Raw genomic sequence first — 43,115 nt, 5'->3', positions numbered from 1 at the left:
CAGGTACCGGGCCGCCCGCAGCACCACGAACAGCGTGTCGCCGTACCGCTCCAACTTCGGCCGCTGATGCGCCACGATCGCGTCCTCGACCGCCAACTCGTGCAGATTGAACCGCTCGGCCGCCTCCAGCAGCTGCGCCTCGGCGGGCCGGAACAACCCGATCCAGGCCATCGTGCCGGGCTTGCCCGGCAACTGACGGTAGATGTCGGCCAGGGTGGCGGGCGGCTCGACCCGGCGGCCGTCGCGGTAGACCGCCGCCTCCACCACCGAGCGCTCCAGCGTGACGGGCTCGGTGGGCTGGTCGGGCCTCGGGTCCATCGAGTGCTCGGGCGCCCGCTGGGCGTCGCCGCCGTGGGCGGTGTTGTCGGAGCGGGAGAACGGACGCTTGCTCGCGCGCACGGCGCGCACACGCCAGTCGGACATGGCGGGGTACCTCCACGGTTCGGGGTCCGCCGCTCCCCCCGGGACCGGGGGTCGCCGGGAGCTGGGCGGGTGGGAGGCGCCCGGCCGGCCTCCACCGCGCACGGCGCCCGGCCGCGCGCTGGCCCGTCGTCAGCGACGGGCGGTACGGCGGCGGAGTGCGGGAGCGGTACGGGAGGAGGGGTGCCGGGGGCCAGGAGAAGAGGGGCCGGGTGAAAGGGGGCCGGGAGAAGAGGGGGGCGTTCCGGGGCAGGGCCGACTTCGGCCCGGACTACTGGAATCCACAGCTCTCACCTCCTCGCCTTCGGGGCGCCCGGACCCCGGGTCGCCGTTACCGGGCCATCAGGGAGCGAGCCACGCCGCACGGCCGAGGGCGCACGGGCCCAGCGGGAAACGGGTGGGCACCCCTGATCTCGTCAGAGCTTTGGCACGCCACGGCGTAGCACCCGGGGGTGCAGCCACTTGGGGTCACCCCTTAGGCCGGGGAGACCTGTCCTGAACCTGGGCGTCTCTCGACGTCGTGGGGTCAGTGGCCTGTGTCCGTGGCGACGCCTCACCGAACGAGGTGCCTGCACAACTGTGCCGATTGTAGTACCCGCGCACCGGTGCCTCCGACCAGAGCCCGGTCAGCGGCGGGCGGCCCTGCCCCGCGGGGCAGCCCGCGCGGCGTCCGGAGCACCCCGGACGGTCGGCCGGCCGCACCCCCGAACCGGGGCGGCCGGCACCCGCTGCGCTACCCGACCGCGAGGTGGGCGGCCGCGTACGGGACGGCGACCGACTCCAGGCCGCCCACCGCACCGAACTGCGGGTGGACGTTCACCTCGAAGACCACGCCGCCGCTCTCGGCGGCGAGGTCGACGCCGGCCAGCGGGAGGCCGAGGGACTTGGTCGCCGAGATGGCCAACTCAGCGAGTCCTGCCGGGAGTTCGCCCTCCTCCAGAACGGTCGAGAGGGCGCCGCGGCTCTCGTTGCACGGCGCGTCCGGGTCGGGCTGGACGTGCTCGACGGCGCGCACCACCCGCCCGTCGAGCACCACCACCCGGTGCTGGTGGCGCCGGCCGTCCGCGGTGAAGTTCCGGGCGTCCCGGGCGATCAGCCAGTCGGCCCCCGCCTCGGCGTAGTAGCGGGCGGCGGCGGTGAGGTGGGCGCCGGTGGTGAGGTGGAAGACGTCGTTGCCGCCCATGCCGATGGTCGGCCGGGCCCAGACGTCGCCGCCGAGACGGTCGAACGCCTCGGCGACGGCCTCCGGGCTCGGCCGGGAGAACGCGATGGTGGGCATGTGCGGCACGCCGTCCCGGGCGAACCGTTCGACCGTGCGGTCCTTCTCGGTGGCCGCCCGCCAGGCGTCGACACCGGTACCGAGCGAACGGGCGCCGTGGGCGTGGAGCAGCCGCTGGCAGGCCTCGAAGGCGCGGCGCCGGTGCGGCGGGATCTCGTAGACGATCACCGCCTCGGCCGTCACGGCGACGCCCTCGCCGGGCACCTCCAGCAGGAGGCCGGCACCGGTACCGGTGAGGCCCGCGCCGGAGGCACCCGCGCCGGCGACGCCGGCGCCGGGACCGCTGCCGGAGATCCGGCCGGTGCCGCCGGTCATGAAGTGCCGTGCGTCGAGCAGGACGGGCGCTCTGCCGGTGAGGGCCCGTACGGCGGTGGACAGGATCTCCCGGCTGCCCTCGGTCGAGCTGTGATCGGTCATCAGAACGAGCTCGCGTCGGACCATGCCGCCATGGAACAGCCGCCCCGCCCGCCCCGACAAGACCGTGTTCTGCGCCGTCTCCCCCCGGGATGGCCCGAAACCGCCCTCCCCCGGCCACCGGGCCCGTCGCCCGTCGGACCGGCCGCCCCGAGGTCACACGGGGTCGGACCCGGCGTCCCGCTCGGGACCGAGGCCGGCGCCCAGACGGACGTTCCACCGGCCGACCCGCCCGCTGAGGTCGGTGGCCGTCAACGGCGGGACGTCCAGCCGCCAGAAGGCCGTCGCCGGACTCCCCAGCGCATGCACCACGGCGGCCCGGACGAGCTCCGGCTCGACCACCGCCAGCACCCGCCCACCGCCCTCCGCCAGGCCGTCCAGCCACCCGGCGGCGCGTTCGCACAGCCCCGCCAGCGACTCCCCGCCGGGCGGGGCCGCGGCCGGGTCGGAGAGCCACGCGGCCACCGCCCCGGGCTGCTCGGCGGCCACCTCGTCGAGCGTCCTGCCGCGCCACGCGCCCATCGCCCAGCCGGCCGGCGCCTCACCCGAGGCGGTGAGACCGAGCGCCTGCGCGGTCTGCCGGCAGCGGGGCGACGGCGACACCAGGACGCGACCGGAGACCGGCAGGGCGCCCGCGACCGCCCGCGCGGCGTCGATTCCGCGGGCGTCCAGGCCCGATTCGTCGTCGAACCGTGCCGTGCGCAGCGCGGTGCTCGACGCCGGTGAGATCAACATCACCCGTACGGTCATCCTGGAACCCCTTCGTCCACTATCCGCACCGCAAAGGCGCGGCCGCCCGCCGCCTCCCTCGCCCCGGCGGACGGGTCCGCGCCCCCGGCCTCGGTGTACGCCCTTGGCCGCGCGCCCGCCAGGCGGTACGGTCGCGGGCGTTGTGACGACGGTGCGAGGAAGCCGGTGGGACTCCGGTACGGTCGCGCCACTGTATGCCGCCCGGCGCCGTACCCCCGATCAGGGGTGTGCGGGGCCGACGGTGAGTCAGACCCCGAGCCGTCGTCTGTGCTCCATCGATTGGGACGCGAGTTTCCCCAAGGAGGTTCAGCCATGGCTTCGTCCATCGCCACCCCGCTCTCCCCCGCAACCGGTGAGGCTCCGGCCCCCATCCCCGTGCGGGCCGTCCTCCCCTGGGCGGCGTTCTTCGGCATCCTGATGCTGGTGCTGATCTACTTCGTCGGCGCCGAGCAGGGCGCCACCTCCCTCATCTCCGGCGAGAACGTCCACGAGTGGGTCCACGACGGGCGCCACCTGCTCGGCTTCCCCTGCCACTGAGACGAGGAAGCACCCCCGTGAACTCCACCACCGTCAGATCCCTGCTGGTGCGGGGCATGCTGGCCGGCCTCGCGGCCGGCCTGCTCGCGCTCCTCACCGCCTACTTCCTCGGCGAGTCCCACGTGGACTCCGCCATCGCCTTCGAGGAGGCGCACTCCGCCCACCACGGCATGGACATGGAGCCGGAGCTCGTCAGCCGGTCCCTGCAGTCCACCGCGGGCCTGGCGACCGGGATCCTCCTGTTCGCCATCGCGATGGGCGGGATAGCCTCGCTCGCCTTCTGCTTCGCCCTCGGCCGGATCGGGCGCTTCGGCGCCCGCGCGACCGCGGTCGTCCTGTCGCTCGGCGCGCTGGTGACCGTCTACCTCGTGCCGTTCGTCAAGTACCCGGCCAACCCGCCGTCCGTCGGCGACCCGGACACCATCGGGAAGCGCACCGTCCTGTACTTCCTGATGCTGCTGCTCGCGGTGCTCCTCGCGGTGGGCGCCGTGATCGTCGGCAAGCGCCTGGCGCCCCGGCTCGGGAACTGGTACGCCGCCGTCGCGGCGGGGGCCGGCTTCGTCGTCGCGGTCGGCCTGGCCTACGCCCTGCTGCCCACCATCGACGAGGTCCCCGAGGAGTTCCCCGCCACCCTGCTGTGGCAGTTCCGCCTCGCGGCCCTCGCCATCCAGCTGGTGCTGTGGACGTCGTTCGGCCTCGTCTTCGGCGAGCTCGCCGAGCGCGTGCTCAAGCCCCGGCCCGCCACCGCCCAGGCACCCGCCCGGGCCACCGCGGCCGTCCAGTAGGCCCGCACCGTCCGGGAGGACGCGGCGACGCCGCGGAGCTGCCGGACGCCCGACAGCCCGCCCCGGTTCCGTCCGGGGCGGGCTGTCGTCGTTCGTGCCGGCGGGCTTTCCCGCGGAGGCGGGCGGACACTCCCGCCCCGGACCGGTGCTACGGCCGCGCGGGGGCGGGACGGACCAGTTCCTTGAGGACGTCCTCCATGGTGACCAGGCCGGAGGCGGTGCCGTCGGCGGCGATCGCGGCGGCCAGATGGGTGCCGGAGCGGCGCATGGCGGTCAGCACGTCGTCCAGGGGCGTGGACTCGGGGACGCGGGCGATCGGGCGCAGCGCGCGGGCCGGGAAGGGCCGGTCGCGGGCGCCGTCCTGTTCGAGGGCGTCCTTGATGTGCAGGTAGCCGAGCACCGTCCGGTCCGCGTCCAGCACGGGGAAGCGGGAGAACCCCGTCCGGGCGGCGAGCTGCTCCAGCTCGACGGGTGTGGCGCCGGGGCCGGCGAACACGATCTCCTCGCGCGGGGTGACCACCTCCGAGACCGGGCGGGAGCCCAGTTCCAGGGCGTCCCGCAGCAGTTCGGTGTCGCGGTCGCTGAGCAGCTCGGCGTCGGAGGAGTCCTTGACCATCCGGGCCAGCTCCTCCTCGGTGAACACCGAGGCCACCTCGTCCTTGGGCTCGACCTTCAGCAGGCGCAGGATGCGGTTGGCGAAGGCGTTGATGGAGAAGGCGATCGGCCGCACCGCGCGCGTCACCCCGACCAGCGGCGGCACCAGCAGGTAGGCGGCCTTCTCCGGCGCGGCCAGGGCGATGTTCTTGGGGATCATCTCCCCCAGCAGCATGTGGAGGTAGGTCGCCACGGTCAGCGCGACGACGAATGCGATCGGGTGGATCAGGGCGTCCGGGACGCCGACGCCGTGCAGCGGCGGCTCCAGCAGGTGGGCGATCGCCGGTTCGGCGACGGCGCCGAGCACCAGCGAGGAGACGGTGATGCCGAGCTGGGCGGTGGCCAGCATCGCGGAGACGTGCTCCAGGCCCCATATCACCGTGCGGGCGCGCCGGTCGCCGGCCTCCGCGCGCGGTTCGATCTGGCTGCGCCGCACCGAGATGAGGGCGAACTCGCCGCCGACGAAGAAGGCGTTGGTCACCAGCGTGAGCAGCCCGATGACGAGCTGGATCGCGGTCATCGGTTCTCCTCCGGGCGGCGTCCGGTGCCGTCGGCCGTGTCGTCGGCGGTGGTGCCGCCGGTGGTGGCGCTGTCCGCCGGGGCGTCGGCGTCGGGTGCCGGGCCGGAGATGCGGACGCGTTCGGCGACGTGGTGCGCGACGGCCGTGACGTGCAGGGTCCAGCCGTCGGTCTCGACGATGTCGCCGGGGACCGGGATGCGGCCGAGGCGTTCGGCGATCAGCCCGGCGAGGGTCTCGTACGGCCCCTCGGTGTCCGGCAGTCCGACGGCGTCGAGCTGGTCGGTTCGGGTGATGCCGTCGGCGTCCCAGCGGTGGCGGCCGTCCCGGCCCTCGCCGAGGTCGATGAGGTCGGGCAGCTCGGCGGGGTCGTGCTCGTCGACGACCTCGCCGACGACCTCCTCGACGATGTCCTCCAGGGTGGCGATGCCGGCCGTGCCGCCGTACTCGTCGATGACCACCGCCATGGTCTCCTCGCCGCGGAGCAGGTCCAGCAGGCGGTCGACGGTGAGCGTCTCGGGCACCAGCAGCGGCTCGGTCATCAGGTTCGCCACCGGGTGCAGGTGGCGCCGGTCGGCGGGGACGGCGAGCGCGTTCTTGATGTGGACCGCGCCGACGACCTGGTCGAGGTTGTTGCGGTAGACCGGGAAGCGGGACAGGCCGGTGGCACGGGTGAGGTTGGCGACGTCGGCCGCCGTGGCGTGCTCCTCCAGGGCCCGGACGTCGACCCGGGGGGTCATCACGTTCTCCGCCGTCAGTTCGCGCAGGTTGAGCGAGCGGACGAAGAGTTCGGCGGTGTCGGGCTCTATCGTGCCCGCGCGGGCGGAGTGCCGGGCGAGCGCGACCAGCTCCTGCGGCGTCCGGGCGGAGGCGAGGTGCTCGGCGGGCTCCAGGCCCAGCCGCCGCACCACGTGGTTCGCGGTGTTGTTGAGGTGCCCGATCAGCGGCGAGAACGCGGCCGAGAAGTAGTACTGCGGCCCGGCCACCACCTTGGCGACGGCGAGCGGGCGCGAGATGGCCCAGTTCTTGGGCACCAGCTCGCCCGCGACCATCAGCACGACGGTGGACAGCAGGACCCCGAGCACGATCCCGACGGTGTTCACCGCGCCGCTCGGCAGGCCCAGGGCCTCCAGCGGGCCGCGCAGCAGCGAGGCCACCGCGGGCTGGGCGACCATGCCGATCACCAGGCTGGTGATGGTGATGCCCAGCTGGGCGCCGGACAGCTGGAAGGTGAGGCGCCGGGCCGCCTTCAGCGCGGTCGCAGCGCCGCGCTCACCGGCCTCGGCGGCGCGTTCGAGAGCGCCCCGCTCGACGGTGGTCAGGGAGAACTCGGCCGCGACGAAGACCGCGCACGCGGCGGTGAGCACCAGTGCGAGGAGCAGCAGCAGGACGTCGGTCACCGTGCCACCCCCGCCCCGGTCGATGAGCACGTCTTGGCGGGAACAGCACGGTGAGAACTGGGAGGTTCGTCCATCGCGGGGTCCGCGACTCCTTCACTGCAACGAGGGTGGTCGGTTCGGCGGCGACCCGCTCCGGAGGACCGGGCACCAGCTCTACAGGAGTGTAAAGGGTTGGCAAATCAGAGTGCCGTAAGGGCCACCCCCGGGCGTCGCCGCCGCGACGGCCGTCGCCTGTGCCCGCCACCCTGCCGACGCGGCGACGCTCGCCGGCGCGGCCGCCCGAAACATGTGCACAGGTACGCACATGTTGGCTACGATGGGGGCGTACCCGCACGACGCCGACCGGGGACGGTTCCGCATGCCGGCCATCCTGCGCAATCGCACCTACCGCCACCTGTTCACCGCCCAGATCGTCGCCCTGGTCGGCACCGGTCTGGCCACCGTGGCACTCGGCCTGCTGGCCTACGACCTCGCCGGCGACCGCGCCTCGGCCGTCCTCGGCACCGCGCTGGCGATCAAGATGACCGCCTACGTCACGATCGCCCCGCTCGCCGGCGCCCTGGCGGACCGGATTCCGCGCCGGGCCCTGATGGTGGCCATGGACCTCACCCGGGCCGCCGTCGCCCTCGCCCTGCCGTTCGTCACCCAGGTCTGGCAGGTCTACACGCTGATCTTCCTCCTCCAGGCCGCCTCCGCCGCGTTCACGCCGACCTTCCAGGCCACCGTTCCGGAGGTGCTGCCCGCCGAGCGCGACTACACCCGGGCGCTGTCGCTGTCCCGGCTGGCCTACGACCTGGAGAGCCTGTTCAGCCCCGCCCTCGCCGCCGGACTGCTGGCCGTGCTCCCCTCCGGCTGGCTGTTCGCCGGCACCGCCGCCGGTTTCCTCGCCTCCGCGGCCCTCGTGCTCTCCGCCGTCCTGCCCAGGCCGGCGCCCGTCGAGCGCACCGGCGGCGTCTACACCAAGGCCGCCTTCGGCACCCGGCTGTTCTGGGCCACTCCCCGACTGCGGGCGCTGCTCGCCCTGGACCTCGGCGTCGCCGCCGCCGGGGCCATCGTCTTCGTCAACACCGTCGTCCTGGTGCGCGAGCACTTCCACCGGCCGGCCGGTGCCCTCTCGCTCGCGCTCGGCGCGTACGGCGCCGGCTCCGTCCTGGCCGCCCTCCTGCTGCCGCGCCTGCTCGGCCGGATCGGCGACCGCTCCGTGATGCTCCCGGCCGCCTTCGCCCTGCCCGTGGTCCTGGCGGCCGTCACCGCCCTCACCGCCACCGCCCCGAGCGCCTGGTCCTGGGGCGCGGTCCTGGCCGCCTGGGCGGCGATCGGCGCCGCCTGCTCGGCGGTCCTCACCCCGGGCGGCCGCGTGCTGCGCCGTTCCGCCGCCGACGCCGACCTGCCGGCCGCCTTCGCCGCGCAGTTCTCGCTCTCCCACTCCTGCTGGCTGCTCACCTACCCGCTGGCGGGCTGGCTGGCCGCCGGCGCCGGGCTGCCGGCCACCGCGGCGGCGCTCGGCGCCGTCGCACTCGCCGCCGCGACGGCTGCCACCGCGCTCTGGCCCGCCCGCGACGCGGCCGAGCTCGACCACGTCCACGCCGACCTGCCGCCGGACCACCCCCACCTCAGCAACGCCCACCCGGCCGCCGGCGGCTGGCAGCACGGCCACCACTTCGTCATCGACCAGCACCACCGCCGCTGGCCGGCGGGCGGCAACGTCCGGCCCGGGTAGGACCGGGGAAGGCCGGGCCGGGGAAGGCCGGACTCGACCTCGGCCCCGGCCCTGGTCCCGGCCCCGGCCCCGGCCCCGGCCTCAGCCGAAGAAGCCGAGCGCGCCCAGCGCGCAGACCCCGCCCAGGCCCATGAAGACCGGCGTGAGCACCTTGATCTCGACCCAGCTGCCCGCCCGGAACCGCAGACCCTTCGGCGGCCCGACCGGGTACCAGCGCTTGCGCCCGATCGGGATCGGCCAGAACACCGGGCAGCCCGAGACGGTCAGCGCGTCCCCCAGGCAGTGCACCAGCGAGCCGAGCGCGATCGGCAGGCCGATCCACAGGTACTGCTGCCCCGGCTGGTCGAACAGCCACTGCGAACCGTTCCCCGGCTTGTCCAGGACATCGGCCAGCACCCAGGCGCTGGTCGCCCCGAGGAGCCAGACCAGCACGTCGCTGGACACCCGGGCATGGCGCCACAGCAGCCCCTCGATCGCCAGCACCATGTGCACGAAGAGCACCGCCAGCACGCCCCAGCGGCCGCCGTACACCGCCACCGCAGCCGCACCGGCGCCGCACAGCACCGCCCAGAGCCAGGTGTGCGTCAGCGTCCGGTGCCCGCCCGAGCGGCGCGGATCGCCCTTCTTCCGGGTCGACCGGTAGGCGGCGTACGAGAGCTTGTCGATCACCTCGCAGAGCGTGCGCGACACCGGCCCGAAGGCCCGGGATATCGTCGCCGCCTTGTGGTCCAGGTCCGGTGCCAGCGCGGCCCCCGCACAGATCAGCGTCCCCGCCAGCAGCACCGGCCAGGGCATCGGCTCGCCCAGCCCCGCCGCGAGCGCCCCCGCACCCAACCACGCCGCCGCGCCCGACAGCGCGTGCGCCGGTCCCATCATGAGCTGGCTCCCGTCCTCGTTCCCAGCGCCCTCCACGAGGACGTGACGGGGCAGCAGCCTAGCCGTCCATGATCCACTGCCGGCGCCGGGCCGGACCAGGGGTTCCCGACCCGCGCGCGCCGACCCTCCCTCCCGGCCCTCCCGGGCAGCCCGGCGACGGCGACGGCGTGGGACGCACCGACGGACCGCCGACTCCGGACGGTCGCCGGTGGACCCGGGGCCCGGCCTGGGCCCCGGCCCGTCAGACGGGCGGTGCCGCGCGATCCGGCAGGGCCCCGACGGCGTCGAGCGCCGGGGCGATGACGGCGAAGGCCCGTTCGGTCAGCTCGACGGGGTCCTCGGCGCCGTCGCTGTCGCTCCACCGCTGCAGCACGGCGTCGAAGGCGGCCAGTGCCGTCCCGGCCGCCAGTTGCGGGTACAGATCGGCCCCGAGATCGATGCCCAGGCGACGCGCCAGCGCCGCGGACAGCTCCTCGCGCCACTGCACCTGGCGCTCCAGGAAGCGGGCGAGCAGGGCCGGGGTGCGCAGGATCAGCTGGACCACCCGCAGGGCGCGGTCGGCGTGGTCACCACAGGCCGCCACCGGGACCGAGACCGCGTGCAGCAGCGCCACCGAAGGCGGCTCCGCCACCGGTCGGGCCGCCAGCTCCTCGTGGATGCCGGCCCCCATGTCCGCCAGGAACTGGACGACCACGTCCTCCTTGGAGGCGAAGTACCGGAAGAAGGTCCGCTTGGAGACGCCCGCGGTCGTCGCGATCTCGTCGATGGTCACCGCGTCGAAGCCCTGCGACGCCAACAACTGGAGCGCCGCCTCGGTCAGCTCGTTCTCGACGAGCCGGCGCTTGCGCTGGGCCATGGTGACGTCCGGGCGGGAGCTCATCGGGCCATGGTAACCCCATGCCTCGGATGGCACTCAGGAGCATGTTGACACCAAGTGACACCAACGGCAGCATGTGCCGCATGACAGCGCATCAGCAGTGGACGGCCGAGCAGATCCCGGACCAGACCGGACGGGTGTTCCTCGTCACCGGCGCCAACAGCGGCCTCGGCCTGGCGACCACCCGGGCCCTCGCCGCCCGGGGCGCCCGGGTGCTCCTCGCGGTCCGGGACGTCGCCAAGGGCCGGCAGGCAGCCGCCGCGATCACCGCCGAGCAGCCGGGGGCCCGGGTCGAGGTGGGCCGCCTCGACCTGGCCGACCTCGACTCCGTCCGGGCCTTCGCCGACCAGGTCCGCACCGACCACCCGAGGCTCGACGTCCTGGTCAACAACGCCGGCGTGATGGCGCCACCCCGATCACTGAGCGCGCAGGGCCACGAGCTCCAGTTCGCCTGCAACCACCTCGGCCACTTCGCGCTCACCGGCCTGCTGCTCGACCTGCTGAGCGCCGGACGCGACCCCCGCGTCGTCACGGTGAGCTCGCTCAACCACCGGCAGGGGCGGCTTCGCTTCGACGACCTCGACGGCGAGCGGGGCTACTCGCCGATGGCCTTCTACAACCAGTCCAAGTTCGCGAACGCCGTCTTCGGCCGGGAGCTCCACCGGCGGCTGACCGCGGCGGGCAGCCCGGTGCGCAGCCTGCTCGCCCACCCCGGCTACACCGCCACCAACCTGCAGACCAAGGGACCGATCGGCCTGTGGCGGGTGCTCCTCGGCCGGATCGGCAACCCGCTGTTGGCCCAGACGCCGGCCCGCGGCGCGTTGCCGCAGCTCTACGCGGCGACCGCTCCGGCGGTGGAGGGAGGCACGTTCATCGGGCCGGACGGCCCGGGCGAGCTGCGCGGCGGGCCGACGCCGGTCCCGCTGTCCCCCGCGGCGGCCGATGCCGAGACCGGCCGCCGGCTGTGGGAGGTGTCGGAGCGACTGACCGACGTGCGCTACCCGCATCCGGCCACGGCCTGACCGGCCGATCCGGTCCGTCGACCGCACGAGCCGCTCCGAAGAGCCGGCCCGGACGTTCGGCCCGGACGCCGGCCCGAACGGTCGGTCGGTGCGGGACCGGGCACGGGCGGCGGACGGGAATCGAACCGATGTCAAGCACCACGGCCGCGACACGCCGCCGGCACTGATCCCGCCCGCCGACCCGCTAGCCTGGACGGCTTACCGCCCCGCCATGCCCGCCCCACCGGCCTCCTGCACCGCACCCGCCGTAGCCCGACCTGTACCGCCGCGCGCTGCCCCGCACCGCGCCGCGCCGACAAGGAGCCCACTGTCGTGTCCGACACGTTCACACACCTGCACGTCCACACCGAGTACTCGATGCTGGACGGAGCGGCGAAGAACGGAAAGCTCTTCGCGGAGGCCGAGCGGCAGGGCATGCCGGCCATCGCGATGAGCGACCACGGCAACATGTTCGGCGCGTACGAGTTCTTCCACGCCGCCGCCAAGACCGGCGTGAAGCCGATCATCGGCATCGAGGCCTACGTCGCCCCGTCCTCGCGGTTCCACAAGAAGCAGGTGTTCTGGTCGCCCGGCGGCCAGCGCCCGGCGAGTGCCGACGGCGAGGGCGGCAAGGACGTCTCGGGCGGCGGCCGCTACACCCACATGACCATGTGGGCGCAGAACGCGACCGGCCTGCGGAACCTCTTCAAGCTCTCCTCGCTCGCGTCGATGGAGGGCTACTACATGAAGCCCCGCATGGACCGCGAGCTGATCGCGGCCAACGCGACCGGCATCATCGCCACCACCGGCTGCCCCTCGGGCGAGGTGCAGACCCGGCTGCGGCTCGGGCAGTACGACGAGGCCGTCAAGGCGGCCGGCGCCTACCAGGACATCTTCGGCAAGGAGAACTACTTCCTGGAGCTGATGGACCACGGCCTCTCCATCGAGCAGGACGTCCGCCAGGACCTGCTGCGCCTGGCCAAGGACCTGAACATCCCGCTGCTGGCGACCAACGACTCGCACTACGTCACCGCCGACCAGGCGGACGCCCACGACAGCCTGCTCTGCGTCGGCGTGGGCAAGAACAAGGACGACCCGAACCGGTTCAAGTTCCAGGGCACCGGCTACTACATCAAGACCGCCGAGGAGATGCGCGAGCTGTTCCGCGAGCTCCCGGAGGCCTGCGACAACACCCTGGCGATCGCCGAGCGGGTCGAGTCGTACGACGAGGTCTTCACCTACGTCGACCGGATGCCGCAGTTCGACGTCCCCGAGGGCGAGAGCCAGGCCTCGTTCCTGCGCAAGAAGATCTCCGCCGGGCTCCAGCTGCGCTACGGCGACAACCCGAGCCAGGAGGTGCTGGACCGGATCGAGCTGGAGATGGGCGTCATCACCCCGATGGGGTTCGACGCCTACTTCCTCGTGGTCGCCGACATCTGCCAGTACGCCCGGGACAACGGCATCCCGGTCGGTCCGGGCCGAGGCTCGGCGGCCGGCTCGATGGTCTCCTACCTCACCCGGATCACCGAGCTGGACCCGCTGGAGCACGACCTGCTGTTCGAGCGCTTCCTGAACCCCGAGCGCATCAACCCCCCGGACGTCGACATCGACTTCGACGACCGCCAGCGCGACCAGATGGTGCGCTACGTCACCGACAAGTACGGCTCCGCCTACACCGCGCAGGTCAACACCTTCGGCACGATCAAGGCCAAGGCCGCCGTCAAGGACGCCAACCGCATCCTCGGCTACCCCTTCGCCATGGGCGACCGGATCACCAAGGCGATGCCGCCGGACGTCATGGGCAAGGGCGTCCCGCTGGCGGACCTCTTCAACGAGAAGCACCCCCGGTACAACGAGGGCACCGAGATCCGCTCGCTGTACCAGAACGAGCCCGACGTCAAGAAGATCATCGACACCGGGCTGGGCATCGAGGGCCTGATCCGCGGCACCGGCGTGCACGCCGCCGCCGTCATCCTCTCCTCCACCCCGCTGCTGGAACTGATCCCGCTGCACATGCGGGACAAGGACGGCGTGATCATCACCGGCTTCGACTACCCGTCGTGCGAAGCCATGGGCCTGATCAAGATGGACTTCCTGGGTCTGCGGAACCTGGGCATCATCGATCACTGCATCAAGATCGTCAAGGCCAACCGGGGCGTGGACGTCGACATCGAGAAGATCGCGCTCGACGACCCCACCACCTACCAACTGCTCGCGCGGGGCGACACCCTGGGCGTGTTCCAGCTCGACGGCGGCCCCATGCGCGCCCTGCTCAAGCTGATGAAGCCCACCGAGTTCGCCGACATCTCCGCCGTCTCGGCGCTGTACCGGCCGGGCCCGATGGGCATGAACTCGCACACCAACTACGCCCTGCGCAAGAACGCCCAGCAGGAGATCGTCCCGATCCACCCCGAGCTGGAGGAACCCCTCAAGGAGGTCCTCGGCCCCACCTACGGTCTGATCGTCTATCAGGAGCAGGTCCAGCGAGCCGCACAGGTGCTGGCCGGCTACAGCCTCGGCCAGGCAGACCTGCTGCGCCGCGCGATGGGCAAGAAGAAGAAGGAGGTGCTGGAGAAGGAGTTCGTCCCCTTCCACGCGGGCTGCAAGGAGCGCGGCTACTCCGACGAGGCGATCCAGGCCGTGTGGGACGTCCTGGTCCCGTTCGCCGGCTACGCCTTCAACAAATCGCACTCCGCCGCCTACGGCCTGGTCTCGTACCAGACCGCCTACCTCAAGGCCAACTACCCGGCCGAGTACATGGCGGCGCTGCTCACCTCGGTGGCGGACGACAAGGACAAGATGGCGGTCTACCTCGCCGAGTGCCGCCAGATGGGCATCAAGATCCTCTCGCCCGACGTCAACGAGTCCGTGGTCGACTTCACCGCCGTCGGCAGCGACGTCCGGTTCGGTCTGAAGGCCGTCCGCAACGTCGGCGTGCCGGTCATCGAATCGCTGGTGAAGACCCGGAAGGAGAAGGGCAAGTACGCCTCGTTCGCGGACTTCCTGGACAAGGTCGAACTGGTGGTGTGCAACAAGCGCACCGTCGACTCGCTGATCAAGGCGGGCGCGTTCGACTCCCTCGGACACAGCCGGCTGTCGCTCAGCACCGTGCACGAGACCGCGATCGACGCCGTCACCGGCCTCAAGAAGCAGCAGGCGATCGGCCAGGACGACCTGTTCGGCGCCCTGGACACCGGCGACGGCGCCGCCCCGGCCATCGGGCTGGACTTCGAACTGACCGACCGGGAGTGGCCGCGCCGCCAACTCCTCAGCCTGGAGCGGGAGATGCTCGGCCTGTACGTCTCCAGCCACCCGCTGGACGGCGCCGAGCACATCCTCTCCCGCAACCGCGACACCTCCATCGCCGAACTCCTCGGCTCCGGCCGCACCGAGGGCGAGGTGCGCCTGGCCGGCCTGATCACCGCCGTCGACCGCCGGATCAACAAGGCCGGCAACGCCTGGGCCATCATCACCCTCGCCGACCGGGACGGCTCGGTCGAGGTGCTGTTCTTCCCCGCCACCTACAACCTGATGGCCGACCAGATGGTCGAGGACAACGTGATCTCGGCCCGGGGGCGGCTCAACGAGCGCGACGGCTCGCTGAGCATCTTCGGCCAGGAGATCACCACCCTCGACGTCTCCTCCGCCGAGCTCGGCACCAAGCCGCCGGTCCAGATCACCGCGCCGCTCGGCAAGATCACCCCGGCCGTGGTGGGCGAACTCAAGCTCGCCCTCCAGGCCCACCCCGGCGACGTCCCGGTCCGGCTGCTGACCACCAACTGGGACAAGGACACGCTCTACGAGCTCGGCTTCCTGGTGAACCCCGACAACGGCCTCGCCTCGGACATCAAGACCCTGCTCGGCACCAACTCCTGGGCGGGCACGCTGTAACCGGCCGGTGGGCGGCCGGGGCACCGGTCCGGGTCAACTCCCGCGTCAACGCCCGGGACCGGTGCCCCGGTCCCGGCCGCCCCGGACCGACTCGCCCTGGACCGACTCGCCCTGGGTCGACCGCTCGACGAGTCGGCCCAGGGCACGCAGCACCTCGACCGGCAGGCCCGGGTTCCCCGCCGCCGCCTGCGCGGTGCCGGGGTCGCGCAGCAGGCCGGCCAGCACGGCAGCGGGCAGCCGGGGGTGCCGCGCGGCGGCGTGACGGACGTCGGACCCCGGGTCGTCGAGCAGCCGGACGGCCGACTCCGGCGACAGCCGGGGATCGCCCGCGGCCCGGTACCGCACCTCCTCGACGGCGTCCCGGCCGAACCGCTCGACCAGGTCGGCCGTCGACTCCGGGTCGTCCAGGGCGAGCCGGCGCAGTCGCGGGTCCGGGTCGTCGGCGAACCGCAGCAGGCCCGCCCGGGGGAAGTTCGGGTGGCCGTGCGGCCGGTCGGGCCTGCTGAGGCTCCCGGTCCACCACTGCCACACCCCCAGCAGCAGCTCGGCCTGCGCGTCCTCGCAGGACTCCGCGAGGAAGAGGTGCACGACGCGGTCCTCGTCCCGGGCCAGCAGCGCCACGACGTCCGGCGGGAGGTGCGGGGCGCGGGCCACGCTCCGCCGGACGAGCGGGTGGGCGGAGGCCGCCAGCCGGCGCATCGCCTCCGGGTCGCCGTGGAGCGCCGTGACCCAGCCGAGCTCCCGGCCGGTGAGCTCCGGGCCGAAGTCGATCCGCGCGCGCTGCGCCTCGGTGAGATCGGGTCGGACGGACACCTCGAAGCGGACGCTCGCGTCCGGGTCGTGGGCGAGCTCGGCGACCAGGTCCCGGTCGAGGTTCGGATTCCGCGCGAGGGCGCGGCGCCGGGCCGGATCACCGTCGCGGACCAGTTCCTCGGCGAGATCACGGACCAGCCGGCAGGACTCCACCGCGCGCTCCTCGAAGTCCTCGGCGGCGAACACCGACCGGGGCATCGGGTGGTCGCGATGCCGGTTCAGCAGCGCCTCCGCCCTGACCCGGCGGGCGGGATCGGCGAGGAGCGCCCACCGGGTCGGCTCGTCCAGCTGCGGCCAGCCGTGGCGGCAGGCCGCCGCGCGCACGGCCGGTTCGGGGTCGGCGGCCAGTGCGGCCGCCGTCGGGCCGTCCAGCGCGGGAAGGCGGGCGGCCTCCGCGCGGACCCTGGCCGACGGGTCGGCGGCGAGCCGCCGGTGGACGCCGGCGGGGAGGCCGGCCCGCCGGTCCGCGGCGCACCAGGTCAGCAGCCACCGGCGCCGGTCGTCCGGCTCATCGAGGATCAGGCGCGCCCACTGGTCGGGCGAGAGGTCCGGCCGGCGCTCGGCGACGCCCGCCCGCACCTTCCAGTCCGGGTGGGCCACGGCCGCGTCGACGACTTCTGCGGGCAGCCGCGGCCAGGGCAGAGCGGCCGCCGACCGGTCCAGCAGGCCGACCAGGACGTCGACCGGGGTGGCCGGATTGAGCGCCAGCCCGATCACCCAGGCCTCGGCCGGCTCCGACCCGTCGGGCCGCCCGGCCCCGGCCACGAACGACGCCCAGACGGCGGCGCGCTCCTGCGGCGTCTCCCGGGCCACCGCCCGCCCCCCCCACGGCCTCCGGAGCGCCACGGCGCAGCGACTCGTCCCCAGATGTCATCACCCGCCCATCCTGCCCCGCCCGGCCCCCGTCGCCGGGGGCGGGGGTGGGGAGCAGGAAGTCGGCCGGTCCGACTTCCTGCTCCGGACGGCCGGAACGCGCCACCGCCCCTGTCGCGGCCCGCCACCTCGCAGCGGGCGGATCGGCCCGCCCCGGCCACCGCGGCACCGGGCCACCGGCCTCACGGGCGACCGCCCGGCGGCCCTCCGACCCCGCAGGCCCCACGAAGGCGGTCACGCAGCCGGAGCTCGCTCACCCCCGTCCCCCCTCCGGAATCCGGCCGCTCCCCGGACTCGCCCTGCACGAGCGGCCGTTCGGCCGTGAGCGAATGTTGCGATCTGTGCTGAATCGAGCACACACCGCCAGTGCACTGTGGACAATGGCAGGCGCCGATTCAGCAGCGGTTCCAAACCCTCAAGGAGCGTCGCGTGTCCGAGCGACTGCGGAACGATCTGCGTGAGGCTCGCCGGGCAAGCGGTCTGCCCTGGGAGCAGTTCGCCAGGTCAGCCGGTTTCACCCCGGCGCATCTGCGCAACGTAGAGAACGGGAACCGGGCCGTGACCGGCGACGTGGTCACGGCCTACGACAGGGCGCTGCAGACCGGCGGCCGGTTCGCGAAAGCAGTTGCCGCCGCCGAGGCCGCAGGGACAGTTGTCCCCACGGAGCAGGGCGGGGCTGCCCTGGCAGTACTGGCCGGCCTGCTGGACGGGAGACGAGTGGATCGCCGGAGCTTCATCACCGCGGGCGTCGCGCTGTCCGCGTCGGCGCGGAACTGGTCAGAGACCCTGGAGTCCCACACCACCCCGGTGGAGCCGCCGGGAGGTGTGGGACTGCTGGCCAACGTCGCCGGCCGGCTGGACTACCTGCGTCGGGTCGACGACGAGCTGGGCAGCGGGGAGGTCCGCAAGCTCGCGGGCAGTGAGCTGGCCCTGACGGTGACCCTACTCAAGGCCGGCCGCTACCGAGGGCCGGCCTCCACCCAGTTGCTCCGGCTCGCCGCCGAGGCGGCAAGACAGGTCGCCTGGTCCAGCTTCGACCAAGGCCGGCCCGGTGACGCGCAACGGTACTTCGACGCCTCTCTGCGGGCCTCCGCCGAAGCAGGCGACTTGCTTGGAGGGGCCTACACCCTGAGTTTCGCCGCGATCCAGTGCTACTCCACTGACGGTCAGGCCGACCGCGCGGTCGCGGTGCTTGAGACCGCCCGGGCCCGGCTGAAGGGGCGCGGCACTGCCCTGATGGAGGGGATGCTCGCGGCCCGAACCGCGAGGGCGCTCTCGAAGACCGGCGCCAAGGCTGCGGTTGGCCGCCAACTCGCGCTGGCGCACGCGGCGCTGGACGCAGGCCCCCACGATGAAGCTCCCGACTTCCTGTACTGGGTGACCCGCTCCGAAGTGGAGATGATCGCCGGCTCCAGCGCTCTCGACCTCGGCGATCCGGGCGAGGCGTTGCGGCGCTTCGATTCGGGCATGCGGGCGCACCCGGGGGCCGATGAGGAGTACCCCCGCAGCCACGCGATCTACTGGGCGCGGGCGGCGGAGGCCCACCTTGCCCTGGACGACCTCGACGCGGCCTTGGCGTCCGCACTCCGCGCGGCCGCCTGCCTCGGCTCCGTCGACTCCGCTCGCTCCGCCACTCAGCTGGCCGGCCTTCGGGGGAAGCTCCGCCCGCACGCCGCCTACCGGCCCGTCGCCGAGTTCCTAGCGGCCACCGCCGGGTAGCCGGAGCAGTCCACGCAGGTCCCGGGCGATCACGTCCTCGTCCAGGCCGTGCAGCGGGGTGAGGCCGGCCTCGGCGGCGGCCTCCAGGTTCGTCTCGCTGTCGTCGACGAACAGGGTCTCGTGCGCCTGTACGCCGAGTTGGTCCAGCACGATCCGGAAGGCGGCCGGGTCCGGCTTGCGGACCCCGGTCTCCGCCGAGAGCACCACGGCATCGAACGTCCCGGCGAGGTCGAATCCCGCGTAGGGGTCGTAGGGCTCGCGGCCCAGCGAGTTCGAGAGGACCGCGGTCCTGATTCCGGCCGCGCGGGCCTCCCGAGCGATCCGCAGGACGGGGTAGGCGGGGAAGCAGTCGTGGAGGTAGCGGGCCATCAGGTCGGCGGGGTCGATACCGATCAGCGTGCCGAAGCCGGCGTTCCACTCCTCTTGGGTGATCTTGCCGAGCTCGAGCCGACGGAACAGCTCCTGACCTCGGGGGTCGGCCCACCCACGGAGGAACGTGCCGCGGGGGATCCTCTCCCGGGCCTCGAAGCCGGTGATCACTTCGACCATGTTCGCCGTGAGCACTCCGAAGAAGTCGAACACCACCGCGCGGAACCGCAATTGACGCCCTGTCGCCACCATGCCGGCAGCCTAAGGCGGATCGTGGGCATCCGGAACAGGCCGGGCCGACCTTCAGGACCGTCAGGGCTCGGATGACCGCCTCGTTCGACGCTTGCCTTCCCCTGCTCGCCACCGGCCGCTGAGCGGGTGCCGGGCCGCCACCCCTGGCGGGGCGCCTTGGAATCGGCGTTGAATCGGCGCACCTCATTGCCCCCGAAGGGCTCGCGGTGTGTGCTTGGTTCAGCACAGCACGCAACACCGAGCCTCGTGCCCAGGGCACGACGAGCCACCTAACCCCTGCCCGCGCTGAGAACGAGCCCTGGCGCGCCCGCTTCACAGCTGACCTGGCGATCCCTGGTCGCCAGATGGGACAAGCATCTCTCGGCGTCGGTTGACGGCCCATCGGGGAGCCGGCAACCAACCCGGGCAACGCCGTAGGACGGGCCCCGTGGACGACGACCAGGCCGCCCTGCCCTCGCCCCCGAGGAGCGATGACGCCTCCCGTACGCACAGCGAAGAGTGAGAAATGGAGGCCCACATGAGCCCGACCAGTACCAAGTGGATGAAATACGCCATTGGCGTCGCGCAAAGGGCGCCTCAGTCCGGTAGGCGGGTCGGGGTTGCGCTCGTTTCCGAACACGACGAGCTGATCTGCTCGGCCTTCGAGGGGGAAGTGAACGGCGAATCCTGGCGCCTCGCTCTGCGGAGGAGGATGCAGGAATTCGGAACATCCAGCGCGCACAGCGTATATCTGACGATCAACACCCTGTCAGCGGACCGGTCGTTCGAGCTCGCCGAGCTCTTGAAGGAAGTGCGCGTCGACAGGCTGTTCATCGGTCTGCCCGACCCGGCCTTGACGAGCTACCTCGACGACGACCCCGTCACCGCACGAGGTGGTGTGCACCGTTTCCCCGACGATCTGCAGCGGGAGATCCTCGAGCAGAACCGAGGCGTCTACGCGGCGAGCGAGCAGAATATCGACCGTAACCCCCACTACTCCACGCACCGCATCAGCGAAGCCGTCTCCACCGGCCTGGGATCGCGAGGTTTCGCGCTTTCCAGGAGTGATGTCAATGCGAACAGGGAAAAGGCCGCGCTGGCTTCTCTCATCTGCCAGAGGTACGGAATCGAGAGGGAAGAGGCTGATCGCGCCGTAAACGGCGCGCTGTCCGATGCCTTCGACGTGAAGTACGGTTCCTACGACTACGCGTTCGACGCTCGCGCCGCCAACCCCGGGTGGGCCAGCGACTTCATGTCGGTTTACAAGTGTTCGTCCGCAAGGTCACTGTCTGCCGTCAACGTCCTCAACGTCGGTGTCGGAGCCGGATTCGAAGCGGCCGCCCTGTTCTCGGAATGTCCGCAGATCACTTTCGTTGACATCGCGGAGCGTGGTCTTGCGACTATCAGCGGACGCATTCCCTCGTCGAGGACCGTCGTCTCGAGCGCCGAAGAGCTGTCCATCCTGCCGGAAGAAAGTTTCGATCTCTATGTCTCCTTGAGGACCTACAACTCATCGTTCTTCGACACGTCCGCGGCCGCCTCCGAGGCGCACAGGGTTCTCAAGCCCGGTGCGCCGATCATCATCTCCGTGGCCAACGGGTTTCTGTCCACTCGGCGCGGCTGCGTCATACCAGGGCTGATCATCCCTGGCACTGAATTCGTCGATCTCTACCGCGGGATGGACACAGCCAATCTGATCGGCGCAGAGCTCGACCGTGCCGGGTTCAAAGACGTTCGCATGTCCCTGAAAACCACCGAGATCTACCTGACGGCTGTCGCCACCTGACGTTTCCGCCGCCCCTACAGCAGGCCGCGTCCGCGAGGGACCACCGGCTCCGGGGGAAGGATGAATAGCAGAGCGCCGGGTGCGACCGGACTGGTCCGAGTGACCAGCGCGAAGGAAGGACTTCTGCAATGGCCGCGCAAACGACTGTTGCCCATCGGATCCTGCAGTTCAACGAGGTCCTTGCGGGGACGACGCTTGAACTGCCTCCCGGGTTCGCGGTCATCAACCCGTTCAACGGCCCCCAGAAGAAGCGCGTCCGGGAGGTGACGACGGCGTTCTACGGCAAGTACTACGGCGACGACAAGCCGCGTCACCTGGTGCTGGGGAGCTCGCCCGCCCGACGTGGCACGGCCGTGACCGGGGTCCCATTCGAAGACGCCAAGCTCCTCGAGAGTGAAACGGGAGTCGACGTCGACGGCTACTCGGTCAGCTGGCCCTCCGCCGGGTTCCTGCACGACGTCATCAGGCGCTACGGGGGCCGCGACACGTTCTACGCCGACTTCGTCATGAGTTTCGTGTGCCCCCTCGGCCTGGTGAAAACGGGCCCCAAGGGGAAAGAGGTGAACTGCAACTACTACGAGAACAAGAAGCTGCTGGAGCTCCTTCAGTCTTTCCTCGTGGAGAGTCTGGAGCAGCAGCTCTCATTCGGGACCGACACCTCGGTTTGCTACTGCATCGGCAGTGGCGAGAACTTCCGGTTCCTCTCGAAGGTGAACGAGGGACAGCGATTCTTCGAGAAGATCGTACCCCTGGAGCACCCGCGTTTCATCACCCAATACAACCGGGACAGGGAGGAAGAGTTCACTGAGAAGTACCTCAGCGCCTTCCGTGGACAAGACGACTAGTCGGCGCGTCCCCCGGAAAAGCTCGTCAACCCCTCAGCTGATTCGGCGAAGGCCGTAGGCCCCCAAAGCATTGGAACGAGAAGGAGAACAGTACATTGGCGACAGATGGCAGGGTCCTGGTCCACTTCGGACCGGAAAGCGTGAACGCTTACCGGTCCTGTGACGGTAAGCTGGAACTGCTCAAAAGGGAACGGTTCGTGTTCGACGGCAGCCTCTCCCACAAGGCCCTGGCAGACGGGGTCGGCGAGTTCTGCGCCGGGCTCAAGGAGTTCCACGAGGTCGTCGACAACCAGGGAACGCGGCTGTACGCCACCGGAGCCTTCCAGCAGCTCCCGCAGCCGGATGCGGCCGCGCTGGTCAACAGCGTCTACGTCGACACCGGCCTCTACTTCAACATCGTCGAGCCCGAGCTGCAGCGGTTCTACCTGGAAACGGGCATGTCCGCCTGCGGATCGAACGACATGATGGAGGGCATTGTCCGGCGGGAGTTCCGGAAGGCTGTCGTCTGCGGCAGCTTCCAGCAATCCCTCGCGTACATCGGGGGCACCATCGCCCGTCTGCGCGAGAGCGACACCGAAGTGCTCAGCCCGCAGAGCACAACGATCAAGCCGGAGACCGTGGGCACCGACTTCATCCTCTTCGACTACCAGGACCTCCTGAAGAACGCACGCGACACGTGGCGGCACAAGTACGTGCACATGGACGCCTTCCGGCGGGCCGACGCCATGGTCGTGTGCAACCCCGGCGGGATCGTCGGAAAGGGCACCATCTTCGAGCTCGGCTTCATGGCCGCGCTTTCCAAGAGGGTCATCTTCACGGAGGAACCCCAGGGCGTCTCTGTCCTGTTCCCCTGTGAGATCGGCCTGGGAGTCTGAGCACTCCCGCCGAGAGCTGCGGCATCCCGCCCCGTTCTTGCAACCCGACCGGAACAACGCGATGTTTCGGCGAACGGCGCAGCCCCGGGAGCGGGTCTCCGGCCCTCCGCGCTCTCTTCCCAAACAGATCCCACTTCTCGGCTACGAAGATGCGGAAAGGACCCCGCCGGTGCGCGACGCGGAACCGATCGACATAGTGCGCGACAGGCTGCGAGAGATCGTGGCGTCTGTCCTGGAAGTGGAGAAGGGCGACGTCGAGCCCGGTGCCCTGTTCTACGAGGACCTGGGTATGAGCTCCTTGGAGAAGGTCGCGGTCGCGGTCGCGGTCGAGCGCGAGTTCGGATCCCTGTCCGCTGAGGAAGCGGCAGCCCTCACCAGCCTGGACGCCGCGGTGTCCGTGCTCGGCGAGCGGGCGGCACACCCCCAGGGCATCGACCTGATCGACCTCGTGGTGGCGGGTCATGTCTTCGCCGGTCGGGGCGGGCGGGCCAGCTATCTCGACCCCCAGGCCGGGGAGATCACCTACGCGGGCCTCCTGGAGGCAGCACGCGGGTACGCGGGTGCCCTCAGGGCGGCGGGCGTGCCCGAGGGCGCCCGCGGCCTCCTGGTTGCCGACGACTCGGTGGCGACCGTCGTCGCCGTCCTCGGCCTGTGGTGGCGCGGCTGCGCCCCGGTGGTGATCAGCCCGGTGCTCACAGACGACGAAGTCCGCTACATCGCCGCGGACTGCGCCGCGGCGATGGTGCACCTGGACGCAGCTCCCAAGCGGCAACGCGCCCTGGAGGAGCTGTTCGCGACGACGACCCGGTTCTCCGGGGCCGACGTGCGGGCCGCTCTGGCGACGGCCGAGCCCGGGCCGGCACGGTGCCCGGAGGAGGCCGGTCCGCCAGCTGTGTGGTCTGCGGGGCGTGAGGCGCTGGTGCAGTACACCTCCGGAAGCACCGGCATGCCCAAGGGGGTGCGGCACTCGGCGGGCGCGGTCGCGGCCATGGCCGACGGCATCGGCACGGTCCTGGCGCTGACTCCCGACGACACCGTGCTCTCCAGTGCCCGGATGTCCTTCGGCTACGGCTTCGGCAACTCCGTCCTGTGCCCCCTGGCGGCCGGCTCCCGTGTCGCGCTCATCCGCGGCCCAGTCGACGTCCACGCGCTCGCCGCCGCGATGCAGCGCCACCGGCCCACCGTGCTGTTCTCCGTCCCACGGCTGTACGCGGCACTGCTCAACGCCCCCGGAACGGTGGAGCTCGCCTCCGGCTCCGTGCGGCTGTGCGTGGCGGCGGGCGAGAACCTGCCGGCCCCGCTCAGCGAGCGGATCCGCACCGCCTTCCAGGCCCAGGTGCTCAACGGACTCGGCGCCACCGAAGTGCTCCACATCGTCGTCGGCACGCCGCCGGAGAACGGGCGTCCGGGCACCTTCGGGGTCCCGGTGCCCGGGATCACCGCGACCGTCCGCGCCGCGGACGGCACGCCCGTCGCCGACGGCCAGGACGGCCGGCTGCACATCGCCGGCCCGACCGTCGCCCTCGGCTACATCGGCCGACCGGAGGCCGCAGCGCTCACCTTCGCCGACAGCGGCGCCTACACCGGCGACGTGGTGCGCCGTGCGCCGGACGGCACGTTCACCCATCTGTGCCGCGCCGACGACCTGCTCAGCCTGGGCGGCTACAAGGTCGTGCCGAGCGAGATCGAGAGCGTCATCCGCAGCACGGAGGGGGTCCAGGACTGCGTGGTGGTCGGCGGCCGCGACACCGACAGCCTGGAACAGGCCGTGGCGTACCTGGTGGCCCGGCCGGGATCCGACCAGGCCGTGGTGCGGCGCGCTGTGACCGCCGCGATCCGTAGCGGCCTCGCCGCCCACAAGCGGCCCGCCCGTCTGGAGTTCCTCGACGAACTCCCGACCACGTCTACCGGCAAGCTGGCCGCCTTCGAGCTGAGGAAGGCGGCTGCCCGACCGTGACCTGGGACATCACGGGCATGGCCGCCGTCGCCAACATCGGCGCCAGCCCCCAGGAGATCTTCGCCGCGCTGTGCGCGGGCCAGGAGAGCCGCACACCGCTGAAGGCTTTCGATCCCGACAAGTACCGGGCGGCCTACGCATACGAGATCGACGACCGGCCCAAGGACGGCGGCGACATCCCGCGGCGGGCCACCCGCTGGCTCACCACCGTCGTCCGCCAGGCAGTCGCCGACGCGGGCCTGGACGAGGACCTCTCCCAGGTACCCGTGCTGGTCGGGACCACCATGCGCGAACAGCGCAGCCTCGAACTGTGGTGGCGCGACCACGCGGACGTCACCCTCGAAGACCTGCACTTCGGCACCGCCCTGAAGGCGGCCTTCGGAGCGTCCACCACGTACACCTTCGCCAACGCCTGCTCCGCCACGCTGTACGCGCTCGCCATGGCCACCGACATGATCGAGGCCGGCATGGCCGACACGGTCGTCGTCGCCGGCACCGACGCCACCACCGAGAGCGGCTTCGGCACGCTCGACCGCGTGCAAAACGACATCCCTGACGCGCTGCGCCCCTTCGACTCCACGCACCAGGGCATGCTGATGGGCGAGGGCGCGGCGGCTGTCGTCGTCCAGCGCGCCGGCACCGGTAGAGGGCCCGTGCACGCCCGGGTGCGCGGTGTGTCCATGAACTGCGACGCCCACCACGCCACCGCGCCGGACCCCGACGGCATCACCCGCGCGGTGCTCGACGCCTACCGCAGGGCAGGGGTGCGGGCCCGCGACATCGACCTGGTGATGCTGCACGGCAGCGGCACCCCCCTCAACGACCAAACGGAGGCGAGCGTCCTGCGCCGCATCCTCGACGGCGCAGAGCCCGGTCCGCGGATGACCGCCATCAAGGCGATGACCGGCCACACCCTGGGCAGCTCGGGACTGCTCAGCCTCGTGATGGCGGTGCTCGCCATGAAGGAAGGGACGGTACCCCCGGTCCTGGGCCTCGCCGATCCGATCGCCGAGGCCGCAGGGCTGGGCCTGGTGCAGGGCTTCCCCGCTGCCGGCGACCTGGCTATCGCTCAGATCGACGCGTTCGGCTTCGGAGGGATCAACGCCGTCGCGATCGTGGAGGCAGCCCGATGAGTACGACGAGCACCGCACGGTCGAGAAACCCGAACGTCCGGGAGGTCGTCGTCACGGGCATCGGCCTGGCGCTCCCCGGTGTCGCGACGTACGGCGACCTCCTCGGACCCCTGCCCGTGGTGGGCGGCTTCGACCCGGCTACCGGACTCAGCGGACGCGACCTGCGCCACAAGGACCGCGCGTCCCGGCTCGCCCTGCGGGCCGCCGAGGCCGCCCTCCACGACGCGGGCCTGGCCGACGCCGACGCCACGTTCACGGGCGCGGCTGATGCGACCGCCGTCGTGGTCAGTACCAACCTGGGCAACGCGGACAGCGTCTGCGCCGCCACCGACACGATCGCCAGAGAAGGCGTCAGGGGTCTCAGCCCTCTGGGGTTGCCCCGGACCTCGAGCAACGTCATCGCCGGCTGGGTGGCCATCCGCCACGGGCTGCGCGGCCCCAACCTCACCGTCTGCAACGGCGTCACGAGCGGTCTGGACGCCGTCGCCTGGGCCCGGAACCTCATCGTGGCCGGGCGCGCCGAAGCGGCCGTCGTCGTCGGCGTCGAACCGGCCAACGCCGTGACGATGAAGCTGCTCGGCGAGCCGTCCATCGACGCGGCGGTCGCCGTCGTCCTCGAACCGGCGCACGCAGCCGCTGCCCGTGGCGCACGGCCTCGCGCCACGATCACCGGCTATGCACGGGCCCGGGACCTCGCCGCAGCGCTGACCTGCGCCGGTGGGACGGAGAAGGAATCCGCCGGCCTGTGGCTCGGGGACGAGGCGGGGGCCGGGGCGTGCCGGCTGCTCGCGGCCACGCGCCGGGTCGACCTGGAAGCCCAGCTGGGCCTGCTGTCCGGGGCGCTGGGCGTCCTGCAGTGTGCCGCCGCGGCTGCCCACTTCGAGGGCGGCGCCACCGGGAACGTGCTCGCCACGGCCGGAGGCCCTCACCACGACGCGGCAGCCGCCCTGCTGCTGACCCCATGACCGACCTCTCGTCCATCCACGCAGGAGCTGGGGGAACACTCATGACCAGTGCGACCGTGAACATCGAGGATCTCCGCGCCCTGATAGCCGGCGTACTGGAGATCGAACCCGAGGAGGTCACCGACGAGGCGCTCTTCACTGACGAGCTCGACATCGACTCGCTGCTGATGCTCGAGATCTCAACCCGCGTGGAAAACGCGTACGACGTCCCGGAGAACACCGTGGCCGTCAGCGGTGCCACCACCCTCGCTGAGCTGCACGCCTTCCTCACCTCCAAGCTCGCCGGCGGGACGCCGGCTAGCCCGCTCATCCGCCCGAGGCCACTGAGCGAACCAGCGGCGCGACTGTTCCTGTTCCACCACGCCGGCGGTTCACACCTGCTCTACCGGGGCTGGGCGGAGCACTTCCCCGAGGACTGGGAACTCTGCCTCCTGGAGGCCCCCGGCCGAGGCCAATTGCAAGCACTACCGCTGATCGACGACTGCGATCGGCTAGTCGACTACTTCCACACCGCCGTCGCTCCACTGCTCGACCGGCCCTTCGGGTTCTTCGGCCGCAGCATGGGCGCACTCATCGCCTACCAGCTCACCCGCCGGCTTCTCCGCCAGGGGGACCCGCTCCCCACCTGGCTGGGTGTGTCCGCTTTCGGCGCCCCGCGAGGTGAGTCCGAAGCCGACGGCCGCCCTCACCTGATGGCAGACGACGAACTGCGCCGCTGGCTGCGAAGCGTGGACGGCAGCCCGCCCCAGCTCCTCGACAACGACGCCGTCTGGCACAAGTTCGCCCCGGTGTTCCGCAGCGACTTCAAGCTCGTGGACACCTGGGCCCCTCCCCGCAACCCCGAGCCGCTGCCCGTTCCACTCTCGGTATTCGGGGGCCGCAGAGACAAGCTGATCGGCGAGGACCGCCTGCTCGACTGGCGAGCGATCACGACGCACTTCCGCGGACTCGAGAGGTACGAGGGCGACCACTTCTACTTGATGAACCGCCAGCAGCTCCTCGCTGTCGCCATCACGGCCGCGATGCGTTCCGCCGCCGCTTGAGCTCGCTCTCACCACCACACCACCCGCCAGGTGATCAATCCCAAGGGGGTGCCCGCGGACGGTGTGGGAGTGGGGCCCTCAGGCGTCGGGGTCGACTTCGGGGTGCGTGAACCGCATCGGCTTGCCCAGCGACCGGGCGTAGGCGATCTCGGCCCGGGTGCTGTCCCCGATGTAGTCGCCGACCACGAGCACCTCATCAGCGAGCAGGATCTTCGACCGGTGCAGTTCGTCGAGTCGAATCTTCAGAGCCTCAGCCTCGACAGGATCGGACCACAGTGCGTGCGGCGACTTCAGGTCGCACCCCGGCTTGACGACAATCCTCCCGGCCTTGGTCTCCCGCAGATCGGCCTCGTTCATCTCGGCCATGAAACGAGTGGAGCCGCAGATCGCGACGATACGCGGGAAGCTCAGCTGCCTCTTCGCGTCGGCGAGCTTCTCCTCGGGGGTGATCAGCTGTGGGGACGACACTGGTTCCTCCTGGTGGTCCGGCCCGAGGGGTGCCTGCGGAGACGAGAACGAAGGTGTCCAAGATCGCCTCACGGCGAACGTCATGGCCACCCTCGCGCCAGCACTCTATGCGACGAGCATCTCCACCCGGCGCCGTGGCGCCCGCCGGTCGGCCTTACCCAACCCCCTGGGTAGCCGGTGGCCCGGACGTGACACCCAGCGGGTCGCGCCCGGCCAGCTGCTGCAGGCCTGCAGCAGAGGTCTCCACCCCACGCTCACCCCGCACATCGCCGGCCGGGCCGAACACCTCACCGGCCCCCGTGCCCGCGTCCTGATCGGCCCGACCACCTGCCGCCCGCTCATCATCCGACCACTATCGCTGTGCACTTCGACGAGGAGACCATGTCCACCGCATCTCACCAGCCCTCCACCAAGCCGGTCGCCGCGCCCTTCACACCCGGCCGCACCGCGGAGGGAGAGCAGATCACGGCGGTCGCCGACACGCTGGTGCTCGCGTACGGACTGCACATGGCGGAAATCACGCGAATCCCGGAGGGCACTGCGACGGACAACTACGCCATCGTGGACCAAACCGGCCGTCGGCACTTCGTCAAGGTTTATCGCGCTCGAGAGAGCTTGGATCTCGAGCGGGCGTCGGTCGAACTGTCCGAGTACGCCGCCGACGGAGGTGTCGCGACCGCGCGGGCAACCCGCACGCGCGAGCACGAACTCCTCGCGACTCATGGCCGCCTGCCGATGTCACTGTGGTCGTACGTGCCGCACATCGAGACTGCCGAGGGCAACCTGACTGGTGCACGGTGGGCGGCGGTCGGCACAGCTATGGGCCGTCTCCACAGCCGACTCGCCACTCACCCCGCCGCCGCACCCACTCTGGAACCTGGTGCCGCGGTGTGCGACGTGGCCGCCGCGCGCGACCGCTTCGAGGGGCTGATTCTCGCGTACCAGCACAGGCCCAGGCTTGGGGAGTTCGAGACGTGGGCGCTGCAGGCGGCGCGTGAGCGACAAGCGGTCTTGGGGGGCGTCGAACGCATCCTCGCTTCACTTCCACAGCTGACGGTCCAGATCATGCACGGCGACCTGGCCGGTCCCAACGTCCTGTTGGGGCACGACGATGTCGCCGCGATCGTGGACTTCGGACCACCCACACCTGGGTACCTCGCCCGGGAAATCATGCGTCTTGGCTGCGACCCCAAGAGCGTCCTGTCCAACGGTGTCGAGAAGTGGCTCAAGGGATACACCGATCTCGCCCTCGCCTATCGAGCGGCCAACCCCGAGGCGCCCGCGGACGACCTCTTGTCCTCGTTTCGTGTCGGCTGTGCAGCCATGCTCTGCGCGACCTTTCCGTTGTCGGCACCAGTGGAACGCCCGCACCTCGTCGACGCCGCACTCGAGTCATACGCGCGGGCACGGCACGAGGCAGCTCTGATGCTGCTGGGCCGGCTATCTGACTTGGAGGAGGCCCTGCGAGACGCTCTTCGCTGAGTTCATGACCCCCATGGCTGGCGTAACTCGCGCAAGCCGCAGGCCCGGACAGCGAACTCGTACCGCGGCTCCTCGCCCAGGCATCCGAGATCCAGGCAACCGGCCTGGCCGAATCCACCAACAAGGCCCAAATGACCGTCAGCGAAATCCTGGTCGCACAGTCCGACGTCCTGCCGGCCGTCTGGGATGGCCTGCCCGCTCGCGGATCCAGGGGCCAGGACGACGACGACCCGGTTCAGCGTCGTCGTCCGGGACTGCCGCCACGCGCAATCGGTGTGCCCAGACAGCAGCCGGGTGAACGTCACGAGCCGACGACCCCGACGCGCCAAGGGGTCTTCATGCCGTCGCTCTCGCCTGGGGCCATCGCCGTCGGACACACCCCTATGGTCGGGCCGGTCTTCAAGACCAGTTGCCTATTGTGGCCACGGGCACATACCTGACGGCTCATCAGATACGGTCAGCAAAAGGTCAGCATAGGTACGAGCAGACCCTGTCCAAGTAGCACAGACCTGAGACTCGATCGCTCTCAGCACTCCCGTCCAGGGAGGCCCCGAGCTGGGGGCCCATGGGTCCCATCGCGTTGCTTCCAGCAGGCCGCCCAACACCTATCGAATCGCTCTCGACGCGGGGCTATACGGGAAACCTCTCCAGTTCAGGGCACTCCTCGAACCGTCTTCCGGACAGACGGTGCTTCCACTGACAGGTACGGCCGGCTGGCCCTTCCGAACTTCCCTCAACTCTTCCATATCTATGGAATGCAGACACCGGATCAGTCGATCTACTTGCGCGCCTCGATCAGGAAGCGCGCCGAGTGGGCCACAAACGGCCCCTCCGCCCGGATCCGCGCGTCCAGTTCGCGCAGCCGGTCACGGTAGGCGTCGACGGTGAAGCCCGGGACCATCCAGATCACCTTCCGAAGGAAGTACACGACCGCCCCGATGTCGAGGAACTCCATCCGCAGCCGCTCGGACCGCAGGTCCACCACCTCCAGCCCGGCCGCCCGCGCGTCGGCGCTCTCGGTGTCGGGGTGGCGCGCCCGGCGGGCCTCCGGCTGCGGCCCCAGGAAGTACTCGACCAGCTCGAACACCGACGCCGGGCCGACGTGCTGCGCGAAGTACGTGCCGCCGGGCCGCAGCACGCGGGCGATCTCCGCCCACCACACCGTCGCCGGGTGACGGCTGGTCACCAGGTCGAACGCCCCGTCGGCGAAGGGCAGCGGGGGCTCGTCCGGGTCGGCGACCACGATCGCTCCCAACGGGTGCAGCAGCCCGGTCGCCCGGGCCACGTTGGGCGGCCACGACTCGGTGGCGACCATCGCGGGCGGCAGCGGCCCGGCCCCGGCGAGCACCTCACCACCGCCGGTCTGGATGTCCAGCGCCGCCGAGGCCGCCGCCAGCCGCTCCCCCAGCAGCCGTTGGTAGCCCCAGGACGGGCGCTGCTCGGTGGCCCGCCCGTCCAGCCAGGAGAAGTCCCAGCCGTCGACGGACACCGCTTCGGCCTCGGCAATCAGCTCTTCGAACGTACGCGACATATCCGCATCATCCCGGCCCGGGGCGGCCCCGGCCAACCGGATTTCGGGCACGCCGGGAGGCGGCCGGCCCGCACCCGGCCAGGTCGGGGGCCTGCGGCGAACCGACCTGGCCGGGACGGCGAGCGCCTCCGGCCGGCCCGCGGCCCGGAGTGCTTCGGAGCGGACCCGGCGCCCCGGCAGGACCGGGGCGCCGGCGCGCGCACGGGTGACCGACTCACCGCCAGGGACGGGACCGACCGGCCGTGCGAGCGCGCCCGGCCGGGCCGCCGTCCGGTGCGCCCGGCCGGCCCCGGTCCTGGCCCGCCGGCCCCGAGCACCGCGCCGCCGCCGCCGCGTCAGTGCGCCGCACTGCGGGCTGCCGTCGCCCAGGCCGCCGTCACCGCGCGGTGGGCGGTGGCCGTCGCGGCGGCGAGGTCGTCACCCAGGTGCAACGGCGAACCGAGGTGGACGTGGAGAGCCGGGCGGCGCGCCGGCGCGGTCGTCAGGCCGGCCAACTGCTTGACCGCGCCGCCCGAGGTCAGGCGGCGGGCGCCCGCCTGTCCGAGCGGCACGACCGGTGCGCCGGTGGCCGTCGCCAGCCGGGCGAGTCCGCTGCGGAACGGGCCGGGCGGCAGCTCGCCGGAGTCGCCGCGGCGCGGCAGGCCGCCCTCGCCGTAGATGAGCACCAGGTGTCCGGCGGCGAGCGCGTCGGCGGCCCGGTCCAGGGCGTCGGCGGCGTGCTCGGTGCCGCGGTGGACGGGGATGTGTCCCTCGCGGCGCAGCAGCCGCCCGAGGAGCGGTACGCGCCAGAGTCCGGCGGCCGCGAGCACCACGGGCCGCGCGCCGAGGCGGTGCAGGGCGGCGAACACGATGGCGGGGTCGGCGAGCGAGGTGTGGTTGGCCGCGACGATGCTCCCGGGGGCGAGCGCGGCCCCGGGGTCGGCGCTCACCCGCAGGGAGCCGAAGGCGGGTACGAGGAGGGCTGCGGTGCGGCTGAGCATGGCTGGTTCGGTCCTCCGGTGGGCGGGCGAGCTGCCACCAGTGTTCGCCGCCCGGCCCCGGCGCGCCTGAGTACCCGTACTCAATAGCCTGCGGATCTGGGCAAGCACGTCTAGGCTCGCTGGGATGAGGCGATTCGACGCGGTGGACCGGGCCCTGTTCGACCGGGTGGCGCTGGCGCGCCTGCGCCGCGCCCAGCCGTGGCTGCGCCGTCTGAGCCGGTCCGCGGATCACGGGATGCTGTGGATGGGCACGGCCGCCGTGCTCGGGACGGTCGGTGGCCGGGCCGGGCGGCGGGCGGCCCTGCGCGGGGTCGGCGCGCTGGCGCTGGCCTCGGTGACGGCCAACATCGCCGCCAAGCAGCTGACCCGGCGTCCGCGCCCGCTGCTGGACCAGGTGCCGGCGGTGCGGCAGTTGCTGCGGCAGCCGGTGACGAGTTCGTTCCCCTCCGGCCACTCCGCCTCGGCCGCCGCCTTCGCGACGGCCGTCGCGATCGAGTCCCCGCTGCTGGGCGCGGCGGTGGCACCGGTGGCGCTGGCCGTCGGCGCGTCGCGGGTCTACACCGGGGCGCACTACCCCGGCGATGTGCTGGCCGGGTTCGCGCTGGGTTCGGGGCTGGCGGCACTGACACTGCGCTGGTGGCCCCGGACGAACGACCAGCCGCCGCCCGCCGGTCCGCCGCGTCGGGCGGCCCCGGCGCTGGCCGAGGGGGCCGGGCTGTCGGTGGTGGTCAACAGCGGCTCCGGGAACGGCGCGTTGCTGACGGCCGATCCGGAGGAGACCGCCGCCGGACTGCGCGGGCTCCTGCCGCGCGCGGAGGTGCGGGTCTGCGGTCCGGACGACGACCTGCCCGCCCTGCTCGCCGAGGCGGCCGACCGGGCGGCGGCGGCCGGCGGCGCCCTCGGGGTCTGCGGCGGCGACGGCAGCGTCAACCTGGCCGCGTCGCTGGCGGTCGAGCGCAATCTGCCGCTGGCCGTCTTCCCCGGCGGCACGCTCAACCACTTCGCGCTGGACCTCGGGATCGAGTCGCCGGACGCGACGGCGGCCGCCGTGGAGGCCGGGTCCGCCTGCGGGGTCGATCTGGGTCTGGCCGCCGACGACACCGAGCGGCGGATCTTCCTGAACACCTTCAGCCTCGGCGTGTACCCCGAACTGGTCCGGCTCCGCGAGTCGTTGGAGGGCCGGCTGGGCAAGTGGCCGGCCCTGGCGGTGGCCGTCGCCCGGGCCCTGGCCGACGCCGAACCGGTCACCGTCGAGGCGGGCGGGCGCAGCCGGCGCGTCTGGCTGCTGTTCGCGGGCAACGGCGCCTACGACCCGCCGGGCTTCGCCCCGACCCGCCGGGCCGGGCTGGCCGACGGCCTGTTGGACGTCCGTGTGGTGGACGGCGGCAGCCCGTTCGCCCGGACCAGGCTGGCGGCCGCCTTCCTCTCCGGTACGCTGTCCCGTTCGCGGGTCTACCACTCCGCCCGGCTGACCGCCCTGAGCCTCGACTCGCTCGGTGACGCCGACCGGATCGCCGTCGACGGCGAGAGCCTGCCGGCCTCGGGTGCGCTGCGTCTGGCCAAGGCGCCGAACGCCCTGACGGTCTACCGCCCCTCGCTCCCGTAGCGGCCGGGCGCCGGCGGTGGTCAACCGCAGGACGACACGCAACACACCCCATTCAGGTGACATTGCCCCCGGAGGCGTGCCCCGAGTCCCTAGTGTGCGGAGCAAGTTGGCCCACGAAGGGATTACGCCATGTACCGTACCGTCCGCACCGTCGCCGTCCTCCTGGCCGCCATCGGCGCCGCCGCCGTCCCGACCCAGGCGTTCGCCGACGGTCCCGAGGTGATCACCACGACCATCACCGTCATCGGCACCGGCAACCAGCTCGCCGGGGGCGACATCTTCAACACCGGCGGCGACAACGTGGTCGGCTCGTTCAACAGCAACAACATCTCCTGACCGTCTGAACCGAGCAGCACCGAGCGGTTCCGGGCAGCACCCGGACCGCCGCCGCCACCGCCCGCGCCTCCCCCCGGCGCGGGCGGTGGTGTTTTGACCGCCCTGCCGGCACCTCCTCCGACCGGGCGCACCGCGGCGCCGCCGGCCTCCGGCGGCCGGCGACCTCCTACGGGCGGTAGAGCTCCCGGGCCCGGGCGCAGTCGACGGGCCCGTCCTGGGGCAGGTGCAGGAAGTGCTCCAGCTGCCAGGTCTGCGCGCTGCCGGCCTGGCGGTTGGTGGTGGTCACCCAGGGCGGATAGACCCGGAAGGCGCGCTTCCCACCGGCGCCGTCCACCGATACGACACCGTGCCGGCGGAGCGCGTCCATCGGGAGCACGAACTGGCCGGCGTGGTGACGGTCGCGGGTGCTGATGACGAAGAGGTCGACGGGGTCGGTGGTGTCGAACGGCCGGATGGGGCCGCCCGGGGCCCTCTTCCACACGGTGACGAACTGGCCGACCTTGGTGGGGGTCGTCCTGGCCGCGCGGAACCGGACGGAGAGCCCGTCAAGGGTGAAGGCGTGCGCGGCGTACTCGGCACTCTCGGCTTCGGGGACCGGCCGCGTACAGGCGAACCCGCAGGGGTCGTAGACGAGCTCCTTCGCCGCGCGGAGATCGCTGTGGACCGGAGCGGCGTCCGACCACGGTTCCCGGCGGACGGGGTGGAGGTCGGGCGGGTGCTCGTCGTTCGTGGTCATTGGTTCACCCTGTCACAGCAGCCCGGCCGGTCATCGACCGTACGGGGCGCCCGGTCCGGTCGACGGGGCGCAGCTCTCGTCGCGGTGTGCCGAGCGCGGCGGCGGGCCGGGGGACACCGGAGCGCCGGCGGCGGAGCGGCCGCTCAGGTCTCGCGCTGCGGGTGGTACTCCGCCTCGGGTATGCCGAAGGTCCAAGCCACCCCGGCCCGGGCGGTGCGGGTGCTCGGCGGGACGCGCAGCCAGTAGGTGCGGAAGGTGCCGTCGGGCTCGGCGGTGGAGTTGACCACCTCGACCATCACCACCGGTTCGTCCTCCGGGAGTTGGATCCGCCAGAGCACGCCCGTCCCGTCGCGGTGCAGCGGCTCGGCGCCGGAGTCCGCCAGATAGCGCTCGTAACCGTAGTGCTCCAGCAGGACGCGGCGCAGCTCGGCGTTCTCCTCCGTGCGGATCCGCTCGACGGTGACCGCACCGAGGCCGGACAGGAAGTCGGCCGGGACGGGCATGCCGCGCCAGGCGTGCAGGGCGAAGCCGTCGGCGTACTCCAGGGCCGGACCGTCGGCCCGGTCGAGCCGGCCCGCCTCGTCACGGTGCAGCGCGACCGGCCGCTCGCTGACCAGTGCCACGCCCTCGTACGGCCACCACCAGCCGGCACCGCGCGCGACCTCGGCGAGCGCCTCGACCCCGGCCCGGTCGGCCCGGTCGGTCCGGTCGGCCGACGTTCCGGCGAGCACGCCCGCCGCCTCGAAGGCGGCGAACCACGGGGCGTCGTGCTGGCCCCGGACGGCGTCCAGCAGGGCGAGCCGGACGGCGGTGCGGCGGGTGCGGGCGGCATCGGTCGCGGGCGGGTCGGCCTGCTCGACGTCGGGCTCGGGGGCGAGCCGGTCGAGCACCGCGTCACGGATCCGCCCGGCCAGTGCGTTGGTCACCGGGCCGAGTTCACCACCGGTCAGTGCCCAGAGCGGCGCCCACCCCGCCGCGCCGACCCGCTCCACGGCCTGCCGCCTGGCCGCCTCCCACGGCAGTGTGCGCACGGCCTCGCGGACGCTCACCGCGCCGGCGGCCCGCAACTCCAGCGCCGCCTCGGCGGCCGCCGGCGGCGAGCCGAACCACCGGACCTCGGCCGGCTCGGCCAGCCCGGCCGCCCGGTAGGCCGCACGCACCGCGTGCTCGACCGCGGCCCGGTCGGCCGGCCCGGTGGCCGCCGCGCCCGCCCGCCAGCGGGCCGTCACCTCGGCCGGTACGACCGTCTGCTCCGTCACCATCACCTGCTCCTGTCCCGGCCGGGCGCCGTGCCCGGCCGCCCGCCCCACTCGTTCCGTTCATCGCCCTCGCCCCGCGCGCCGGACGCACCACCGCCGCACCGCCGCACGGGCCGCGCCAAAACCCGTCGCCCGGCGCCGTCAGTCCGCGACGATGCGCACCGCGCCCGGCGCGTACTCGCGCTGACGCACCACCCGGTACCACCCCTTGGGCAGCGGTATCGCGGCGTGCTCCTCGTGCACCACCCGGCCGCCCTCGGGCAGGTGCAGCCAGGCGGCTCCGAACGGCCCGGCCTCCCGGCGCAACTCCCCCGGGCCGACCACGGCGTGCGCGTGGCCGGTGACCTCACCGAGCGCCAGCACCAGCCGGCCCCGGGCGTCCCTCGGCTGCGCGGCCGACGAAGCCACCCTCGCGGGCACCGCGGCCTCCGCGGTCGGCACGATCAGCACGTCACCCTGGCGGTACATCAGTCCTCCCTGACCGACCCGACGGACGTCGGAATCTCACGGTCCGAAACGTAGGGCAGGGGTCTGACAACGCGCCCGGACTCCGCCCCGACGACCGGTTTGTCGGACCCGGCTGGTAGACAGTTGTCCGGCCCCAACCCCCGGAGGAGCAGCGCATGACGGTCGGCAAGCACATCGAAGAGTTCCACGGCCTCCCGGTCCTCGACTTCGTCCAGGCCGTCGACGACGGCGCCGCCCTGCCGGACGCCGCGGCGGTCGCCTGGAAGGTCGGCATCGAGTACGACTCGCCGAAGCCGTTCGTCGAGCGCTGGCGGCAGTTCCTCGATGCGGTCGACGTCGAGCGGGTCACCGCCGTGGTGGTCGGCGAGTGGTCCTCGGACGGGCCGGAGAGCTTCGCCGAGCCGCTGGCGGCGATCCTCGCCGCGGCCGACCGGCTGCCGTCGCTGCGCGCCCTGTTCATCGGCGACATCACGTACGAGGAGAACGAGATCTCCTGGATCGACATGGTCGACGTGACGCCGGTGCTGACGACGTTCCCGCTGCTCGCCGAGCTGGTGGTGCGCGGCGCCGCGGGGAACGTGGTGGAGGGCGACGGCCTCGCCCTGCAGGCGGTGCGCCACGAGCACCTGAAGGCCTTGCGGTTCGAGTCGGGCGGCCTGCCGGCCGCGGTGCTGCGGTCGGTCGCGTCCAGCGAGTTCCCGGCGCTGGAGCGGCTGGAGTTCTGGCTGGGCGTGGAGAACTACGGCGGCGACTCCACCCTCGACGACCTGGCGCCCTTCCTGGACGGCGCCCGGTTCCCGGCGCTGCGCCACCTCGGTCTGCAGAACAGCGAGGTCCAGGACGAGATCGCGGCCGCCGTCGCGCACGCCCCGGTCGTGGCCCGGCTGGAGTCGCTCAACCTCTCGATGGGCGTGCTGACCGACCAGGGTGCCACCGCCCTGCTGGAGGGCCAGCCGCTCACCCACCTGCGGGCGCTCGACCTGCACCACCACTTCCTCACCGACGAACTCCAGCAGCGGCTCCGCGACGCCCTGCCCGGGGTGGCCGTCGACCTCTCCGAGGCCGGCAAGCCGGACGACCGGTGGCGCTACGTGGCGGTCGCCGAGTGACCGGGCGCCGCCCTTCCCCGTCGTCCACCCATCACCGTTCACCGGCAGCACAGGCAGCTCAGGGGGCCGCATGACCGTCAACAAGCACCGCCGGGAGTTCCACGGGCTCCCCGTCGTCGACTTCTCCGGGGAGGCCGACGAGGCCCGCGAGCAGCCGGCGCCGGGCGCCGTCGCCTGGCGGCTCGCGGTGCGCTACGGGTCGCGCACCGGGTTCGACGAGCTCTGGAAGGCCTTCCTCGACACGGTCGACCCGGCGGGGGTCCGGGCGCTGCTGATCGGCCCCTGGTGGACGCGGGACTACGACTCGGTGGGCGACACGCTGGCCACGATCGTCGGTGACGCCGAGCGGCTCCCCGGCCTCGAAGCGCTCTTCGTCGCCGACGTGACGTACGACGAGTGCGAGATCTCCTGGCTGGAGATGTCCGACGTCACCGCGCTGGCCACCTCCTTCCCCCGGCTCGCCGAGCTGGTGGTGCGCGGCGGCAACGGGTTGGCCCTCACGCCCTTCCGGCACGACCGGCTGAGGGTCCTGCGGTTCGAGACGGGCGGCCTGCCCGGCACGGTGGTGCGGGCCGTGACCGGCTCCGAACTGCCCGCGCTGGAGCGGCTGGAGTTCTGGCTCGGAGCGGACGAGTACGGCGGCGACTCGACCATCGACGACCTGGCGCCCGTCCTCGACGGCAGCCGCCTCCCGGCCCTGCGCCACCTCGCGCTGGCGAACAGCGAGTACCAGGACGAGATCGCCGCCGCCGTCGCGCACGCCCCGGTCGTGGCCCGGCTGGAGTCGCTCGACCTCTCGATGGGCGTGCTCTCCGACGAGGGCGCCGCCGCTCTGCTGGAGGGCCAGCCGCTCACCCACCTGCGGGCGCTCGACCTGCACCACCACTTCCTCACCGAGGAACTCCAGCAGCGGCTCCGCGACGCCCTGCCCGGGGTGGCCGTCGACCTCTCCGAGGCCGGCCGGTCGGACGATCCCGAGGACCGCTACGTCGCGGTCGCCGAGTAGCCGGGCGCGATTCGGATGAGCTCCCCGCAGACGACCACGCCCCGGGCGGCCACGCCCCGGGCGGTGCCGCCGCAGCCGGCCCTGGCGCGGCCCGCCCCGCCGCAGCCGGTCGGTGACGCGCGGCCCGCGCAGTTGACGGTCCTCGGCAACCCGGGCCACCGGCGGGTGGCACTGTTCGCCGCCGCCGCCCGGGCGGCCGGCCTGCCCGAGCCCGCCGTCCTGCCCTGGATCGACGTCCTGCGCGGCGGCTTCGTCCTGCCCGGGGGCGGCCTCCTGCGGATCGAGTCGCCCGGTGAGGACCCGGCCGTGGACGAGCTGCTGCGCGGCCCGGCCCTCGGCCCCTCGTACGCGCCGACCAGGGTGGAGGGCGGCGCGGCCTGGTACGCGGGGGTCATGGCCGCCCTGCGCACGGTGGCACGGGTGCCGGGGGTGCGGCTGCTCGGCGATCCGGAGGAGATCGCCGTGATGTTCGACAAGCGGCGGGCGCACGCCCTGCTCGCGGGCGCCGGGGTGCCGGTGCCCCGCGCGCTCGCCGGCGCCGACGTCGCCGGCTGGGAGGACCTCCGGGAGCGGCTCCGGGCGCCCGAGCTGCGGCGGGTCTTCGTCAAACCCGCGCACGGCTCCTCCGCCTCCGGTGTGGTGGCGCTGGAGTTCGGCCCGCGCGGTCAGGTACTGGCCACCACCTCGGTCGAGCTGGCGGGCGGGCAACTCCACAATTCACTGAAGGTCCGGCGCTACCGGGACGAGCGGCAGGCAGCCGAGCTGGTCGACCGCCTCGCACCGGACGGGCTGCACGTCGAGCAGTGGATCCCGAAGGCCTCGCAGTCGGGCCGCTCGGCGGACCTCCGGATCGTGGTGATCGCCGGGCGGGCCACCCACGCGGTGGTGCGCACCAGCACCCAGCCGATGACCAACCTCCACCTCGGCGGCGCCCGCGGCAGCCTGGCCCTGGCCCAGGAGGCCGCCGGCCCCGCCTGGCCGGCCCTGCTGGAGACGGCGGAGCGGGCGGCCGCCTGCTTCCCCGGCTCACCGATGGTCGGCGTCGACGTGCTGCCCGCCGCCGGCTGGCGCCGCGCGCTGGTCGGCGAGGTGAACGCCTTCGGCGACCTCCTGCCGAACCTCACCGGCCTGCCCGGTGGCCCGGCCGAGGGCCTGGACACCTACGCCGCCCAGATCTCCGCACTCCACCGGCCGGGCCGCAGGCCCGGACCGACGAACCACGCACCGATGGAACCGACGCGATGAACCGCCAGCACCACCACCCGACCCGGTCGGCGACCACCGAAGCCGCACCCGCACCCGCACCCGCACCCGCACCCGCACCCGACATGAACGCCGTCGTGGGCACCCACGACCTGCTCCTCGTCACCCTGGACACACTGCGTTTCGACGTGGCCGAGGAGCTGGCCGCGGCCGGGCGGATCCCGAACCTCGCCGCCGTCCTCCCCGGCGGCCGCTGGGAGCGCCGACACTCCCCGGGCAGCTTCACCTACGCCGCGCACCAGGCGATCCTGGCCGGCTTCCTGCCCACCCCCGCCGCCCCGGGCGGTCCGCACCCGCGCCTGTTCGCCGCCCGCTTCGCCGGGTCGGAGAGCACCGCGACGCGCACCTGGGTGTTCGACGCGCCCGACCTGCCGAGCGCGCTCGCCGCACACGGGTACCGGACGGTCTGCATCGGCGGCGTCGGCTTCTTCAACAAGCAGGGCCCGCTCGGCTCGGTCCTGCCCGGGCTCTTCCAGGAGAGCCACTGGGCGGCGGAGATGGGCGTGCCGTCCCCCACCTCCTTCGAGGCGCAGGTGGCCCGGGCCGAGCAGGTCGCCGCCGCGCAGCCGGCCGGTCAACCCCTCTTCCTGTTCCTCAACGTCTCGGCGCTGCACCAGCCCAACTGGTTCCACCTGCCCGGCGGCACGCGCGAGGACGGGGACTCCCGGGAGAGCCACGCCGCCGCCCTGGAGTACGTGGACGCGCACATCGGCCGGCTCTTCGCGGCGATGAGCGCCCGCCGGCCGTGCTTCGCGATCGTCTGCTCCGACCACGGCACGGCCTACGGCGAGGACGGCTACACCGGCCACCGGATCGGCCACGAGGTGGTCTGGACGGTGCCGTACGCGCACTTCACCCTGCCCGCCCACCCGGCGCCCGCGCCCCTCACGGCCGCGCCCCCGACGTCCGACCGCACGCCGTCCGACCGACCGACGGCCACCGCCGAGGAGACCGCATGACCACGGCACCGGCCCCGCCGACCGAGTCGCCCTACCAGTCGTACGTCTACGCCTACCCGCACAAGACCGCCTACCGGCCGCTGCCGGAGCGCCCGGCGCTGCGCGAGCTGTGGGCCGGTGAGCCGCAGCACGCGCTCTCGCTCTACCTGCACATCCCGTTCTGCGAGGTCCGCTGCGGCTTCTGCAACCTGTTCACCCGGATCGGCAGCCCCGAGGGCCTGACCACCGCCTACCTGGACGCGCTGGACCGCCAGGCCGCCACCGTCCGCGAAGCCCTGGACGACGGCGCCCGGTTCGCCCTGGCGGCGTTCGGCGGCGGCACGCCCACCTACCTCACCGCCGGCGAGCTGGAGCGGCTCTGCGACATAGCCGAGCGGCGGATGGGCGCCGACCTGCGGGCGGTCCCGCTCTCCGTGGAGGCCTCCCCCGCCACCGCCACCGCCGACCGGCTGGAGGTGCTGGCCGCGCGCGGTGCCACCCGGCTGAGCCTGGGCGTGCAGTCCTTCGTGGACGAGGAGGCCCGCTCCGCCGTCCGCCCGCAGAAGCGCGCCGAGGTCGAGGCCGCCCTGGGGCGGATCCGCGCCGCCGGCTTCCCCGTCCTCAACATCGACCTCATCTACGGCATCGACGGCCAGAGCGAGGCCGGCTGGCTGCGCTCGCTGGACGCCGCACTGGCCTGGCAGCCCGAGGAGCTGTACCTCTACCCCCTGTACGTCCGGCCGCTGACCGGCCTCGCCCGGCGCGGCGAGCAGGAGGGGCCGGCCGCCTGGGACGCCCGCCGGCTCGCCCTCTACCGGACCGGTCGCGACCACCTGCTCGGCCACGGCTACCAGCAGGTGTCGATGCGGATGTTCCGCCGCACCGCCTCCCCGCAGGCCGGGAGCAGCGAGTACGCCTGCCAGACCGACGGCATGGTCGGCCTCGGCTGCGGGGCCCGTTCCTACACCTCCCGGCTGCACTACTCCTTCGACTACGCGGTGAACGCCACCGAGGTGCGCGGCATCATCGACGACTACGTCGCCACCACCGACTTCCGGCACGCCGAGGTCGGCCGGTCCATTACCCCCGAGGAGGCCCGTCGGCGCCACCTCGTCCAGTCGCTGCTCCAGGCGGAGGGCATGCCGCTGGCGGAGTACCGTGCCCGGTTCGCCAGCACCCCGGCGGAGGACTTCCCGGCCGAGCTGGCCGCGTTCGAGGCCCGGGGCTGGCTCGCGCGGGACGAGTCGCGCCTGGTGCTCTCGCCGGAGGGGCTGGCGCACTCGGACGCGGCCGGTCCGATGCTGTTCTCACCCGAAGTCCACCGGCTGATGGCCGAGTACGAGGCGAAATGACCTTCCTCGGCATGCCCGCGCCCCGACCGGCCACCGGCGCCGCCCGGCCCGGTCCGGACTCCGGTCCCGCGCCCACGCCCGCGTCCGCACCCGCGCCCGCCTCGCCGCCCGGGCCGGACGGCGGGCTCGACCTGACCCTGCTCTACCGGGGCCCGTTGTCCTCCTGCGACTACGACTGCCCGTACTGTCCGTTCGCCAAGCGGCGTGACACGCCCGAGCAGTTGCGGGCCGACCGCGCCGCGCTGGAGCGCTTCACCGCCTGGGCCGGCGGGCGGGCGGGGACGGGCGACACGCTGTCCGTGCTCTTCACGCCCTGGGGCGAGGGTCTGGTGCGGTCCTGGTACCGGCGGGCACTGGTCGGGCTGAGCCGGCTGCCGCACGTGCGACGGGTGGCGATCCAGACCAACCTCAGCTGCCGCACGGACTGGCTGGCCGAGGCCGACCTCGACACCCTGGCGCTCTGGGTGACCTACCACCCCGGCCAGGTCGGCCACGAGCGCTTCCTCGCCAAGTGCCGTGACCTCGACGCGCTCGGTGTGCGGTACAGCGTCGGCGTGGTCGGCCGGCCCGAGCACCTCACGGAGGCCCGCCGGCTCCGCGCCGCGCTGGATCCCGCCGTCTACCTGTGGATCAACGCCGCCGAGGGCCTCTCCTACACCGACGCCGAGGCCGCCGACTGGACGGCGCTGGACCGGCACTTCGGCTACAGCCGGCACGCCCACCCGAGCGCCGGCCGGCCCTGCCGGACCGGTGACTCCGTGGTCTCCGTGGACGGCGACGGCACCGTCCGCCGCTGCCACTTCGTCCGGGACGAGCTCGGCAACCTCTACGACGGCTCGTACCGGCCGCAA

The 43,115-nt window shown here is 72.7% G+C and carries 37 protein-coding genes and 1 riboswitch (1 of these 38 only partly in view); of the genes, 22 read left to right on the top strand and 15 right to left on the bottom strand.

The features are described 5' to 3' along the window. The 3 genes from ACWDRR_RS25790 to ACWDRR_RS25780 all read right to left on the bottom strand — a co-directional run. Nucleotides 1-423: CorA family divalent cation transporter (locus ACWDRR_RS25790; RefSeq protein ID WP_449774592.1), on the bottom strand; the 423-nt coding region annotated here is incomplete at its 3' end. A gap of 395 nt (nucleotides 424-818) precedes the next feature. Further along, a riboswitch (M-box (ykoK) riboswitch) is annotated at nucleotides 819-992 on the bottom strand. Nucleotides 993-1,153: 161 nt separating this feature from the next. After that, a complete protein-coding gene (locus ACWDRR_RS25785; RefSeq protein WP_449774591.1) occupies nucleotides 1,154-2,116 on the bottom strand; it encodes an ATP-grasp domain-containing protein in 963 nt (320 codons plus the stop codon). A 153-nt stretch (nucleotides 2,117-2,269) separates the two neighbouring features. Continuing rightward, entirely contained in the window at nucleotides 2,270-2,863 is a 594-nt protein-coding gene (locus tag ACWDRR_RS25780; protein ID WP_449774590.1) for a histidine phosphatase family protein, read from the bottom strand. A 312-nt stretch (nucleotides 2,864-3,175) separates the two neighbouring features. Between ACWDRR_RS25780 and ACWDRR_RS25775 the strand changes: the two genes are divergently transcribed. Both ACWDRR_RS25775 and ACWDRR_RS25770 read left to right on the top strand, forming a co-directional pair. Then, complete coding sequence (locus tag ACWDRR_RS25775) at nucleotides 3,176-3,400, top strand: CbtB domain-containing protein (RefSeq protein ID WP_449774589.1); 225 nt, start codon at nucleotides 3,176-3,178, stop codon at nucleotides 3,398-3,400. Between the two features lie 17 nt (nucleotides 3,401-3,417). Further along, the gene (locus tag ACWDRR_RS25770) at nucleotides 3,418-4,185 is read left to right on the top strand and encodes a CbtA family protein (RefSeq protein ID WP_449774588.1); all 768 of its coding nucleotides are present in this window, start codon (nucleotides 3,418-3,420) and stop codon (nucleotides 4,183-4,185) included. 148 nt (nucleotides 4,186-4,333) lie between these two features. Here the strand turns inward: ACWDRR_RS25770 and ACWDRR_RS25765 are convergent, their stop codons facing one another. Together ACWDRR_RS25765 and ACWDRR_RS25760 are read right to left on the bottom strand one after the other, a co-directional pair. After that, entirely contained in the window at nucleotides 4,334-5,359 is a 1,026-nt protein-coding gene (locus tag ACWDRR_RS25765; RefSeq protein WP_449774587.1) for a hemolysin family protein, read from the bottom strand. Further along, nucleotides 5,356-6,756, bottom strand: coding sequence for a hemolysin family protein (locus ACWDRR_RS25760; protein ID WP_449774586.1), 1,401 nt, complete (start codon nucleotides 6,754-6,756; stop codon nucleotides 5,356-5,358). The genes ACWDRR_RS25765 and ACWDRR_RS25760 overlap by 4 nt, the downstream gene beginning before the upstream one ends. Before the next feature lie 358 nt (nucleotides 6,757-7,114). Between ACWDRR_RS25760 and ACWDRR_RS25755 the strand changes: the two genes are divergently transcribed. After that, nucleotides 7,115-8,476 carry an MFS transporter gene (locus tag ACWDRR_RS25755; RefSeq protein ID WP_449774585.1) on the top strand — a complete coding sequence of 454 codons (1,362 nt, stop codon included), beginning with the start codon at nucleotides 7,115-7,117 and terminating at the stop codon, nucleotides 8,474-8,476. Between the two features lie 81 nt (nucleotides 8,477-8,557). Here ACWDRR_RS25755 and ACWDRR_RS25750 read toward each other — a convergent pair whose 3' ends face one another. Then, entirely contained in the window at nucleotides 8,558-9,352 is a 795-nt protein-coding gene (locus tag ACWDRR_RS25750; RefSeq protein WP_449774584.1) for a metal-dependent hydrolase, read from the bottom strand. A 241-nt stretch (nucleotides 9,353-9,593) separates the two neighbouring features. Then, complete coding sequence (locus ACWDRR_RS25745) at nucleotides 9,594-10,232, bottom strand: TetR family transcriptional regulator (RefSeq protein ID WP_449774583.1); 639 nt, start codon at nucleotides 10,230-10,232, stop codon at nucleotides 9,594-9,596. 80 nt (nucleotides 10,233-10,312) lie between these two features. On the opposite strand from ACWDRR_RS25745, the gene ACWDRR_RS25740 reads away from it, so the two are divergent. Both ACWDRR_RS25740 and dnaE read left to right on the top strand, forming a co-directional pair. Further along, nucleotides 10,313-11,251, top strand: a complete 939-nt coding sequence (locus ACWDRR_RS25740) for an oxidoreductase (protein WP_449774582.1) — start codon at nucleotides 10,313-10,315, stop codon at nucleotides 11,249-11,251. A 312-nt stretch (nucleotides 11,252-11,563) separates the two neighbouring features. Further along, entirely contained in the window at nucleotides 11,564-15,121 is a 3,558-nt protein-coding gene (gene dnaE / locus ACWDRR_RS25735) for a DNA polymerase III subunit alpha (RefSeq protein WP_449774581.1), read from the top strand. 45 nt (nucleotides 15,122-15,166) lie between these two features. Here the strand turns inward: dnaE and ACWDRR_RS25730 are convergent, their stop codons facing one another. After that, entirely contained in the window at nucleotides 15,167-16,747 is a 1,581-nt protein-coding gene (locus ACWDRR_RS25730; RefSeq protein ID WP_449774580.1) for a PE-PGRS family protein, read from the bottom strand. A 489-nt stretch (nucleotides 16,748-17,236) separates the two neighbouring features. On the opposite strand from ACWDRR_RS25730, the gene ACWDRR_RS25725 reads away from it, so the two are divergent. Beyond that, entirely contained in the window at nucleotides 17,237-18,526 is a 1,290-nt protein-coding gene (locus tag ACWDRR_RS25725) for a helix-turn-helix domain-containing protein (RefSeq protein ID WP_449774579.1), read from the top strand. On the opposite strand, the gene ACWDRR_RS25720 is transcribed toward ACWDRR_RS25725, so the two are convergent. After that, nucleotides 18,506-19,147, bottom strand: a complete 642-nt coding sequence (locus tag ACWDRR_RS25720) for an HAD family hydrolase (protein ID WP_449774578.1) — start codon at nucleotides 19,145-19,147, stop codon at nucleotides 18,506-18,508. The genes ACWDRR_RS25725 and ACWDRR_RS25720 overlap by 21 nt on opposite strands. A gap of 505 nt (nucleotides 19,148-19,652) precedes the next feature. Between ACWDRR_RS25720 and ACWDRR_RS25715 the strand changes: the two genes are divergently transcribed. The 7 genes from ACWDRR_RS25715 to ACWDRR_RS25685 all read left to right on the top strand — a co-directional run bounded on the left by ACWDRR_RS25715 (nucleotide 19,653) and on the right by ACWDRR_RS25685 (nucleotide 27,730). Then, entirely contained in the window at nucleotides 19,653-20,912 is a 1,260-nt protein-coding gene (locus ACWDRR_RS25715) for a class I SAM-dependent methyltransferase (protein WP_449774577.1), read from the top strand. Between the two features lie 128 nt (nucleotides 20,913-21,040). Then, the gene (locus ACWDRR_RS25710; RefSeq protein WP_449774576.1) at nucleotides 21,041-21,757 is read left to right on the top strand and encodes a uracil-DNA glycosylase family protein; all 717 of its coding nucleotides are present in this window, start codon (nucleotides 21,041-21,043) and stop codon (nucleotides 21,755-21,757) included. A 197-nt stretch (nucleotides 21,758-21,954) separates the two neighbouring features. Next, nucleotides 21,955-22,632, top strand: coding sequence for a hypothetical protein (locus tag ACWDRR_RS25705; protein ID WP_449774575.1), 678 nt, complete (start codon nucleotides 21,955-21,957; stop codon nucleotides 22,630-22,632). A 169-nt stretch (nucleotides 22,633-22,801) separates the two neighbouring features. Continuing rightward, complete coding sequence (locus ACWDRR_RS25700; RefSeq protein WP_449774574.1) at nucleotides 22,802-24,589, top strand: AMP-binding protein; 1,788 nt, start codon at nucleotides 22,802-22,804, stop codon at nucleotides 24,587-24,589. Continuing rightward, the gene (locus ACWDRR_RS25695; protein WP_449774573.1) at nucleotides 24,586-25,722 is read left to right on the top strand and encodes a beta-ketoacyl synthase N-terminal-like domain-containing protein; all 1,137 of its coding nucleotides are present in this window, start codon (nucleotides 24,586-24,588) and stop codon (nucleotides 25,720-25,722) included. Before ACWDRR_RS25700 ends, ACWDRR_RS25695 begins: the two co-directional genes overlap by 4 nt. Next, on the top strand, nucleotides 25,719-26,687 hold the full coding sequence (locus ACWDRR_RS25690) for a beta-ketoacyl synthase N-terminal-like domain-containing protein (RefSeq protein WP_449774572.1): 969 nt from the start codon (nucleotides 25,719-25,721) through the stop codon (nucleotides 26,685-26,687). The genes ACWDRR_RS25695 and ACWDRR_RS25690 overlap by 4 nt, the downstream gene beginning before the upstream one ends. A gap of 41 nt (nucleotides 26,688-26,728) precedes the next feature. Next, the gene (locus tag ACWDRR_RS25685; protein WP_449774571.1) at nucleotides 26,729-27,730 is read left to right on the top strand and encodes a thioesterase domain-containing protein; all 1,002 of its coding nucleotides are present in this window, start codon (nucleotides 26,729-26,731) and stop codon (nucleotides 27,728-27,730) included. 78 nt (nucleotides 27,731-27,808) lie between these two features. Here ACWDRR_RS25685 and ACWDRR_RS25680 read toward each other — a convergent pair whose 3' ends face one another. Then, entirely contained in the window at nucleotides 27,809-28,198 is a 390-nt protein-coding gene (locus ACWDRR_RS25680) for a hypothetical protein (RefSeq protein WP_449774570.1), read from the bottom strand. 360 nt (nucleotides 28,199-28,558) lie between these two features. On the opposite strand from ACWDRR_RS25680, the gene ACWDRR_RS25675 reads away from it, so the two are divergent. Further along, nucleotides 28,559-29,680, top strand: a complete 1,122-nt coding sequence (locus tag ACWDRR_RS25675; RefSeq protein WP_449774569.1) for a phosphotransferase — start codon at nucleotides 28,559-28,561, stop codon at nucleotides 29,678-29,680. A 778-nt stretch (nucleotides 29,681-30,458) separates the two neighbouring features. Here the strand turns inward: ACWDRR_RS25675 and ACWDRR_RS25670 are convergent. Continuing rightward, entirely contained in the window at nucleotides 30,459-31,211 is a 753-nt protein-coding gene (locus tag ACWDRR_RS25670; RefSeq protein ID WP_449774568.1) for a class I SAM-dependent methyltransferase, read from the bottom strand. Between the two features lie 335 nt (nucleotides 31,212-31,546). After that, the gene (locus ACWDRR_RS25665; protein WP_449774567.1) at nucleotides 31,547-32,191 is read right to left on the bottom strand and encodes a lysophospholipid acyltransferase family protein; all 645 of its coding nucleotides are present in this window, start codon (nucleotides 32,189-32,191) and stop codon (nucleotides 31,547-31,549) included. A 124-nt stretch (nucleotides 32,192-32,315) separates the two neighbouring features. Between ACWDRR_RS25665 and ACWDRR_RS25660 the strand changes: the two genes are divergently transcribed. Together ACWDRR_RS25660 and ACWDRR_RS25655 are read left to right on the top strand one after the other, a co-directional pair. After that, the gene (locus ACWDRR_RS25660; RefSeq protein WP_449774566.1) at nucleotides 32,316-33,797 is read left to right on the top strand and encodes a phosphatase PAP2 family protein; all 1,482 of its coding nucleotides are present in this window, start codon (nucleotides 32,316-32,318) and stop codon (nucleotides 33,795-33,797) included. Between the two features lie 129 nt (nucleotides 33,798-33,926). Next, nucleotides 33,927-34,133 carry a hypothetical protein gene (locus ACWDRR_RS25655; RefSeq protein WP_449774565.1) on the top strand — a complete coding sequence of 69 codons (207 nt, stop codon included), beginning with the start codon at nucleotides 33,927-33,929 and terminating at the stop codon, nucleotides 34,131-34,133. Nucleotides 34,134-34,299: 166 nt separating this feature from the next. Here ACWDRR_RS25655 and ACWDRR_RS25650 read toward each other — a convergent pair whose 3' ends face one another. The 3 genes from ACWDRR_RS25650 to ACWDRR_RS25640 all read right to left on the bottom strand — a co-directional run bounded on the left by ACWDRR_RS25650 (nucleotide 34,300) and on the right by ACWDRR_RS25640 (nucleotide 36,596). Next, nucleotides 34,300-34,869, bottom strand: a complete 570-nt coding sequence (locus ACWDRR_RS25650) for a MepB family protein (RefSeq protein WP_449774564.1) — start codon at nucleotides 34,867-34,869, stop codon at nucleotides 34,300-34,302. Between the two features lie 143 nt (nucleotides 34,870-35,012). Next, nucleotides 35,013-36,131 carry a DUF6745 domain-containing protein gene (locus ACWDRR_RS25645; protein WP_449774563.1) on the bottom strand — a complete coding sequence of 373 codons (1,119 nt, stop codon included), beginning with the start codon at nucleotides 36,129-36,131 and terminating at the stop codon, nucleotides 35,013-35,015. 138 nt (nucleotides 36,132-36,269) lie between these two features. Then, nucleotides 36,270-36,596, bottom strand: a complete 327-nt coding sequence (locus ACWDRR_RS25640; RefSeq protein ID WP_449774562.1) for a hypothetical protein — start codon at nucleotides 36,594-36,596, stop codon at nucleotides 36,270-36,272. 155 nt (nucleotides 36,597-36,751) lie between these two features. On the opposite strand from ACWDRR_RS25640, the gene ACWDRR_RS25635 reads away from it, so the two are divergent. The 6 genes from ACWDRR_RS25635 to ACWDRR_RS25610 form a co-directional block, all read left to right on the top strand. Then, nucleotides 36,752-37,705, top strand: coding sequence for an STM4015 family protein (locus ACWDRR_RS25635; protein WP_449774561.1), 954 nt, complete (start codon nucleotides 36,752-36,754; stop codon nucleotides 37,703-37,705). A gap of 70 nt (nucleotides 37,706-37,775) precedes the next feature. Next, nucleotides 37,776-38,711, top strand: a complete 936-nt coding sequence (locus ACWDRR_RS25630; RefSeq protein WP_449774560.1) for an STM4015 family protein — start codon at nucleotides 37,776-37,778, stop codon at nucleotides 38,709-38,711. Between the two features lie 15 nt (nucleotides 38,712-38,726). Beyond that, nucleotides 38,727-39,956 (top strand): STM4014 family protein, encoded by a 1,230-nt coding sequence (locus ACWDRR_RS25625; RefSeq protein ID WP_449774559.1) that lies wholly within the window; start codon nucleotides 38,727-38,729, stop codon nucleotides 39,954-39,956. Between the two features lie 83 nt (nucleotides 39,957-40,039). Beyond that, nucleotides 40,040-40,933: an STM4013/SEN3800 family hydrolase gene (locus ACWDRR_RS25620; RefSeq protein ID WP_449774593.1), complete on the top strand. Its 894-nt coding sequence runs from the start codon at nucleotides 40,040-40,042 to the stop codon at nucleotides 40,931-40,933. Beyond that, nucleotides 40,930-42,264: an STM4012 family radical SAM protein gene (locus ACWDRR_RS25615; protein WP_449774558.1), complete on the top strand. Its 1,335-nt coding sequence runs from the start codon at nucleotides 40,930-40,932 to the stop codon at nucleotides 42,262-42,264. Before ACWDRR_RS25620 ends, ACWDRR_RS25615 begins: the two co-directional genes overlap by 4 nt. A gap of 11 nt (nucleotides 42,265-42,275) precedes the next feature. After that, nucleotides 42,276-43,115, top strand: partial view of an STM4011 family radical SAM protein gene (locus ACWDRR_RS25610; protein ID WP_449774557.1) — the 5' portion only. Its footprint extends 126 nt past the window's final position; only the first 840 of its 966 coding nucleotides appear in the window; it begins with the start codon at nucleotides 42,276-42,278; its stop codon lies off the right edge, out of view.

Source organism: Kitasatospora sp. NPDC003701, from assembly GCF_053587085.1.
Note: the sequence above shows the minus strand (reverse complement) of the source record. Positions and strands in the feature narration are given on the sequence as shown.

Coding starts and splice junctions, on each gene's coding strand:
- ACWDRR_RS25785 (WP_449774591.1), bottom strand. CDS start 2,116: ATGACCGATCACAGCTCGACCGAGGGCAGCCGGGAGATCCTGTCCACC.
- ACWDRR_RS25780 (WP_449774590.1), bottom strand. CDS start 2,863: ATGACCGTACGGGTGATGTTGATCTCACCGGCGTCGAGCACCGCGCTG.
- ACWDRR_RS25775 (WP_449774589.1), top strand. CDS start 3,176: ATGGCTTCGTCCATCGCCACCCCGCTCTCCCCCGCAACCGGTGAGGCT.
- ACWDRR_RS25765 (WP_449774587.1), bottom strand. CDS start 5,359: ATGACCGCGATCCAGCTCGTCATCGGGCTGCTCACGCTGGTGACCAAC.
- ACWDRR_RS25755 (WP_449774585.1), top strand. CDS start 7,115: ATGCCGGCCATCCTGCGCAATCGCACCTACCGCCACCTGTTCACCGCC.
- ACWDRR_RS25750 (WP_449774584.1), bottom strand. CDS start 9,352: ATGATGGGACCGGCGCACGCGCTGTCGGGCGCGGCGGCGTGGTTGGGT.
- ACWDRR_RS25745 (WP_449774583.1), bottom strand. CDS start 10,232: ATGAGCTCCCGCCCGGACGTCACCATGGCCCAGCGCAAGCGCCGGCTC.
- ACWDRR_RS25740 (WP_449774582.1), top strand. CDS start 10,313: ATGACAGCGCATCAGCAGTGGACGGCCGAGCAGATCCCGGACCAGACC.
- ACWDRR_RS25720 (WP_449774578.1), bottom strand. CDS start 19,147: ATGGTGGCGACAGGGCGTCAATTGCGGTTCCGCGCGGTGGTGTTCGAC.
- ACWDRR_RS25715 (WP_449774577.1), top strand. CDS start 19,653: ATGGAGGCCCACATGAGCCCGACCAGTACCAAGTGGATGAAATACGCC.
- ACWDRR_RS25710 (WP_449774576.1), top strand. CDS start 21,041: ATGGCCGCGCAAACGACTGTTGCCCATCGGATCCTGCAGTTCAACGAG.
- ACWDRR_RS25690 (WP_449774572.1), top strand. CDS start 25,719: ATGAGTACGACGAGCACCGCACGGTCGAGAAACCCGAACGTCCGGGAG.
- ACWDRR_RS25685 (WP_449774571.1), top strand. CDS start 26,729: ATGACCAGTGCGACCGTGAACATCGAGGATCTCCGCGCCCTGATAGCC.
- ACWDRR_RS25670 (WP_449774568.1), bottom strand. CDS start 31,211: ATGTCGCGTACGTTCGAAGAGCTGATTGCCGAGGCCGAAGCGGTGTCC.
- ACWDRR_RS25665 (WP_449774567.1), bottom strand. CDS start 32,191: ATGCTCAGCCGCACCGCAGCCCTCCTCGTACCCGCCTTCGGCTCCCTG.
- ACWDRR_RS25660 (WP_449774566.1), top strand. CDS start 32,316: ATGAGGCGATTCGACGCGGTGGACCGGGCCCTGTTCGACCGGGTGGCG.
- ACWDRR_RS25655 (WP_449774565.1), top strand. CDS start 33,927: ATGTACCGTACCGTCCGCACCGTCGCCGTCCTCCTGGCCGCCATCGGC.
- ACWDRR_RS25650 (WP_449774564.1), bottom strand. CDS start 34,869: ATGACCACGAACGACGAGCACCCGCCCGACCTCCACCCCGTCCGCCGG.
- ACWDRR_RS25645 (WP_449774563.1), bottom strand. CDS start 36,131: ATGGTGACGGAGCAGACGGTCGTACCGGCCGAGGTGACGGCCCGCTGG.
- ACWDRR_RS25640 (WP_449774562.1), bottom strand. CDS start 36,596: ATGTACCGCCAGGGTGACGTGCTGATCGTGCCGACCGCGGAGGCCGCG.
- ACWDRR_RS25635 (WP_449774561.1), top strand. CDS start 36,752: ATGACGGTCGGCAAGCACATCGAAGAGTTCCACGGCCTCCCGGTCCTC.
- ACWDRR_RS25630 (WP_449774560.1), top strand. CDS start 37,776: ATGACCGTCAACAAGCACCGCCGGGAGTTCCACGGGCTCCCCGTCGTC.
- ACWDRR_RS25625 (WP_449774559.1), top strand. CDS start 38,727: ATGAGCTCCCCGCAGACGACCACGCCCCGGGCGGCCACGCCCCGGGCG.
- ACWDRR_RS25620 (WP_449774593.1), top strand. CDS start 40,040: ATGAACGCCGTCGTGGGCACCCACGACCTGCTCCTCGTCACCCTGGAC.
- ACWDRR_RS25615 (WP_449774558.1), top strand. CDS start 40,930: ATGACCACGGCACCGGCCCCGCCGACCGAGTCGCCCTACCAGTCGTAC.